At 38.7% G+C, this 57,671-nt stretch carries 46 protein-coding genes and 1 tRNA gene (1 of these 47 running past the window's edge); 20 read left to right on the top strand and 27 right to left on the bottom strand.

What is annotated here, in order from left to right:
- Positions 1–1,270, top strand: partial view of a serine hydrolase domain-containing protein gene (locus tag H7U19_RS14170; RefSeq protein ID WP_186563532.1) — the 3' end only. 1,643 nt of this gene lie to the left of the window's left edge; only the last 1,270 of its 2,913 coding nucleotides appear in the window; its start codon lies beyond the left edge, outside the window; the stop codon is at positions 1,268–1,270.
- A gap of 125 nt (positions 1,271–1,395) precedes the next feature.
- Positions 1,396–2,532, top strand: a complete 1,137-nt coding sequence (gene bshA, locus H7U19_RS14165) for an N-acetyl-alpha-D-glucosaminyl L-malate synthase BshA (RefSeq protein WP_186563531.1) — start codon at positions 1,396–1,398, stop codon at positions 2,530–2,532.
- Positions 2,533–2,607: 75 nt separating this feature from the next.
- Here the strand turns inward: bshA and H7U19_RS14160 are convergent, their stop codons facing one another.
- The 9 genes from H7U19_RS14160 to H7U19_RS14120 all read right to left on the bottom strand — a co-directional run bounded on the left by H7U19_RS14160 (position 2,608) and on the right by H7U19_RS14120 (position 12,080).
- Entirely contained in the window at positions 2,608–2,931 is a 324-nt protein-coding gene (locus H7U19_RS14160) for a hypothetical protein (RefSeq protein ID WP_186563530.1), read from the bottom strand.
- A gap of 9 nt (positions 2,932–2,940) precedes the next feature.
- On the bottom strand, positions 2,941–4,164 hold the full coding sequence (locus tag H7U19_RS14155) for a Kelch repeat-containing protein (protein ID WP_186563529.1): 1,224 nt from the start codon (positions 4,162–4,164) through the stop codon (positions 2,941–2,943).
- 212 nt (positions 4,165–4,376) lie between these two features.
- Positions 4,377–5,723, bottom strand: a complete 1,347-nt coding sequence (locus tag H7U19_RS14150; RefSeq protein WP_186563528.1) for a serine hydrolase domain-containing protein — start codon at positions 5,721–5,723, stop codon at positions 4,377–4,379.
- A gap of 156 nt (positions 5,724–5,879) precedes the next feature.
- A complete protein-coding gene (locus H7U19_RS14145) occupies positions 5,880–7,160 on the bottom strand; it encodes a tyrosine-type recombinase/integrase (protein ID WP_186563527.1) in 1,281 nt (426 codons plus the stop codon).
- 177 nt (positions 7,161–7,337) lie between these two features.
- Positions 7,338–8,354 (bottom strand): COX15/CtaA family protein, encoded by a 1,017-nt coding sequence (locus tag H7U19_RS14140; RefSeq protein WP_186563525.1) that lies wholly within the window; start codon positions 8,352–8,354, stop codon positions 7,338–7,340.
- Complete coding sequence (locus H7U19_RS14135; RefSeq protein WP_186563523.1) at positions 8,341–8,805, bottom strand: GNAT family N-acetyltransferase; 465 nt, start codon at positions 8,803–8,805, stop codon at positions 8,341–8,343. The genes H7U19_RS14140 and H7U19_RS14135 overlap by 14 nt, the downstream gene beginning before the upstream one ends.
- Positions 8,802–10,223 carry a CCA tRNA nucleotidyltransferase gene (locus H7U19_RS14130; RefSeq protein ID WP_186563521.1) on the bottom strand — a complete coding sequence of 474 codons (1,422 nt, stop codon included), beginning with the start codon at positions 10,221–10,223 and terminating at the stop codon, positions 8,802–8,804. Before H7U19_RS14130 ends, H7U19_RS14135 begins: the two co-directional genes overlap by 4 nt.
- A 199-nt stretch (positions 10,224–10,422) precedes the next feature.
- Complete coding sequence (locus tag H7U19_RS14125; protein WP_186563519.1) at positions 10,423–11,409, bottom strand: glycosyltransferase; 987 nt, start codon at positions 11,407–11,409, stop codon at positions 10,423–10,425.
- A gap of 29 nt (positions 11,410–11,438) precedes the next feature.
- Positions 11,439–12,080: a class I SAM-dependent methyltransferase gene (locus H7U19_RS14120; RefSeq protein WP_186563517.1), complete on the bottom strand. Its 642-nt coding sequence runs from the start codon at positions 12,078–12,080 to the stop codon at positions 11,439–11,441.
- Positions 12,081–12,187: 107 nt separating this feature from the next.
- Between H7U19_RS14120 and H7U19_RS14115 the strand changes: the two genes are divergently transcribed.
- Genes H7U19_RS14115 through H7U19_RS14105 form a run of 3 tightly spaced genes read left to right on the top strand, consistent with a single transcriptional unit; the run spans position 12,188 to position 14,709 of the window.
- Positions 12,188–13,153, top strand: a complete 966-nt coding sequence (locus H7U19_RS14115) for a WaaS/CpsH family glycosyltransferase (RefSeq protein ID WP_186563515.1) — start codon at positions 12,188–12,190, stop codon at positions 13,151–13,153.
- On the top strand, positions 13,146–13,955 hold the full coding sequence (locus H7U19_RS14110; protein ID WP_186563513.1) for a glycosyltransferase family 2 protein: 810 nt from the start codon (positions 13,146–13,148) through the stop codon (positions 13,953–13,955). Before H7U19_RS14115 ends, H7U19_RS14110 begins: the two co-directional genes overlap by 8 nt.
- Positions 13,942–14,709: a Kdo domain containing protein gene (locus H7U19_RS14105; protein ID WP_425489560.1), complete on the top strand. Its 768-nt coding sequence runs from the start codon at positions 13,942–13,944 to the stop codon at positions 14,707–14,709. The genes H7U19_RS14110 and H7U19_RS14105 overlap by 14 nt, the downstream gene beginning before the upstream one ends.
- Here H7U19_RS14105 and H7U19_RS14100 read toward each other — a convergent pair.
- The gene (locus tag H7U19_RS14100; protein WP_186563511.1) at positions 14,686–15,459 is read right to left on the bottom strand and encodes a glycosyltransferase family 2 protein; all 774 of its coding nucleotides are present in this window, start codon (positions 15,457–15,459) and stop codon (positions 14,686–14,688) included. The genes H7U19_RS14105 and H7U19_RS14100 overlap by 24 nt on opposite strands.
- A 43-nt stretch (positions 15,460–15,502) precedes the next feature.
- On the opposite strand from H7U19_RS14100, the gene H7U19_RS14095 reads away from it, so the two are divergent.
- A complete protein-coding gene (locus H7U19_RS14095) occupies positions 15,503–16,321 on the top strand; it encodes a glycosyltransferase family 2 protein (protein WP_186563509.1) in 819 nt (272 codons plus the stop codon).
- Here the strand turns inward: H7U19_RS14095 and H7U19_RS14090 are convergent.
- Positions 16,311–17,372: a glycosyltransferase family 9 protein gene (locus H7U19_RS14090; RefSeq protein ID WP_186563507.1), complete on the bottom strand. Its 1,062-nt coding sequence runs from the start codon at positions 17,370–17,372 to the stop codon at positions 16,311–16,313. The two genes, H7U19_RS14095 and H7U19_RS14090, sit on opposite strands and share 11 nt — an antisense overlap.
- A 143-nt stretch (positions 17,373–17,515) precedes the next feature.
- A complete protein-coding gene (locus H7U19_RS14085; RefSeq protein ID WP_186563505.1) occupies positions 17,516–18,331 on the bottom strand; it encodes a 2,3,4,5-tetrahydropyridine-2,6-dicarboxylate N-succinyltransferase in 816 nt (271 codons plus the stop codon).
- Between the two features lie 326 nt (positions 18,332–18,657).
- Between H7U19_RS14085 and H7U19_RS14080 the strand changes: the two genes are divergently transcribed.
- The 6 genes from H7U19_RS14080 to H7U19_RS14055 all read left to right on the top strand — a co-directional run bounded on the left by H7U19_RS14080 (position 18,658) and on the right by H7U19_RS14055 (position 22,297).
- Positions 18,658–18,921, top strand: coding sequence for a hypothetical protein (locus H7U19_RS14080; RefSeq protein WP_186563503.1), 264 nt, complete (start codon positions 18,658–18,660; stop codon positions 18,919–18,921).
- Between the two features lie 103 nt (positions 18,922–19,024).
- Complete coding sequence (gene ruvX / locus H7U19_RS14075; protein ID WP_186563501.1) at positions 19,025–19,435, top strand: Holliday junction resolvase RuvX; 411 nt, start codon at positions 19,025–19,027, stop codon at positions 19,433–19,435.
- Between the two features lie 62 nt (positions 19,436–19,497).
- Entirely contained in the window at positions 19,498–20,088 is a 591-nt protein-coding gene (gene def / locus H7U19_RS14070; protein WP_186563500.1) for a peptide deformylase, read from the top strand.
- A gap of 74 nt (positions 20,089–20,162) precedes the next feature.
- On the top strand, positions 20,163–20,594 hold the full coding sequence (locus H7U19_RS14065; RefSeq protein WP_186563498.1) for a DUF5606 family protein: 432 nt from the start codon (positions 20,163–20,165) through the stop codon (positions 20,592–20,594).
- 90 nt (positions 20,595–20,684) lie between these two features.
- Entirely contained in the window at positions 20,685–21,356 is a 672-nt protein-coding gene (locus H7U19_RS14060) for a Crp/Fnr family transcriptional regulator (RefSeq protein WP_186563496.1), read from the top strand.
- Positions 21,357–21,430: 74 nt separating this feature from the next.
- Positions 21,431–22,297, top strand: a complete 867-nt coding sequence (locus tag H7U19_RS14055) for an anti-sigma factor (RefSeq protein WP_186563494.1) — start codon at positions 21,431–21,433, stop codon at positions 22,295–22,297.
- Between the two features lie 83 nt (positions 22,298–22,380).
- Here the strand turns inward: H7U19_RS14055 and H7U19_RS14050 are convergent, their stop codons facing one another.
- The 8 genes from H7U19_RS14050 to H7U19_RS14015 form a co-directional block, all read right to left on the bottom strand.
- Positions 22,381–24,393 carry a DUF349 domain-containing protein gene (locus tag H7U19_RS14050; protein WP_186563492.1) on the bottom strand — a complete coding sequence of 671 codons (2,013 nt, stop codon included), beginning with the start codon at positions 24,391–24,393 and terminating at the stop codon, positions 22,381–22,383.
- Between the two features lie 97 nt (positions 24,394–24,490).
- A complete protein-coding gene (locus H7U19_RS14045; RefSeq protein ID WP_186563490.1) occupies positions 24,491–25,234 on the bottom strand; it encodes a shikimate dehydrogenase family protein in 744 nt (247 codons plus the stop codon).
- Entirely contained in the window at positions 25,227–26,243 is a 1,017-nt protein-coding gene (locus tag H7U19_RS14040) for a DUF368 domain-containing protein (protein ID WP_186563489.1), read from the bottom strand. Before H7U19_RS14040 ends, H7U19_RS14045 begins: the two co-directional genes overlap by 8 nt.
- Positions 26,244–27,164: a polyprenyl-phosphate transporter gene (locus H7U19_RS14035; protein WP_186563486.1), complete on the bottom strand. Its 921-nt coding sequence runs from the start codon at positions 27,162–27,164 to the stop codon at positions 26,244–26,246.
- A gap of 43 nt (positions 27,165–27,207) precedes the next feature.
- Positions 27,208–28,596: a tetratricopeptide repeat protein gene (locus H7U19_RS14030; RefSeq protein WP_186563484.1), complete on the bottom strand. Its 1,389-nt coding sequence runs from the start codon at positions 28,594–28,596 to the stop codon at positions 27,208–27,210.
- Between the two features lie 151 nt (positions 28,597–28,747).
- Positions 28,748–29,935: an aspartate aminotransferase family protein gene (locus tag H7U19_RS14025; RefSeq protein WP_186563482.1), complete on the bottom strand. Its 1,188-nt coding sequence runs from the start codon at positions 29,933–29,935 to the stop codon at positions 28,748–28,750.
- Between the two features lie 21 nt (positions 29,936–29,956).
- On the bottom strand, positions 29,957–32,089 hold the full coding sequence (locus tag H7U19_RS14020; protein ID WP_222597445.1) for an OstA-like protein: 2,133 nt from the start codon (positions 32,087–32,089) through the stop codon (positions 29,957–29,959).
- A 339-nt stretch (positions 32,090–32,428) separates the two neighbouring features.
- Complete coding sequence (locus H7U19_RS14015; protein ID WP_186563480.1) at positions 32,429–33,451, bottom strand: glutamine synthetase beta-grasp domain-containing protein; 1,023 nt, start codon at positions 33,449–33,451, stop codon at positions 32,429–32,431.
- 273 nt (positions 33,452–33,724) lie between these two features.
- Between H7U19_RS14015 and H7U19_RS14010 the strand changes: the two genes are divergently transcribed.
- Positions 33,725–35,911, top strand: coding sequence for a glutamine synthetase III family protein (locus H7U19_RS14010; RefSeq protein ID WP_186563478.1), 2,187 nt, complete (start codon positions 33,725–33,727; stop codon positions 35,909–35,911).
- A gap of 80 nt (positions 35,912–35,991) precedes the next feature.
- Here the strand turns inward: H7U19_RS14010 and H7U19_RS14005 are convergent, their stop codons facing one another.
- Positions 35,992–36,660: a 3-keto-disaccharide hydrolase gene (locus tag H7U19_RS14005; RefSeq protein WP_186563476.1), complete on the bottom strand. Its 669-nt coding sequence runs from the start codon at positions 36,658–36,660 to the stop codon at positions 35,992–35,994.
- A gap of 327 nt (positions 36,661–36,987) precedes the next feature.
- Here H7U19_RS14005 and H7U19_RS14000 point away from each other — a divergent pair, with 327 nt between their 5' ends.
- From H7U19_RS14000 to pyrF, 5 genes are all read left to right on the top strand, one after another.
- Positions 36,988–38,166: an AIR synthase related protein gene (locus tag H7U19_RS14000; RefSeq protein WP_186563474.1), complete on the top strand. Its 1,179-nt coding sequence runs from the start codon at positions 36,988–36,990 to the stop codon at positions 38,164–38,166.
- Positions 38,167–38,239: 73 nt separating this feature from the next.
- Positions 38,240–39,199, top strand: a complete 960-nt coding sequence (locus H7U19_RS13995; protein ID WP_186563472.1) for a DUF3078 domain-containing protein — start codon at positions 38,240–38,242, stop codon at positions 39,197–39,199.
- A 195-nt stretch (positions 39,200–39,394) separates the two neighbouring features.
- Positions 39,395–41,947, top strand: coding sequence for an adenosylcobalamin-dependent ribonucleoside-diphosphate reductase (locus H7U19_RS13990; RefSeq protein WP_186563456.1), 2,553 nt, complete (start codon positions 39,395–39,397; stop codon positions 41,945–41,947).
- Between the two features lie 459 nt (positions 41,948–42,406).
- Positions 42,407–43,483: a peptide chain release factor 1 gene (gene prfA / locus H7U19_RS13985; RefSeq protein ID WP_186563454.1), complete on the top strand. Its 1,077-nt coding sequence runs from the start codon at positions 42,407–42,409 to the stop codon at positions 43,481–43,483.
- Positions 43,484–43,525: 42 nt separating this feature from the next.
- On the top strand, positions 43,526–44,347 hold the full coding sequence (gene pyrF, locus H7U19_RS13980; protein WP_186563452.1) for an orotidine-5'-phosphate decarboxylase: 822 nt from the start codon (positions 43,526–43,528) through the stop codon (positions 44,345–44,347).
- A 72-nt stretch (positions 44,348–44,419) separates the two neighbouring features.
- Here the strand turns inward: pyrF and H7U19_RS13975 are convergent, their stop codons facing one another.
- Positions 44,420–46,249, bottom strand: a complete 1,830-nt coding sequence (locus H7U19_RS13975) for an SLC13 family permease (protein WP_246454818.1) — start codon at positions 46,247–46,249, stop codon at positions 44,420–44,422.
- A gap of 254 nt (positions 46,250–46,503) precedes the next feature.
- On the opposite strand from H7U19_RS13975, the gene bshB1 reads away from it, so the two are divergent.
- Together bshB1 and H7U19_RS13965 are read left to right on the top strand one after the other, a co-directional pair.
- Positions 46,504–47,220, top strand: coding sequence for a bacillithiol biosynthesis deacetylase BshB1 (gene bshB1, locus H7U19_RS13970; RefSeq protein WP_186563450.1), 717 nt, complete (start codon positions 46,504–46,506; stop codon positions 47,218–47,220).
- A gap of 157 nt (positions 47,221–47,377) precedes the next feature.
- A tRNA-His gene (locus H7U19_RS13965) sits at positions 47,378–47,453 on the top strand.
- A 94-nt stretch (positions 47,454–47,547) separates the two neighbouring features.
- On the opposite strand, the gene H7U19_RS13960 is transcribed toward H7U19_RS13965, so the two are convergent.
- The 5 genes from H7U19_RS13960 to H7U19_RS13940 form a co-directional block, all read right to left on the bottom strand.
- Positions 47,548–48,072, bottom strand: a complete 525-nt coding sequence (locus H7U19_RS13960) for a hypothetical protein (RefSeq protein ID WP_186563449.1) — start codon at positions 48,070–48,072, stop codon at positions 47,548–47,550.
- 250 nt (positions 48,073–48,322) lie between these two features.
- Positions 48,323–50,305, bottom strand: coding sequence for an OmpA family protein (locus H7U19_RS13955; protein WP_186563447.1), 1,983 nt, complete (start codon positions 50,303–50,305; stop codon positions 48,323–48,325).
- Between the two features lie 75 nt (positions 50,306–50,380).
- A complete protein-coding gene (locus tag H7U19_RS13950; protein WP_186563445.1) occupies positions 50,381–52,303 on the bottom strand; it encodes an OmpA family protein in 1,923 nt (640 codons plus the stop codon).
- 19 nt (positions 52,304–52,322) lie between these two features.
- The gene (locus H7U19_RS13945; RefSeq protein WP_186563443.1) at positions 52,323–53,249 is read right to left on the bottom strand and encodes a PorP/SprF family type IX secretion system membrane protein; all 927 of its coding nucleotides are present in this window, start codon (positions 53,247–53,249) and stop codon (positions 52,323–52,325) included.
- A gap of 14 nt (positions 53,250–53,263) precedes the next feature.
- Positions 53,264–57,671, bottom strand: a 4,408-nt coding sequence (locus H7U19_RS13940) for an HYR-like domain-containing protein (RefSeq protein WP_186563441.1), incomplete at its 5' end; no start/stop codon positions are given.

Raw genomic sequence — 57,671 nt, 5'->3', positions numbered from 1 at the left:
ACCCGTTTCCATTGGTGAATTTTTTAAAGCTGGAGATGGTATTAAAAACAATGCCATCAAGCGTTTGGGATATACGTTGCCCGAACGTGTTGGCATGAGCTCTGAACGGTTAAAAAAAGTGGATTCTATAGCTCAAGTGGCGGTGGATTCTATGATGACTCCGGGCATACAACTATTAATAGCTCGAAAGGGAAAAGTGGTTTACAACAAAAATTTTGGAAAGCATACGTATAAAGGCAAGGAAAAAATAACTTTTGAGGATATATATGATGTGGCTTCACTAACCAAGATATTGGCCACATTACCTTTGGTTATGGAACTGGAAGAAAAAGGGGTATTGTCACTTGATAGTCCACTTTCCGAATTATTACCGGAATATAAAGGTTCAAATAAAGAAAATATCACCGTTAAGCAAATGCTGTCCCACTATGCGCGACTGCGTCCTTGGGAGCCGTTTTACTACCATACTCTTGACACCATCACGAAACGTCCCAGTGGGAAATATTATAGAACCGAAAAAAGTAAAAACTTTAGTGTCGAAGTCACCAAAAACCTTTACCTCCGGACGGATTATCAAGATTCTATCCAGAAGATTATTCGGGACTCCGAACTCTTGGATAATCTGCGTTACCGATATAGCGACTTTCCCTATTATATTTTAAAGAAATTTATAGAGGAACATTACGACCAAGGATTGGACGAGTTAGTACAGACACATTTTTATCAGTCCTTAGGCGCAAATTATACCATGTATAATCCGTATCGAAAGATAAGCAATACGCACATTGTGCCAACGGAAGTGGATGATTATTACCGCTACACGAAGATTCATGGGTATGTGCATGACATGGGTGCTGCGATGCAAAACGGAGTAGGGGGCCACGCGGGTGTGTTTAGTAATGCCAACGATGTAGCAAAAATGATGCAGTTGTATTTGCAAAAGGGTTTTTACGGAGGCAAGCGCTATCTAAGCCCTCAAACTATTGAAAAATTCAATACCTGTTATTTTTGTGCGAAGGATAACAGGCGTGGCGTAGGCTTCGATAAGCCCCAATTGGGTGATGCCGGTCCTACTTGTGGCTGTATCTCGATGACAAGTTTTGGGCATTCAGGATTTACGGGCACTTATGCTTGGGCGGACCCTGAGGAGGAAATTGTATATGTGTTTTTAGCAAATCGAACCTATCCCAAGGCAGGGCGAAACCGATTGCTAAAAGAAAATATAAGAACGGAAATACAACGTGCAATTTATGACGCGATTGTAGATTAGTAGTACTTAGAGTGCCTAAAGTTATAAGTACTTAAAGTTTTGTAAACTTTCAACACTTAGAATTTTGGACATTTGCAACTTAAGGCACTTATAACTTTAAGTACTTATAACTTAAAACTTAAAATATGAACATAGGCATAGTATGTTACCCAACCTTTGGAGGTAGTGGTGTCGTAGCGACTGAATTGGGTTTGGAACTTTCCAAGCGCGGACATGAAGTACATTTTATTACCTATAGCCAGCCGGTAAGGTTGGAGCAAATAAGCCATAATGTACATTACCATGAGGTAAATGTGCCGGAGTATCCTTTATTTCATTATCAGCCCTATGAACTGGCATTATCCAGTAAGTTGGTGGATATGGTTAAACTGCACGGCATTGAAATTTTGCATGTACATTATGCCATTCCGCATGCCTATGCGGCCTATATGGCAAAAAAGATGCTACAGGAAGAAGGGATTTATGTGCCTATTGTGACAACGCTTCACGGTACGGATATCACTTTGGTGGGCAATCACCCTTTTTATAAACCAGCCGTCACCTTTAGTATCAATAAATCCGATGCGGTTACTGCGGTATCCAAAAGTTTGAAGGAGGATACCATGCGTTTGTTTGAGGTGAAAAATGATATTCATGTCGTGCCAAACTTTATCGATTTGGAGAAGTACAATCATAGTTTTACGGATTGTCAGCGTGGCATGATGGCTGATGAAAACGAAAAAATCATCACTCATATCAGTAATTTGAGACCGGTAAAGCGGGTTCAAGATGTGATTAAGGTGTTTTACGGCATCCAAAAAGAAATCCCTGCAAAACTGATGTTTATAGGTGAAGGCCCTGAAAAGGAAAACGTAGAGCTACAGTGTCGCGAACTGGGCATTTTAGATAAAGTGATTTTCTTCGGAAGAAGTAACGAGATTGATAAGATATTATGCTTTAGCGACCTATTTTTGTTGCCCTCGCAGACCGAAAGTTTTGGCTTGGCGGCCTTGGAGGCTATGGCCTCAAAAGTAGCCGTTATTTCAAGTAACACGGGCGGTATTCCAGAAGTAAATATTCATGGCTATTCCGGATTTTTAAGCGATGTGGGCGATGTGGACGACATGGTAAAGAATGCCCTCCATATTTTAAAGGATAAAGCCCGATTAAAAACCTTTAAGGATAACGCTAGGGCTCAAGCCCAAAACTTCGATTTGCATCAAATAGTACCTCAATACGAGGCGATTTATGAGGATACCTTGTCTAGGTGTTTGGTGCTGTAAGCTTTCGTTACTTACTTTAATAGATTTGGGTCAGTACGCAGAGAATGCAAGTACTTGTTACCGCGCAGTGGGTGGTTATTTTTTTCTCTCTTCGAATGCTCTTATTGCCATATCTATTTCTTCTTGGCTTATTTGGTTACCGCAATAGCGACAAATTTGAGCTTCAATTTTAATGGATTCCTTGCATTTGTCGCACTGTTTTCTTGGGTCAATTCCGTATCTCAAAATTAAAAAGACAATCCATCCGGTCATTGGGTGAATTCCAAAAAGCATCCAAAGTTTAGAAACACCCTTAATTTTCGCCCATTTTATACCATACCAAATTGGGATAAACCAGAAGAAAAATATAATCAATATTACGACAACCAAACCGATTGAACCATCAAATGCGTTTTTCATAATATTGTTTTAATTCATTGACCAGACGTCATTTCTTCTTTCATTAGCGTCTCTTCCTGCAATTACCCATATTTTGTCATTATATACTACGGACGAGTGAAGGTCTCTTTTAGAAAAAGGAGCATCGGAAGTAACTTGTGTCCAATTAATTCCGTCAATGCTGCTCCATACATCATTATAGAACTCATTATTATCACCAATTCCACCAATAACCCAAAGCTTGTTATCAAAAGCGACTGTAGTATGGTAATATCTTTTCGCGAACGGAGCATTCGGAGTTACTTGTGTCCAATTAATCCCATCACTACTATTCCAAACATCATTTTGTCTGCCACTACCTTGACCTAAACCACCAATTAGCCAAATTTTGCCATCAAAGACAACCGCAGTATGACGTCCCTTTTCCCTAGCTCCAATTGCATTTACCTGAACCCAATTTACGCCATCATCACTATACCAAATGTCATTAAGAACATCAAGTGAGCCAACTTCTCCGCCTATCACCCACATCTTATTATCAAAAACTACTGAAGTGTGAGCATATCTCGGGCTAAAAGGAGCATTAGCTGTCATTTGTATCCAATTAGTACCATCACTGCTTGACCAAACATCATTTTTATTTCCCCCAGAATATCCACCAATCACCCACATTTTGTTGTCGAAGGTCAACGCCGTATGTGAAGCACGCCTAGTAAAATCTGCATTGGAAGTTGTCTCTATCCATTCAATTCCGTCTGAACTGCTCCAAACATCATTTCTTTGATTAATATTCTCATCTGATCCACCAATCACCCACATTTTATCATTAAATACTACGGTCTCATGGTCTAATCTCCCATTAAATCCAGCGTTATTGGTTATTTGAGAAAACAAATCAATAGTAGTAAAACTGAAAATACTACTTTCAGTAAAATTGCCCTTGTTATCTCTCGCTATTACTTTCCAGTAAAAAACGTCTGAAAAATTTATAGAGGTACTAAAAGTAAACTCAGTTTCTTTTAGGTTTGATGAGACTATAGTGCCAGGACTAGTATTATCATCGAGGACTAAATCATAAGTAATTGGGTCACCATCCGGATCTGTTGCCGTACTCCAAGTTAAAGTAGGTTTTAAGGCAACATCTATTGCTCCATTATTTACCGTTAAAAGGGAGAAAGAATTTGGTGGTTGATTTTCTGCATCAATATCATTACCCCCATTGCTATCGTCATCACTACAACATCCATAACTCATCAATGTTATAACAACTAAAATTATAAAATTTATATTTCTTTCCATAAATCTTTTAAATGTTTTGCATAAGGTCTCGGCTATGATTTCGGTGTGGAATGATTCGGCAGAATCCTTCAGGAGCAGAAATTAGCCGTATTTGTTGTTTTTTTGTTCATATTAGTTCTTCAGCCACGCTGAATTACAGCCCTTGTTAGGCTCAGTTTTTTACTAATTTATACTTTAAATTGTTCTAGTATTGCCAAACTACGAACAAGGGCTGTCATATACATGTTATTATTCGTCTCATCCTTGCTTGCACTAAAAAATCCAATAACTAATCTTTTTGAAGGGGATATGTAAAGACCCTGACCTCCAAAGCCTTCCTTGAAGAAGTCACCATCTTCAAAAATCACATCCCAATGATAGCTCTGAAAATCTGCACCTTGTCCTTCATAAAATAGTTTCCTCAAATGCTGATCTGTTCCGCCTTCAGATCTAAATAATGCTCTATCTCCCGTATGGATTTGATTTATATATCGTGCCGATGCTATTTTTGTAGTAGCATCATCTGTAAAGGCCAGTCCATATCTGGCCAGATCTCTCAAGCGCATTAGCATTAAACCGTAACTTCCAGCAACACCAGTACTGGATAGCGTTACCCTTGCATCATCTTCAGCTCCGATTTTTGTCCATATATATTCCTGAACCAACTCATGAAAAGGTTTGGAAGAAACTCTTTCAGCGATGGTAGTCAGAATAACAGAATTGGCAGAAGTATAATCGTAGGTTTGCCCAGCGGGTTCAGTTTTTCCCGAACTAGCCAATAATTCTATTAAGCTTTCTTCAACTCCAGGATTTGGCTCCGTATAAACGGCAGAATGCTGAAGTAATTTATAAAAACAATGGTTCGGGTCAGTAAAGGACCCTTTTTCCATTTCTCGGCAGTTGATTCCTGAGGTCATCCTTAACAAATTTTCAATAGTTACGTTTGCCAATGGCTTACCTTTAAATTCTTTAATATGCTTCCCAATCGAATCCTGTTCGTTAAGTTTTCCTTCATCTGCCAAGTGTGCGATTATGGTTCCTAAAAATGTTTTACTGACAGAACCAAGAAAATGCTTGTCAGTGTGTTTCATTTCCGGATACTTTTCATAAACCACTTGGCCCTTATGCAGAACAATCACTCCATTAACATATTTTTTATTACAAATTTGGTCAAGTGATGTTTCCTTTTTAAAGAAGGTACTGGTGAGAATCTCTTGGCCGAGGGTATGACTTATATTTTCTGGAAGCTTTGTTGTTTTCGTATTTCCTTTTTCTATCAGAACAGTAGGAATATAGTTTTCCATATGGCTAAATACCTCGGTTATTTGAGGTCCTCTTCCAATGATCGATTCAGGCACTGTAAAACTTACTTTTTGTTCAGTCAGGTTAGGAATTTTCCGAGACTTTACTGCTAACGCTATTTTATCTTCTAATGAAGGTTCTTTTACTTGTTTAACTTCTTGTTTGCAAGCAAAAAGTAAAAGCAGACAGAATACAGCTATTGGGTTTAAAATCTTCTTATTTGTTTTGATCATAATTTGTTGGTTAATTGGGCCTAACGTGTTTGTATAAGATTAGTTGCGTGTTTCAGCACCTAATTTAGCAAATACAAACCGAATAGAAAATCCGCGAGGATATTCAGAAGTAGACTATAACCAGCAATTACTTATAGCCATTGTTGTGTGTAGTTTTTATTTTTTTAAAATTATATTAATTAAATCTTCTAAATATGCCTTTATTTTCTGGGTTTCTGGATAATATTCACTTGGATGTCCACAATAATTTCTTAAATCTAAATGTTTATCTAATTCTCCTTTTTGATGTTTTGTGATAAGTCCGATTTTATTTGCTATATCCAAAGTGGTTTTATCTTTCAGTCTCTCAAAATCTGATACTTGTTTTATTGGTTTTTCTCTTTGGTTAATTTTTTTTAGAGCTTCGTTTATTTGTTTGTACCCAATTTCGACACACTTGTTTTGTAAATTTCTAATCGCTGAAGCCCAAACAAATACGACTCCAGCTCTCATTGCTCCGACTTTTAAACAAGCGATGCTTTCTCTTAAATAATCTCTTTCGTCCAAATTAGAAATCGAATCAAAGATTTTTTCAATTTCTATGGTATTGAATTTATTAGTGTCAATTATAACTCCCAATTTGTCAATTGGTGAGTAATTTATTTTGTCGCTTTTCCCACAAAGATTATAATAAAATTGAACTGTGTCCGAATTATGAACTTGCATACTTTTGAGTAATGCAGGTAAAGATTGACCTTGTTCAACCATATGTTTAATGTAGCAATATCTTAAACTTATTAATGTAAGTTCTTCTTTTATTTCTGCTTTTATTTTCGCTCTCTCTAATATTTTTCTAATACTAGACACAGAATATTTCGTGTCTTTTTTTTGACCTTCAAATAAATATTTTTTTGGTTTGTACTGAACGTAATATTCTCGAAGAAGTTTTAATAGCTTATCAGAGAGATGAGGGTATCTTATTTTTCCAGTTTTAGTATTTCTTACTCTAATTTCTTTTTTGTCAGATAGAATGTCTTTTGGTGTTAGTTCCAATAACTCTTCAACTCTCATTCCAGTCGCATACAGTAATGTTATTAGGGTTTTGTGTTTTAAGTTTTCAAAAGTTTCAAGTAGTTCTTTAATTTGATTTTGGGAAATTACATTAGGAATGTGAGAATCTTTTAAAGGTAATCTTAATGAGTGAAATGGATAATTTTTCCCAAGAATTTCATTGAAATATAGCTTAAATGACCAGTAACAATTCTCCATACTCGATGGTGATTGACTTTTCTTAATTCGATACAAGTAAGAATCTATCTGGTCAAAATTTATATTTGCAGGTTCAATATGACTGTAAAATTCAAATAATTCAGTCAGTTTTTGAGAATAGACTTTTTTAGTAGCAGGAATAAATTTCCTTTTTTCAAATTCCTTATTTATTAATTCTTCTGTTGTCATTTCTCAAATTACACACAACTTGTTTATATGCAGAACTTTTTTCCTTTTATACCACCAATTAGTTTGGCTATGCAGAAGTTTTTGAAAACAAAGTCACGTATATAAAACTTTTATTTTTTAAAAGTTTCAATGTAAATATAGATACTTTCTTACGCAAAAGAAAGGTAAATTGTGAAATTATCTACTAAAGCGATGCAACACAAACGTCATAGCAGACAATAGGAAAAACGCCCCCACCTGGTGCGCTACGCCCAACCAAACAGGCACTTGAAGTAAAATGGTAAATACGCCCAAAACAAACTGCAGCACCACCAAAAGCAACAATGCGGTAATCCCGTTAAATTGGCTAGAGGTCAATGAAAACCGTTTGCTTTTTCGCCAGATAATCACAACCATCAGTACGACCACGTAGGCCAAACAGCGGTGCACAAACTGGACGCCACTTTTGCCTTCGATAAAGTTTTTGTATAACGGGTTTTGCTCAATATAAACCGTTTGGTGCATAAATTTCCCTTCGCTCATCATGGGCCAATGATTATGGATAAAACCAGCGTCCAAACCGGCTACAAAGGCTCCATAAATAATTTGTAACAATAAAACGGCCAACCCAAAACGTACCAGGTTTCTAAATGCCTTATCTACCTCTTTTTTCTCAGGATAGCGCAGATCCAAGGCCACCCAAAAGGTATAGGCAAAGGTGATAAAGGCCGTGGTTAAATGTGCGGCCAAACGGTAATGGCTCACGTCGGGGTTGTCCACCAAACCGCTTTTTACCATATACCAGCCCAAAAAGCCTTGAAAGGCGCCCAAGCCTAAAAGCACGATGCATTTTTTAATGGTAGGCTTAGTCAATTGCCGTTTAATTAAAAAGTACAAAAAGGGGATAAGAAACACCAAACCAATAAAGCGTCCAATCACACGATGGAGCCATTCCCAAAAATAAATGTCCTTAAAATCCTGAAGTGTAAAATGGGTATTCAGTTTTTGGTATTCGGGGTATTGTTTGTACAAATCGAAGGCGGCCTGCCATTCCGTTTCGTTCATTGGAGGAATAGTCCCCGATATCAATTTATAGTTTGAAATGGACAATCCCGAGTGGGTCAACCGGGTAATGCCACCTACAACTACCATGATAAAAATCAAAAAACAACCTGTTAACAACCAGTATATTACAGCTTTATTATCTTTTTTCATTGTTCAATTGTTTTTCAAGACACAAACTATTTTCTATACCTTGGTACTGCCCGAAATTGGGAATAATTTGGTAGGCATTTTTCTTATAAAAATTCACAGCTTCTATTTGGCGTTTTCCAGTTTCCAAAACACAGGAATTGAATCCCAATTCCTTTGCCCAAGTTTCCAAACCTTGTAGGACGGCAGTAGCTACCTGCTTTCCCCTAAATTCGGGTTGGGTAAACATTCGTTTGATTTCTACGCTGTTTTCGTCATAAGTTTTAAAAGCGCCACAACCGACAGGGATGTTGTCCCGATAAGCTATTACAACATTATTGAGAACCTCAATGCCATTGTATTGCATGTAGAATTCATGATCTTTCCCGTCAATAACCTTCAAATACGCGTTGAGTTGTGATACGAGATGCACAAAATCCTTATCGGTATGGTTGGTCCGTTTCAGCTCTATCATGAATCGCTCACTTTTAGGCCCAGGGATTTCCCTTTTTTCAACATCAGTGCATGGGCGGCATCGTATTCGTTTGGAATCTCTCCGTCTAAAATTGCCTCTTTAATCGCTTCTTTGATAATCCCAATCTCTCTTGAGGGCTTGAGGTTAAAGGTTTTCATAATTTCCTCTCCAGAGACGGGTGGCTGAAAATTCCGCACATGATCCCGCGCTTCAACTTCCTCAATTTTTTGTCGTACTATTTTAAAATTGTTATGGTACTTTTTAAATCGTTTTGGGTTTTTGGTGGTGATATCCGCTTCGCACAGGGTCATCAAATCCTCAACATAATCGCCTGCATCAAATACCAATCGCCTTACGGCCGAATCGGTCACTATATCTTGAGACAATACAATAGGGCGTGAGCTCATAAACACCATTTTTTGGACGAATTTCATCTTGTCGTTCAGCGGCATCTTTAGGCGCCTGAATAAATGGTACACCATTTTTGCGCCTTCAAATTCGTGTCCATGAAACGTCCAGCCCACTTTTTTACTGAATCTTTTAGTTGGGGCTTTCCCGATATCGTGCAACAGGGCAGCCCAACGCAACCAAAGGTTATCAGTATGCAGTGCAATGTTGTCCACCACTTCCAGAGTGTGGTAAAAATTATCCTTATGACGTTGACCTTCAATTTCATCGATGCCTTTTAAAGCAGTCAATTCGGGTAGAATCAACTTTAAAAGTCCGGTTTGTTCCAAAAGTAAAAAACCAATAGATGGCGTTTCACTTTCCAGGATTTTATTTAGTTCGGTAACGATACGTTCGTTGGTGATGATTTTTATCCTTTCGGCATTGCGGTAAATGGCTTTCAAACTTTCCGCTTCAATGGTGAATTTCAATTGGGTGGCAAAACGGATGGCGCGCATCATTCGCAATGGGTCGTCACTATAAGTAATATCTGGGTTTAAAGGCGTTCGGATAATACCCTTTTCCAAATCTTTCAATCCGTCAAAGGGATCCAATAGATTGCCAAAAGAGTTTTTATTAAGGCTTAGTGCCAAGGCATTAATGGTGAAATCACGTCGATTTTGATCATCCTGTAACGTGCCGTTTTCTACTTTCGGATTTCGGCTGTCTTTAGAATAGGATTCCTTTCTGGCGCCCACAAATTCTATTTCGATGTCATCATAGCGTAGCATGGCCGTACCGTAGGTTTTAAACACCTGTACTTTTGGCGTATCGGGAAGGTTTTTTGCAACGGTTTTAGCCAATTCTATGCCACTTCCAATGGCCACAACATCGATGTCCTTGGCATCGCCTCTTTTCAATAGAAAGTCGCGTACAAAGCCACCAATTACATAGCAGTCCAGTTGCAATGTTTCGGCAGATTGAGAGATGATTTTGAAAATGTTATGCTGTAGTGCTTCTTTGTAATTCATAAAACGCTATTTCGCGAAATTTGCGAATTTCTGGCTACAAAAATCGGCATTGCAAATTTACAACATATGTCAACCTTTTAAAACCTAAGTAGCGATTTATTTTAGGGATTTGAAATGATTTTGAGACCCATATTTTGCGCTTTAAAGAAGGGCGCTAAACTCCTTGCCGGGTATTATTATCAACCAGTAATTTTGATAATTAGGTGAATTTTGGAACCACATTCGCTTCTTCAATATACTTGGGCACTTCCGGATTAATAGTTTTTCCCGAAATCACTTTTTCATACAATTCTAAGTATGATTCTGTCATTACCTTAGAATTATAGTATTTAACAGCGTGTTCATGACATCGTTTAGGGTTGTAATTAAATTCCTTGATGGCTTTTATGATTTCGTTAGAGTTATTACTTGAAAAACCGACTTCTGGCGTAATTAATTCAGCTAATGATCCATTTTTAGTTCCGAAAACAGCACAGCCTGCGTACATGCTTTCGGTAATGGCAAGTCCAAAAGGTTCGTGCCATACCACTGGAAAAACCAAGGCCTTGGAGTGTTGTGCAATTTCCATTTTTTTATCATTTTCAACCATACCATGAAAAATGATATTTTTATTCAAAATATACTTTAAACCTCTTTTAAAATTGCGGTAGGTCCATCTTTCTCCACCCATTACGTGCAATTTGTGGCCAGACTTTAATGCAATTTTAGCAGTTCCGAATAGGTTTTTTACCTTCCATGACGCTTTTGCCAAAAAATGAAGATAATCTCTTTTATTATCTAATATTGGGTCAGGATAATCATCCCAATCAAGCCCATTATGAACAAAAGCCTCAGAGCCATATCGCTGTGCATGGTTTTTGGAAACAAAAACCATATTTATATCCAACGCCTGCTCGGGAGATGGATTTCCTCCCATTGTAAATATATAGGGTTTGTCTATTGCTTTTCCCAACGAATGAAATAAGTGAACTACGTCAACATCATCTGGAATATGGCTTTTCAAATCTTTGGTTTCATCATAATGAATCACTGTTGCAAAATCGCTATGGGATCCTTCCTTGGCCAGTAAATAAACTTCATGCCCCAATTTTACCAGTTCCTTGGCAAGGCCCCAAATAACACGTTCTGTACCTCCATATTTTTTTGCTGGTAATACGGCTGTTTTGTCTTCAATAAGTATTTTCATAGTATTGGTGTCGTATGCGAAAAGGATGTCTATTTTTTAACTACTGTGGCGTATTGCAGATATCTCATGTCCATTGCAGTAAATAAAAATGGAATATTGTAAAGGTAGGGTTTAATGGATTTCGTTTTGTTAATACCCTTGTGGGTAACAATTTTATAACCCAAATTTTTGTACATATTTGCGATACTTTTTCCCGTAAAAAACCTTAGATGGGTCTTGTCCATAATTCCGTGTTCTTCATATTCCCATGTCTTATTAAGCACTAGCTTTTTTAAAGCGCTATGGTACCTCATATTGGGGATAGAACTAATTATTACACCATTTTCAGATAATTTATCCTTTATTTTTTCTAGTACCCAATACGGGTCGACCAAATGTTCTAAAACATCATTAAAGTAGATGACATCAAAATAATCATTAGGGAGCTCCTCAATAAAGCTTTCACATTCCCCAATAAAGACTTTGTCCAGTATTTTTTTTGCTTTTTCCCCATGTTCAGGCATCAGCTCTATACCCCAGGTTTCGGGACTATGCTTTTCTTTTATATACGAAGCAAAAGTACCCTCTCCACACCCTACATCAAGTAGAGTTTTTGCACCCTCAGGATAAAAACCAAACATTTCATATCTGGTATTGTTATAATAATTGTCTGGTTTGTTATCGTAATCCATCTAAATTGTGTTTTTGATGTAAAGGAAATATTAGTGTTGAGTGCTAGCCTCTAAAGAAGCCTTCGCATTTGGTATTTAATTCTTAATATTGCACTATATACAGCTGTATGAAAATCACATTAATTAGTTTAGATAATTGGGGTTTTAATCAATTTATTGCCAAAGAGTTAGAGCGCAAAAATATTGAGGTAAATCAAATTAATTTTTATCAGCTACGCTATCGTTATCCTACTTTTTTTCATAGAGTGTTTAATTTCTTCGCAAAACTATTTTTTAAATATAACATAAAAAAGAAGTTTTTAGAGAAAAAAATTTTGGAGGAACTAAGAAGCAATGGCAAACAAGATAAAATACTACTAATAAAAGGCGATTTTTTAAATCCTGATTTTATTGAAAAGATAAAACCATTTACAGATGAATTAATAGGTTTTTTCAATGATAATTACAGGCGGTCTCCTAAAATTGCTAAAATTTATAATGTTTTTGATAAGGGGTACTCTTTTGAGAAAGAGGATGTAAAGCAGTTTGGTTTTTCGTTTATAACCAACTTTATATATAACGAAAAAGAACTAACTGTAAATGAAAAGAAATATGAAGTATTTAATGTTAGCTCAACCGGGAAAAGGGATGTAGTAATACAAAATATAGCTAAGGCTTTGGACGCTATTGGGATAACATACAAAATCATCATAGTTGGTAAAAATATCCCAAGCCATAATTCGACTCAAATAGAATATTCAAAACAGACTTTTGATTTGAATGAGGTTGAGTCTTTTATCTCACAATCTAACGTATTATTGGACGTACATAGGGAGAATCAGGCAGGTTTAACCTTTAGGGTATTTGAAAGCTTGGGGTTTTCAAAAAAACTAATTACTACTAATAAGGACATCGTTACTTATGATTTTTACAACCCGAACAATATTTTGGTGGTGGACAAAAATCATGTTGAAATACCTAAATCTTTTTTTGAAACGCCTTATGAACCAATACCTGTAAACATATATAATGCCTATGCTCTACCGGGTTGGGTAGATAAAGTTTTTGAATTGAAAAAAGGAAAAAATGGATAACCTTCCTAAGGTGGCTTTACTGATTTCAACATATAATTGGCCACAAGCCTTAGATTTGGTGCTACAGAGTGTTTTGAAACAATCTGTGATGCCTGATGAAGTTATTATAGCTGATGATGGTTCCAAGGATGATACAAGAGCGTTAATCAATACCTATAAAACAAAATTCAGGATACCGCTTATCCATGTTTGGCATGAAGATAAAGGGTTTACTAAGACGATTATTCTAAACAAAGCTATTGCTAAAATTGAATCGGAATATATTATTCAGATTGATGGGGATATCATCCTGCACCGACATTTTGTTAAGAATCATCTGGAGATAAGCAAAAAAGGATTTTTTTTATTTGGAACCAGGGTAACTATTACAAAAGAGAAATCAGAGAAAATTTTATCAAAGGGAACATTCAGTCTTAGTTGGTTGTCAAGTGGTCTTAAAAAAAGAATGAGGGCGTTGTACCTTCCGTTTGTTTATAAAAACAGAAAACCCGATAGCTCGATTTCCACAAAATTAAGAGGGGCAAATATGTCTTATTGGAAAGCTGATGCCATTGCTATTAATGGTTACAATGAGGACTATCTGGGTTGGGGTTTTGAAGATTACGACTTTGGTATGAGATTAACATTTTTAGGTATAAAGCCTAAACGGCTCAAGTTTTCAGGGATTTGTTTTCATATTTACCATAAGCCTTCGGCTCTTGAAAACCCTGAAACCGGAAATGAAATTCAGGATAGAACAATTTCCGAAAGAATTAAAAGGTGCAAAAACGGTGTTGATAAATATTTAAGTGAAAATCAATAAAACAATACATAATAATTTTGCGGAACATGCCGCGTTTTTTGATGATATCATCCAAAACTTTGATTCAAAAGGGGAGGATTTTGGTAATCAGGATAGGAATTCCCTAAAGTTGTTCAATTTAGAAGATAGAACTATAAACGTAAAATCGTTTAGGGTACCCAATCTCATAAATCAAATTGCCTATAGGTTTTTCAGAAAAAGTAAGGCACAGCGCTCTTTTGAATATGCCAACCGTTTGATGGAGTTGGGAGTGGGAACGCCACAGCCCATGGGGTATTATGAGTTTACCACCCTGTTTTTATTTAAGAATAGTTACTATATCAGCGAACAACAGCCCTGCGATATTACCTATCGCGAATTGACTTTGGATGTGGACTACCCCAATCACGAAGCTGTTTTGAGAGCTTTTACCCGCTTCACTTTTGAGCTACACAAGAAAAATATCCATTTTTTGGACCATTCCCCAGGAAATACGTTGATTGAAATCAACAAAGGCAATTACAAATTTTATTTGGTGGATTTAAACCGTATGGAATTCAAGCCCTTGGATTTTGAAACGCGAATCAAGAATTTTGCGAGATTGACCATTCATAAAAGTATGGTGGAGGTGATGAGCGATGAATATGCGAAATGTTCTGGAGAATCTTATGAAAAGGTGTTCAGCCTGATGTGGAAGTTAACCGAGGAATTTCAGGAAAAATACCATCGGAAACGGAGGTTAAAGAAAAAGCTAAAGTTTTGGAAGCGAGTTTAACCGCTGTAATTCCTTGTACCGATGCCAAACGCCGTAGGCACTTAGATAGCAGACATTAAACCCTTCTATCCCATCTAAAAACCCTAGCCTTACAACATAATTGGTGATAAACTTATAAACTGGCCTTAATATTAAATGTAAAAGATTGACCTTTTTACCTTTGTTATACAGTTCTTTGGCCTTTAAGGAAGCATAATACTCCATTTTTCTTTTGTAGTCCGCATTACTAGTATAGCAATAATGAAGCATATAATGTTTCAAAACAGCACTTTTGCCGTCCACTATAAGATTTTCATGTACAATTTTATTTTCATCGTATTTAGCATATCCTTTTCTAAATAATCTATAGGTAGTGTCGGACTGCAGTCCACTGAATCTCATTACTTTTTCATTGAAGAAGAATCGGCGTTTGAACATGTAAGCCACGATCTCATCTGTGTTTTTAACCACATTTAATATCTCCTGCCTCAAGTTTTCAGGAATACGCTCGTCAGCATCGATAAACAATATCCAGTCGTATTTGGCTTGATCTATGGCATAATTTCGTTGGTCAGCAAAGTTTTCGAAAGTTCTTGAAATTACGGTAACGCGTGGAAAACCCTTTAGTTTAATTAAGGTTTCATCAGTGCTGAAGCTATCAACAACAATTATTTCATCCGCAAAGTCTATATTCTCAATAACAGCGTCGATGTGTTTTTCCTCATTGAACGTTATTAATAAAGCGGATATTTGGATATGTTTCTTATTCAAGAAAAGCAGATTTTATTCCGTAAAAATAGCTATTTTTGAATCAATGAATTCAATTGATGTTTCAGTAATAATAAGCACTTATAATCACCCGGAATGGTTGGAAAAAGTATTGTGGAGCTATAATTATCAGACGTTTAAAGATTTTGAAGTTGTTATTGCTGATGACGGTTCCGACGAAGCTACCAAAACGTTAATTGAAAGCTTAAAACCCAAATTAGACTATCCTATCCAACATATTTGGCACGAGGACAATGGGTTTCAAAAAACGATTATTTTAAATAAGGCCACTGTAGCCAGTAAAGGAAACTATCTGGTTTATAGTGATGGCGATTGCATTGCCCGGAAGGATTTTTTGGAAGTCCACGTTGATAGGAGGGAAGAAGGCTATTTTTTATCCGGGGGCTATTTTAAGTTGCCGTTGTCTATTAGCAAATTAATTTCAAAGGAAGATATTGAAAACCAGCAATGTTTTAATATTGATTGGTTAAAATCTCACGGTTTGAAATCTTCATTCAAAAACAACAAAATTACTGCCAAGGGTTTAAAAGAAGATCTTTTAAACCGATTTACGCCAACCACTGCCACTTGGAACGGGCATAATACTTCTGGCTGGAAATCTGATATTTTAAATGCCAATGGTTATGATGAGCGTATGCAGTACGGTGGAGAAGACCGGGAATTGGGCGAACGGCTGTTCAATGCAGGTATCAAGGCGAAACAGATTCGCTATTCTGCAATTTGTTTGCATTTAGACCATAAAAGAGGTTATGTAAGCCCTGAAATGATTCAAAAAAACAAGAAAATCAGGGAAACTACCAAATCCCAAAAGATTACAAGAACCGCTTACGGTATTAACCAATAGCTTTCAGAAACTGTTTTAATTTTGGAATAATTAATTCTGGGGCAAAAGTTTTATAATAATTTTGATAGTCTTTTTTGATAGCTTTTAAGTCTTGATATTGATACAACTCTGGCTTGATATCATTTAAATGGATGGAATCATTTAGTTTTCCATCGTCAAACATGTTCCAGGCTTCTTTTAAAATCCATGGTGAGAAAATAGCAAATGTAGGTTTATCAATAGCTTTTGCCATATTGATTGCACCTCCCTCATTGCCTATCAAAGCTGTGCAATGTTTGGTAATGGCAATAAATTCTCTTAGGCTTTTACCAAAAATGTGAAAATGAATATGCTCTTTGGTACTATCAGTACAAAAAGACATCAGTGTTTTTACGTCTTCAATTTGATTTGGAATATAATTGAAAAGAATATTACCTCGGGTTTCCGCAACAATAGCATCAATCAATTTGGCCATGTATGCCAGAGGATAGGTCTTTGAATTGTCACTACCTAAAACGCCAATCATAAAAAGAGGTTTTGAAAGTTCTATCTTGAATTTTTCCAAAAGCTCCTTTGCGTCTTCAACTTCCAGTTCTGTAAGATATATTTTAGGCTTTATGGGCTTCAAATCATCTTTAATAATAGACTTTAGCAGTTGTAATCTATTCTCAATGGCTAAACCGGCATTCGTATCAGGTGTGGTTTTTTCTTTAAAAGTGTGTGTGTACAAAAATGCTGTGTACCATTTATATTTTGAAATTTTCGTTTTTGCCCCAGAGAATAAGGTAATGAGATTGCTGGAGGATTTTGAATATACATCAATAACAATGTCGTATTTCTCCTTTCGAATCTTTTTCAGAAAGCTATTGAACAATGACTTTTTTTTCTCAATTTCTGGAGTTAAAAACTGAAATTTGTCAATATTCGGGTTGTGCTCTACAACGGGAAAGGTATGCGAATTTATTAGGTAATGAAGCTCAGCGTTAGGGTGATGTTCTCTAAGGGCTTCAAACAAAATAGTACTTGTAAGCACATCTCCAATCATTTTTTGCTGAATCACTAAAACCTTCATGCCGATAAATTACAAATAAAAAATTCCAAATTCCAAGGATAAAAGTTTGGGATTTGGAATTTTAGTATTTTGAAGTTTACGAGTAGCATAAGTTTTCACATAAGAGTTAGAACTGCCAACTGCGACTGTAGACTGCAAACTTTTTAAACCGCTACATCGTGCTCTCTCAAAGCATCGTTTAGCGAGGTCTTTTTATTAGTACTTTCCTTTCGTTTTCCAATGATTAGTGCACAAGGCACATTATATGTCCCAGCAGGGAATTCTTTAGCATAGCTTCCAGGAATGACTACCGAACGTGCTGGAACTACCCCTCGGTGCTCCACTGGCTTGTCACCAGTAACGTCAATGATCTTTGTACTCATGGTCAATACTACACCAGCACCCAAAACGGCTTCAGTTTCAACTCTGACGCCTTCAACAACTATACAACGCGAACCGATAAAGGCATTATCTTCAATAATTACAGGGGCGGCTTGTAATGGCTCTAAAACTCCACCAATACCAACACCACCAGAAAGGTGTACGTTTTTACCAATTTGCGCACAACTACCCACGGTGGCCCAAGTATCTACCATGGTACCTTCATCAACATAGGCTCCAATGTTAACATAACTTGGCATAAGAATAGTACCAGGTGAAATATATGCCCCATGTCTTGCAACGGCATGCGGTACTACACGAATCCCTTTTTCGGCATAACCCTTTTTTAAAGGAATTTTATCATGGAACTCCAAAGGCCCGGCCTCAATGGTTTCCATTTTTTGGATAGGGAAATAAAGTACAACACCTTTTTTAACCCATTCATTCACCTGCCATCCTCCCTCGATAGGCTCTGCAACACGAAGCTCGCCTTTGTCTAAAAGGTCGACCACTTTCCTTATGGCGTCTGTTGTTTTACTTTCCTTTAATAGTTCTCGGTTCTCCCAAGCGCTTTCTATAATTTGTTGTAAATCCGTCATTGGTTTCAATATTTTGGGCAAATATACTATCTAAAGCCTAAAATCGATGTGTATTTCGTCTTTAAATATCCTGAAAAATTTTGTCGAAATCCTGTCGATTTTCTAAAGATTTCGATGCCGTTTTTCCCGTGAAAAAATTATTTTTTTAGATGAAATGCATTTTTCGTGTTTTTAATCGATAAAATCGAGCACTTCCACTATTCATCGGTAAAAATTTCTGCTTCTCTAGTAATCGAAAATTCCGTGTGCTACAACTATTTTATTCTTTTTGAGCATTGATGCGGATATATATTTGAACCGTTGAAACAAATGAAACAACCCAAATCATGAAAACGAATTTTTACATCTTATTTATCTTATTACTTTCTTTTTCTGCCGTAGGCGCTCAAAATGAAATTAAGACTAATAATGTTGAAAAAACAGTTACTGTTTCTGAAACTGAAGAAGCTACAGTAATTATCGACACTGTAAAAATCAAAGAAACTATTGCTCGTAGCAGTAGCGATATTAGAATTTTCTTGAACAGAGAAAGAAAAGTTGATAACATCAAGTTAGTATTTCCAAAGATTCACAAAAGAAAATTATCATAAACTAGAACAAGTATTCAAATATTAATAATAAGGTTAAACACGAAAAGGGCTGTCCGAAAGGGCGGTCTTTTTTTATTTGGTTATTTTTGCGAAAATTAAGCGCATGGCAAGAATTTTAGCGATAGACTACGGGATGAAACGAACGGGGATAGCCGTAACGGATGAGTTGCAAATTATTGCCTCGGGTTTGACCACTGTGGACACAAAGGAATTGTTGGCTTTTTTAAAAGATTATATTTCGAAAGAAGAAGTGGAGTTAATTTTAATGGGAGAACCTAAACAAATGGACAATACCCCTTCAGAAAGTGAAGCTCTTATTCAGCCATTTCTGGAAAAGCTTAAAAGGCAATTTCCGAATATTCCCTTAAAACGCGTGGATGAACGTTTTACCTCAAAAATGGCCTTTCAGACTATGTTGGACAGCGGATTAAAGAAGAAGCAACGCCAAAACAAAGCTTTGGTAGATGAAATTAGTGCTACGTTAATTCTTCAGAGTTATTTGTATTCTAAATAACTTTCCATGCACATTATATAATAGAGAGTTGTATTTTTGCAAAAAACAATTTAATCCTAACGATGATTTTACCCATAGTAGCCTATGGCGACCCCGTTTTAAAGAAGAAAGCCAAGGAAATAACCAAAGATTATCCTAAACTTGAAGAACTCCTGGACAATATGTTTGAGACGATGTACAATGCTTTGGGACTTGGTCTTGCAGCACCTCAAATTGGGCTTCCTATTCGCTTGTTTTTAGTGGATACAGCGCCTTTTGCCGAAGATGAGGAGTTAAGTGAAGAAGAAAGGGAATCCTTAAAAGATTTTAAGAAGGTGTTTATCAACGCCACCATTTTGGAAGAGGAGGGCGAGCAGTGGGCGTTTACAGAGGGTTGCCTTAGTATTCCCGACGTTCAGGAGGACGTTTTTAGGCAGCCTAAAATCACAGTTGAATATTTTGATGAGCAATTTAAAAAGCACACCGAAACATTTGACGGCTTGATTGCCCGGGTCATTCAGCATGAATACGACCATATTGAGGGTATCTTGTTCACCGATAAATTGTCCAGTTTCAAAAAGCGGTTGATAAAAGGTAGGCTTTCAAACATTTCGAAAGGGAAGATAAATGTGGACTATAGAATGCGATTTCCTAATCAAAAAAAGAAGCGATAATTTTTGCTTTACTTTTGAAAAAGCTGATATTTGCCCTCCCGATAACCATGGGGATCAAAAATTAAAAATCTAGTATGGGCTTAGAAAAAGTTTTAGCAATTTCCGGAAAACCAGGACTCTATAAATTGGTCACCCAAACAAGAGGCGGTTTTGTGGCTGAATCTCTAATTGATAGCAAGCGTATCTCTGTTAGCTTGCAAAATAACGTTAGCGTACTTAGTGAAATAGCGATTTATACTTTGAACGAAGAAATCCCATTATACAAGGTTTTGGGCAAAATCAGGGAAAGGGAAAACGGCCAGCTTTGTAGTGTTGGACCAAAAGAAAGCAAGGATAAACTGGAGGAATATTTTTTCGATGTGTTGCCCGATTATGATGAAGATCGCGTTTATCCGAGCGATATAAAAAAGGTGATCCAATGGTATAACCTCCTTCAAAAGCATGATATGCTGGATTTGTTGGATGACGATGAAGCAGACGATTCATCAGCCGACGAAGAAGAATAAAAAGTTAACCTCCATTTTCGGAGGTTTTTTTATGGGTTTTTTGTAAGTATGATGTGGTTTTAACGACATTTTCTTGTAAAACAATCATCGATGGAGTCCCTTTGGTTTTTTGAAGACGTTAACCTATTTCAAATTCTTTGCCCGCACAAGTTTAAGGCCTACAAGGCAGACCACGATTTTGATGCCTACAAAAAGCAGGATTACATCTATTTTGAAGACGATTCGGCAAACAAAGTGTATCTGATTGAAAAAGGGAAAGTAAAGATAGGATACTATACTGAAGAAGGGGATGAGGTGGTAAAGGCCATTTTAACCCGAGGAGAACTATTTGGTGAAACGGCCATTTTTGGGGAGTCCAAGCGTGACGAATTTGCACAATCCATTGATAACACAACAAGTATTTGCCCCATAGGTGTGGAAACTATGCATGATTTAATGCGGGACAACAAAACCTTCAGCTTTAAAGTCTATAAATTTATCGGACTGAAACTAAAGCGATTGGAACGACGTTTACAATTGTTGCTATTTAAAGATGCCAAAACAAGATTGATGGAATTTTTGCACGAACTGTGTCACGACTATGGTTATGATTGCGAAAAAACCGGGGATAAAATTATTCATCATCCTTACACCCAAAAGGATATTGCTTCCTTAATCGGTACTTCTAGACCTACTTTAAACATTCTTTTGAATGAGTTGAAAGAGGATAAAATCATTGAATTTTCAAGAAAAGAAATAAGAATTTATAAAAATTCCGCATAGTGTTAGGTAGCTAACATTTTATGTTCTTCCCGAGCTATAATTTTGAATTCAAATAACAAATAAAAATTATAGCAATGATTAAAAACATGTTTTTCGCCTTAGCGGCAATAGGATTTTTTGCTACCTCATGTAGTAATGACGATGATAATTCTGGACCAACAAATTCTAATTTAACCTTTAACGCTCAAGGTTTGGAAGCCTTAGGTAGTGGTTATGTTTATGAAGGTTGGATTATAGTAAGCGGGGCACCAGTTTCTACTGGTACTTTTACAGATGTTTCAAGTGCTCAGGTATTTTCGGTAAACACAGAGAAATTAAACAATGCAACACGATTTGTACTTTCTATTGAACCAGCTGTAGACCCGGACCCAGCTCCGGCTGACACCAAGGTGCTTGTTGGGGATTTTTCTGGAAATTCGGCTACGCTTAATTCTTCTATTGTCGGGGATTTCAGCAATGCAGCCGGAGCTTTCTTTTTAAGAACTCCAACTGATGAAACTGGAACTAACAATGGAAATGACCATTATGGCGTTTGGTTTGGTACGCCAGGAATGCCTCCAGCACCGAATTTCGTATTACCCACTTTACCTGCTGGATGGGCTTATGAAGGCTGGGTAGTAGGGGATAACGGCCCAATTACCACGGGCACTTTTAATGTTTTTAATATGGCTGATGCTTTTGATGATTTTAGTGAAACTTCTCAACCCGGACCTCCAGTGCCCGGTGAAGATTTCTTTTTAAATGCACCTACAGGGGAAACTTTCCCATTGGATGTTCGAGGTAGAACTGTTGTAATTTCTGTGGAGCCTGTTCCTGATGATTCACCGGCGCCTTTTGCCATAAAACCATTGGTTGGTACTGCAGGACAAGATACTGCCCCGGCAACCCATGATTTTGGTGCTAACTTGGGTTCATTGCCAACAGGTACGGTTACAAGATAGTTTTTGAATTAGTTAATAGAAAATGTCAAAAAAAGAGCCTGATTTACAAAATCAGGCTCTTTTTTGTGGTATTAATGAATGTACTAATACATTTCCTTTATTTTAATGAGCTTGGATTTCCAAAGACTCAATTCTTCCTTATGTTTAGAAATATTGGTATTCACTTCCCTCACCAAAGGATTATCGTCATCCACATTTGTAAAAAACTGAAGGTTGTTTTCCAATTGATTGATTTGGCCCTTAAGGTCATCTATTTTTTTACGAATAAAAGAACGTTCGTTGTCCAAACCTCTATGATTGTCATCATTGCTATTTAGGGTTTCAAGCTTGTTTTCAAACTTGATCATTTCGGCCTCATTCTTATCCACCTTAAGCTTACCAAATAGCTCATCAACTGCTTTGTTGAATTTGCTTTCAATATAGCGTTTATCGTTAGGCACGCGCCCCAAGGTTTTCCATTTGCTGATATAATCCTTGAGAACTTCCAAATCCTTTTTCTTGTCTTTTGACAGTTTTAGGTTGTTTAAGGTTTGCAACAGTTCCTGTTTTTTGTTGAATGCTTCAACGAATTCTTTGTCGGCAGCATTACGCTTGGCATGAATACGGTCAAAATAATGGTTGCATGCCGATTTGAACTGTTTCCAAATTTTATCGCTGTCTTTTCTTGGTACGTGACCGATTTTCTTCCAGTCGCTTTGGATTTTTTTCATCAATGGTGTAGTCACGGCAAAATCCTCACTATCCTTATTGTCCTCGGCTATTTTAACAAGTTCTCTTTTCTTTTGAAGGTTTTGGTACTGTTCCTTTTTTAGCTCTTTGTAAAACGAATTTTTACGTCTATTAAAAGTTCTTACAGCTTCTTTAAATTTCGCCCAGGTTTCCTCATTAACTTTTATTGGTACTTTTCCAGCATTGAAAAAGGATTCACGCAGGGCTTCAATTTCTTTAATCTTTTTTTGCCAAGCACCGTGGCTACTGTTAGGTTCATCGGCAATGGCCTGAATGGATGCTATTATCTCAAGTTTTTTCTCAAGGTTTTTCTCGTAAACTTTATCAATTTCCTTATAGTATAGCTGTTTTTTGTCGTTGATAATTTTGGTGGCCGCCTTAAAACGTTCCCAAATTTCTTCACGGTGCTCCTTGCCAACTGGGCCCAATTCTTCCTTCCACATTTTGTGGAGTTCTTGCAACTCCCTAAAAGCACGCATTACATTGTCGTCTTGGGCCAAATCTTCCGCACGTTCAATAATTTTAAGCTTTTTTTCTAAATTGTGCTTAAAATCCAAATCACGTAAATCTCTATTGAGATGTAAAAAATCATAGAAGATTTCCACATGGTGGTGGTAGCTGTTCCAGGCATTATTGTATTTATCTCGTGGGATAGGACCTGTATTGCGCCAGCGTTCCTGCAGTTCCTTAAAATGTTTATAAGTGGTGTTTATGTTTTCTTCAACATTGATCAGCCCTTTCAATTCCTCGATAATTTCTAGTTTATCCTTAAGGTTTTGTTTGAGGTTTTGCTCAATGTTTTTATAATGTTCATTGAGTTTTCCTCGATATTCCCGATAAGCACTTTTGAATCGTTTTTGAATAGGATTGGAGTAGTAAAAGTCTATTTCGTTGCCCCCATCATTAATGAAATCTGCCTTTTTTTCTTCTAATAATGAATTGAATTTACTGTTGAATTCGCTTTTGATGCCATCCACATGCCTTTTAATGGCCTGAACTTTTTCGTTCTTCACCAATTTTTCAAGTTCAATCGCCAAAGATTCTAAGGACATTTTGTCGTATTCCTTAAACTCGATGGTGTGGCGCTCTTTATTGCCCTCGTCCTCGGCGTCCTCAGCGTTGGATTCGTCTATTTCGTTGATGGCTTCATCCTCGGAAGTAGTCTCTTTAGGGGCATCAGTTTCAGAGGGTTCAGGAGTATCATCTACCGCGTTTTTATTTTCGTCCACAACAGTATCTTCCGTTGTTGCGACTTCTTCTTTAACTTCCGGGGCTGTAATAGTTTCTTCGGCCTCATTTTCGACCTTAGAAACATCTATATCCTCTTGTTTTCCATCTGCTTCTTGCAGGTTATCTCGCTCTGACATTTTAAAAAATGTTTAGGGTTCGTCTAGTTTATTCATTAAAGATACTAACAACTAGATGATTTACAAAGCAGGAAAAGAGTTTTAACGAGTAAGTTTTCTATTTATGAAGATTCCAAATAGACCATGCTTTTTCGGCCTGAAGCTTCAACATCTTCAATCCGTTAATGGTTGTTGCTCCTTTTTCCTTACCCAATCGAAGGAACTTGGTTTCTTCTGGATTGTAAATTAAATCGTAAAGGATGTGGTGTTCAGAGATGCTTTCAAATGGTATTGATGGACAGCTGTCTACGTTTGGATATGTGCCTAAAGGTGTACAATTTACTATAATTTGGTGCTCTGAAACTATATCCGCACTCAACTCTTCATAAGTGAAACTGACAAGGTCTGAGGCCTTTCTCGATACATAGTTGCATTCAATATCTTTTTGCTTTAGTGCATAGATAACCGCTTTGCTTGCGCCACCAGTCCCTAAAATCAGTGCCTTCTTGTGATGCTTTTTTAATGATGGTTCTATAGATTTAATAAACCCGTAACAGTCCGTGTTATAACCTACCAATTTTCCTTTTTTGGTGACCTTGATGGTGTTGACAGCACCTATTTCCTTTGCTTTTTTATTGAGTTTGTCCAGATAGGGGATTACTTCTTCCTTATACGGAATGGTTACATTGAGCCCTTTCAAGCCCTCTGTATTCTTTACTATTTCTGAGAAAAGGGTAATTTTTGGAATATCGAAATTTTGATAGCTCACATTTTGAATACCCTCTTTTTGAAACTTTTTTTTGAAATAACTTACTGAAAACGAATAGGATATGTTTCTGCCTAAAAGCCCTAATCTATACATGTTTTTTTTGTTTTTGGCCGTAAATTTCTAACCCCACCACAATTGCGAAACCTAAGATAATATATCCAATGGCATAATATGTTTCCACATTCAGTTCGGGTAGAAATCGTTTATAATTTTCGATAATCTTTTCACCACGGGAGTCCAATAAAAACTCACCGTTTTCCATTTGCTTATAAATCGTTTTTTTCCATGGCCAAACCACACCTAGCGACCCGATAATAAAACCGATAATTGTAGCTATAGTAATACTTTTGTAATGTTTCAAAATGTAACTCAAAAGATGAGAAAACGTCACTAACCCCGCAACCGAACCCAATGTAAACATGGCCAGTACCTTAAGCATTCTTATACGTTCTTGGTTATCAATAAACCCAAAATCCCCTTGAAATAGCTCAGCAAAGGTGTCATAAAGAGCATTAACGGAATCAACCAAAAGCAGGACATAATTGCCCATTAAAATAAGAATGAATGAGCCTGAAAACCCAGGGAGTGTCATTCCAGAAACACTGATGATGCCACAGAAAAAAACGAAAAATAGATTGTCATTTTCCTTAGCAGGATTCAAAAAACTAATGCTCAGCCCAAGAATAATACCTAATGCCAGTGAGGTGTAGGTTCGGCTATTCCAGTCGTCAAAATCCTTGTTAACGTAATAAATTGAGCCAACGATCATCCCGAAAAACACGCTCCAAACATAAAGCTCATGGTGTAGAATAAGATAATCCAACAACTTTGAAACACTAAAATAGCTGATGATCATTCCGAGGAACAACAGACCCAAAAAACGCCCATTGATGTAGTTGAAAAAGCTTTTAAACCGACCATTGATAAGTAATTTGAAGGCCTTTGAGTTTACTTTTTTTAAGGAATATATAAACTCTTCATAAAACCCTGCAACAAAGGCCACAACTCCACCCGAAACCCCGGGTACTTTATTGGCGGCACCCATACCCAGTCCCTTTAAAACCAGAAAAAGCTTGTCCTTAAGCGTTCGGGTACTCTCCATTTATTGTTTTTTACTGCCTAGTTTTTCTAAAATAAAAATAGTTAAAAAGCCAACAACCATTAATACAATGGCATACGGAAAGAAATTTTCCCCCTCATAGGAAAAAGGAGATATACTTTCTGATAAGAAAGGTACTTCTTTACCGTGTGAGTCTGTTCGATAGGAGAGTACTTTTTTCCATGGCCAAATTTTATTCAACGATCCGATAATGAAACCGGTAAGAATTGCGAGGGTAAGGTTTTCGTACTTTTTGAAAAGCCATTTCAATAATTTTGAAAAGGATAAAAGTCCAACGATGGCTCCACATCCAACAATGGCTATAATCTTGATGTTGAAGGTATCTACAGCTTCTAAAATAGGCTTGTAAGCCCCTAGTAAAACTAAAATAAAAGCGCCCGAAATACCCGGTAAAATCATGGCGCAAATGGCTAAAGCTCCAGCAAGAAATAAAAACCAACTAGAATTGGATGAGCTAATTGAAGGAATTGTGGTAATATAAAAAGCGACCAAGCTTCCAATTATTAGGCCTAAAATAATTGGAGCGTTCCATGTCTTTATCTGTTTTCCAACAAAAAGAATACTGGCCAATACCAATCCGAAGAAAAAAGCCCATATCAATATCGGGTAGTGCTCTAATACCCATTTTAAAGCTTTCGCTAGAGATAAAACACTAACACCAATTCCGATAAAAAGGGCCAGTAAAAAGTTGCCATTTAATTGCTTCCAGGCGCTTTTAACCCCATCGGCTCTTAGTGTTTTGAATAAAGAAAAGTCAATATTGTTTAATGACGAGATTAGTTCTTCATAAATACCAGATATAAAGGCGATCGTACCTCCAGAAACTCCAGGCACAACATCCGCTGCTCCCATGGCAACCCCCTTTAAAGAAATAACAAAGTAATCGATAAACCGTCTTTGCATACAATGATTTTTAGGAAAACCAAAGGTATACAATTTGCAACAACTAGTGATTAGTTTTAAGTAAGCTTTTTATCTTGATATTGCTTAGTAGTTCGGGAAATAATTCGTCTATGATAAAGCTGTATTCAGCGTTGTAGCGCAGGCCATTTTTAAGATGGAAAATACCCTTATGGTTTTGATGCATTTTGAAGTGCAACCCGGCTAAGCGATACTCGATTTCAGCATTTTCGGGAAAAAAGTCCAAAGCTTGTTCGTAATTTAAGATCGATGCCCGATGTTCTCCGAGTTTAATCAATAAATCTCCTCTGGCAATCCATGTTTCAAATTCAAAATTACCCAAATCCAATGCCTTTCTGTAGCCTCTTTCCGCTTCTTCCAACAAATCCAAACGGTGATTGATTTGCCCGTACAGCTTCCAATACACCACATTTTCTGAGTCGATATTAAGGGCTTTGCTTATGTAATATAATGCCTTTTGGTAGTTTTTCTGTTTAATGAAAAACTTTGTTGTGGCAATCCAGCCTTTGTCCAATTGTGGGTCGACTTCTCTTGTTTTCTTGTAAAACTGAAGGGCACTATCATAATTGCCCAATTTTTCATGGCAACTTCCAATTCTAAATAAGGCAAAGGCAGATGGGTCGTCCAATTTTAGGGTTAGGTCATAACTTTCAATAGCTTCATAATATTTTTCTATTTTTTCTAAAACCTTACCACGCTCCAAATAGGCCCCTACAAAGGTGTCGTCTGATATAATAGCGAAGTCGAAAGATGCCAAGGCCCTCTTGTAATCCTTTTTTGTAAAGTACTGTTTGCCTAATTGATGCCAAGCGACCTCGCAATATGGATTTCTGTCCAAGAAGGTATTCAGGTAGTCAATTGCATCCTCGTGTTGCTCTAAATAATCAAAACAATACATAACATTATACAATGCTGAGTAGTCTTCGATATCCTCTTCCAAGCACTTTAAAAACTGCATTTTGGCATTTTCAAACTCATCTAAAAACAAATACTCCATTCCAATCAAGGAATAAATATCGACCACATCATCAGTGAAATCCAACGCATATTGCAATACTTCAATAGCCTTTTTATGATTGTCCTGTTTCGAATAAATATTAGCCTTTTGGATGAAGATTTCTTCGTTATTAGGGTCAATGGAATAGAGTTGGTTCAATAGGTCGTTGGCCTCACTTAACTTATCCTCAAACACATATACTTCCACTTTAAACAATTTCAAATTTATGGAAGTAGGGTGTTGTTCCAGCCCCAGTTTTATGGCCTTTTTGGCTAAGGCTATTTTTCCTTGGTTGAGGTAGTGGTGAATGATGTTTTCAAATTCTTCGGAATCGAAAAACAAAACGTGGTTGGTTTTTAACATCGATTCAAACTTAGTAAGAGGCAAATTGTTGTTGTCGCTTTGACTAAACTCCATAAGCAGTTTTAAGTTTTCTTCTGAAATAAAAGTAAGATTCTGGATGCCTTTTTTGGTGGAGAAATAGCAAATGTTTTTAACAAAGTAATGAACAACATCCTAAGATTTAGCAAAATAAAGGTGTTAATGTTTTGTTTTTCAGTATTTTAATTTATGATTTAGATGCTGTTTCATCAAGTGTATCCAAAATCATATTGCATCCTTTAATAATATCCTCATCTGAAATGGTTAATGGAGGTGTTATTCTAACGGCCTTTGGTTCAAACAGCAACCAAAATAAAATGAGACCTTTGTTTTGGCATTCGAGGATAAGGGAGTTGGCAATGTCTGAAGATTGCACAATCAAGGCAAGCATTAAGCCTTTACCTCTTATTTCAGTAATAAGAGGGTGCTTTAGGTGGTTCCGAATGAGTTGTTCCTTTTTTAGTGCATTTTCCATCAGGTCGTTTTCCAGCACCTCTTTTAAAGTGGCATGTGCGGCCGCGGCAATTAGGGGGTGCCCTCCAAAAGTGGTAATATGTCCTAATTTTGGGTTATCCATTAGTAAATCCATAAGCTGACCAGAGGCGGTGAAAGCACCAATGGGCATGCCTCCTCCTAAACCCTTGCCGGTCACCAAAATATCTGGGATACAATTATAATGTTCAAAACCAAATAACTTGCCGGTTCTTCCAATACCAGGTTGGATTTCGTCCAGAATAAGTAATGCGCCGACTTCGGTACAGCGTTCACGAACTTTTCTCAAGTAACCCTTTTTCGGTTCTATAAACCCCGCGCCACCTTGTAAGGTTTCCAAAATAACGCAGGCTGTTTTTTTGGTGATGTGTTTTAAATGCGATGCATTATTAAATCCAATAAACCGAACATCCGGCAACAACGGCCTGAAGGCTTGCTTGCGCTCCTCAAAACCCATAACGCTTAATGAACCCATGGTGTTGCCGTGGTATGCTTTGTTTGCCGCAATGATTTCACTGCGCTGTGTCGCGCGCTTAGCCAATTTTAGCGCTCCTTCAATGGCCTCGGTGCCAGAATTTGTTAAATAGGTCTTCTCAAGTGGTTTAGGTAAATGACTGGCTAATAGCTTTGTAAGTTCAACAGCCGGTTTTTGGATGTATTCACCATAGACCATTACATGGAGGTATTTGTCCAATTGTTTTTTGATAGCCTCAATTACTCTAGAGTTGCCATGGCCTATTGTGCATGCGGAAACTCCGGCTACAAAGTCTAGGTAGGCCTTTCCATTTGTATCGTATATATAGGAACCTTCGGCATGCGAGACTTCCATGGCTAATGGCATTGTGGTAGTTTGAGCTTGGTATTTTAAAAATTCAACTTTCATAAGCGTCAATTTTACCATTTACTAAGGTAAGATTTCAATCAATTCAGGATTCCATAATTCTAGATTCGTACTTGAATTAATTCGGCTTATAATCACTCTGAGCTTATGTCCATCATCATCCTTTTGACATTGTATTGTATGTTTTGTCCACTCTTTAGAAAGAGTAACGATTTTTTTTCTATATAATGAAGTGTCTCCTTCATGTTCCTGTAGAGCAATTAATACAGATCCCTTACCCTTTAGCCATATTGTTAATTTGAAATTTCCCTTTAATTTTGGAACGTGTTGGTATATATAGCCATTTTGGGATTTCGTACCAACCAATGTAAAGCTTGTAGCAGTATTTATTGGAGAAACCCCTGTGTTAGAATTGACCCTCACCCTCACTTTTTCCCATTCGCTAGCCTTGAAATTGTTTCTGGATATTAGTAAATTAGGATTTTTTTTGATTTTTGAACTTGCTAATTTCAGTGCTTTGGGTTTTTTGCCCTCAAAATTGAGCCGTTCCTTGAGCGTTCCATCAAAAAAATCGTCCTGAGGCACATAATCCTCAAGGCCTTTGATTATTGGAAGTTCCAAAGGCGGGTCATCCTTAAATAAATCTTCAACACTACTTGGCCTTTCTTCCTCACGCCAGTCAAAACCCTTCAGTAATTTATCTATTTCTGGGAATTCGGATTCTGGATAAATGTCGCCATCCACTTGGTTGATTTTCCTGACTTCCTCAATCGCATTGTCATTAATGAGAATATTTATTAAGCCTGATTTTGACTTATCAATACCTACCAGTTCGTTATTCTCATTTCTGAAATAATAAATGGATTGGGCGTTTTTGATAATATCGATGTGGTAGATTTCGTTATCATCATTAAACAAACCTATAAGCTTTTTTCCGTTGATTTGATTGTAGCCATCCCCAAGTGTGTCTTTGCTGATGAGAAAAGCATGATTAAAAACGATTAAGGAATCCATTTTTTCTTTTACGGTATCACTTTGCAAATGGATGGTATCTCCTGTCATTTGATTGCCAATGTTCCATAATATTGGTTTTCGGGACACTGAAAACGCATCGGTTTTTGTAGGGTCATTGATATTTATCAGTTGTGTTAATCCGCTTTCATGATTCACATGAATGGAATCCGCTTTACCGCTTAAATCCGATTTGTAAAGCTTTACGTTTCTAAAAACTCGCGTGATGCGCTTTTCTGGTTTTCCAGTCACCATAAGGGTATCCCCATGGATGTAAATGGAATCCTTTTCTTGAGTGGTGATGGCATAGGCTCTTTTAGTAATAAAAATGGAATCCTTAGCCTTGAAAATTTCGGCATAGTGTCCTTTGACCACACTATTATTGATGGTATCGATGATTTTGATATTATTTGTTGCAGATGAGAAATTTCTATTTTGATCAAAATATAGACTGTCCCCAAGGATTTCCTTACTATCGTAGTCAATCTTTGCGTTTTTCATGGCATAGCCAGTTTTGGCCTTGGTATCATAAAACCCTTTTTCGCAGTAGGTAATACTTTCTTCTGTAGTTATAGTTGACGGGCCGAACAAATAGGCGTGGCCAGTTGCGGAATAAAAATCGAAGTAATCAGAAAGTATTTTGGCATCCGGATTTGTGAGAACAACACTATCCACAAACTGGTATTTTTTATTTTCCATATAATACCGGCCGACCCTGCTGGTGATGATTCCTGAAGAATCTTTAACAACCTTTCCGTGATTTTGGTAAAACGCCTGCTGCCTTTCCCTGTCAAAATATAATGTGTCGGTCGTAATTGTGGAGTTAGGGTCTTTTAAAACTACATCGCCACTGGCAAATGCCAATTGGGTTATACCACTGTATTCCACATATTTTGATGTCATGTTAATGGTGTCGCCTTGAATCATTTTCACGTTTCCGTAGGCTTCTAGGAAATTTTCGTTTCCGTAATAATAGGCCTTGTCACACCACATATTGATACTTTCGTGAACGATGTGGACTTGCTCGGAATCGTCCCGGGTTAGGATTTTAGCACCGGGATAATTGTCTTCGTCAAAATTTAAAAATCCTGAATATTTGATTTCAATCTTTTTTTGGGCCACGGCCTCGTAAGTGGAAAAAATAGAAAATAGGGCGATAAAAACGAGTAAATGAAATGCTTTCAAAATAGGACTGTTTTGGGCAAAAATAAGGATTATAATAATGTTCAATACCAAATTAAAACTTAAAATCTTGCCATTTATTTTAGAACGCTTTTCGGACTTTGTTTTATGCCAGAATGACAAAAGGAAGAAATTGGGCTTGAGGTATTTCTGTTAGTTGGCGGGCAAGTGTGCGTTAAGGATTGTAGTGGAAAGCCCACAGGGTTTCCGACGCTAGGAGGGAACCCGAGGACTTGTAGCGGAAAGCCAGACCCGACGGTAGGAGGGGAACGCCCAAAAACAAAAAACGCTTCCATCTAAAAAGAAAGAAGCGTTTTAAGAATTTAACTAATTTATTAAGATTTAAATCTTAGCAGATTTAACGGTTTTAATAATTCTACCTGCAATTTTGTATGGATCTCCGTTAGAAGCAGGTCTTCTGTCTTCCAACCAACCTTTCCAACCGCTCTCAACAGTTGCAACAGGAATACGGATTGAAGCCCCTCTATCTGAAACTCCGTAAGAGAAATCAGTGATAGCTGCTGTTTCGTGATCACCAGTTAAACGTTGGTCGTTAAACTCACCGTAAACCTCGATGTGCTCTTTTACTACTGGACGGAAAGCTTCACAGATAGCTTCGTAAGTTGCTTTGTTTCCAGCAGTTCTCAACGTTGTGTTAGAGAAGTTTGCATGCATACCGGAACCATTCCAGTCCATATCCTTACCTAATGGTTTTGGATGGTACTCAATGTAGTAACCATACTTTTCAGTTAAACGGTCTAGTAAATATCTTGCAACCCAAATTTCGTCACCAGCTTTTTTAGCACCTTTGGCAAACAATTGGAATTCCCACTGACCGCATGCAACTTCCTGGTTAATACCTTCAAAGTTCAAGCCTGCGTCGATACATAAATCGGCATGCTCCTCAACTAAGTCTCTACCATGAGTGTTTTTACCACCTACAGAACAATAGTACATTCCTTGAGGTGCAGGATAACCACCAACAGGGAAACCTAAAGGCAATTGTGTGTGTGTGTCCATGATGAAATACTCTTGTTCAAAACCAAACCAGAAATCATTATCGTCATCATCAATTGTGGCTCTACCATTAGATTCGTGCGGAGTTCCATCGGCATTCAAAACCTCAGTCATAACCAAGTATCCATTTCTTCTTTCAGGATCTGGGTAAATAGCTACAGGTTTTAAAATACAATCTGAAGCCCCACCTTCAGCTTGTCTGGTGGAAGATCCGTCGAAAGACCAGTTACCGATTTCATCCAAAGTTCCTTTAAAATTTTCATGCTCTTCTACTTTGGTTTTACTTCTCAAGTTTTGAGTCGGTTTATAACCATCCAACCAAAGGTATTCTAATTTAATTTTAGCCATAATTAATGATTTATAGGTGTATTTTTTTATTTAATCCGAACAAATATAAATTTTTATTAAGATACTTTAAATTATTGGGGGTGCTTTTCATAAAAGCCAATGTTATTTTTATTTATACCCTATTTTTTGTGGGTATATTTTAAAAAAAGTATAGTTTTTTATATGAATACTGAAAAATTGATAACAATAAATTATCTGATTTTTTGCGATTATTTTGACATAACATCTATTTTTGCGCTATTGTAAAAGTTTAATTCCAAACTATTTATTCCCATGGCGAGTTTACGATTTCATGCCCTAAAGGAATCCATTTCCTATAAATCAAAAACATTTGTTGAAGCGGGTAGGCGTTCCGAATTGTTCGGCACTAATGTGTTTAACGAAAGTACAATGCGCCAGTATTTAACAAGGGATGCTTTTAGAGGCGTTATGAGTGCCATTGAGGATGGGTCCAAAATTAACAGGTCGGTTGCAGACCAAGTAGCTTCGTCCATGAAGGATTGGGCACTCTCCAAAGGGGTAACGCATTATACGCATTGGTTTCAGCCACTAACCGGAACAACGGCCGAAAAGCACGATGCTTTTTTCGAAACTACGGAAAACGGCAACGCTATTGAAAAATTTGGCGGGAGTCAATTGGTGCAACAGGAACCGGATGCTTCGAGTTTTCCAAGTGGAGGAATCAGGAATACTTTTGAGGCGCGAGGTTATACCGCTTGGGATCCTACATCCCCTGCTTTTATTTATGAAACTACATTGTGCATCCCAACGATTTTTGTGGCTTACACCGGTGAAGCTCTAGATTATAAAACGCCATTGTTAAGAGCCTTGCACGCTGTTGACGACGCAGCAACGGATGTGTGCCGGTATTTTGATAAGAATGTGAAAAAAGTAACCTCTTCCATGGGATGGGAGCAGGAATATTTTTTGGTGGATAAAAATCTAGTGGCCTGTCGCCCAGATGTTACCCTGACAGGAAGAACACTTTTGGGGCATTCCTCAGCGAAGGGGCAGCAGTTGGACGACCATTACTTTGGTTCTATTCCCAACCGGGCATTGAATTTTATGCGAGATTTGGAAAACCAATGTATGTTGTTGGGTATTCCCGCCAAAACAAGGCATAATGAAGTGGCGCCAAACCAGTTTGAAATTGCACCGATTTATGAGGAAGCAAATTTATCGGTGGACCATAATTCTCTTTTGATGGATGTGATGGGACGTGTGGCATCAAGGCACAATTTAAAGGTATTGTTGCACGAAAAGCCCTTTGCCAATATGAACGGTTCGGGAAAACACAACAATTGGTCATTGTCTACAGATACAGGCGTGAACCTTTTGAAACCTGGTAAAACACCGATGAGCAACCTGCAATTTTTGACCTTTTTTGTCAATACGATAAAAGCGGTTTATGAAAATGAAGAATTGTTGAGGGCAACAGTGGCTTCCGCCAGTAACGATCATAGGTTGGGGGCAAATGAAGCCCCTCCGGCCATAATGTCAATTTTTATTGGGGAGCAGTTGACGAAAGTATTGCATGATTTGGAGGGCGTCACTAAAGGCAAGCTGTCACCTCAGGAAAAAACCGATTTAAAATTGAACGTGGTCGGGAAAATACCCGATGTGTTATTGGACAATACGGATAGAAATAGGACTTCGCCTTTTGCGTTTACGGGCAATAAATTTGAGTTCCGCGCCGTAGGTTCCATGGCGAATTGTGGTAACCCCATGACGGTACTGAATACTATCGTAGCAAAACAATTGAAGGATTTTAAAGTTGAAGTAGATGCTTTGGTGGATGGTAAAAACTTTAAAAAGGATGAGGCTATTTTTAACATATTGCGCGAATATATCAAGTCCTCTAGGGATATACTTTTTGAAGGTAACGGTTACGGTGAAGAATGGGAAAAAGAAGCTAAAAAAAGAGGGCTGAGCAACAACAAAACCACTCCAGAAGCCTTAAAGGCAAAAATTGCAAAAAGCACGGTGGCCTTGTTTGAGGATATGAAAGTGATGAGCAAAATAGAAGTGGAGGCCCGCTACGAAATTGAAATGGAAGCTTATATCAAACATATCCAAATTGAAAGCCGTGTGCTTGGGGATGTGGCGAGAAACCATATTGTGCCAACAGCGGTGAAATACCAAAATATATTAATTGACAACGTAAAAGGGCTAAAAGAGATTTTTGGCAAGGATTACGAAGATTTGGCCAAGGAGCAACTTAAATTGATTCGGGCAATATCCGGCCATGTGGAAGGCATTAATGGGAAAGTCACCAAAATGATTGGTGAGCGCAAACAGGCCAATGCCCTTGCGGATGTAGCCAAAAAAGCCGAAGCATATTGCGAAAAGGTAAAGCCGTTTTTAGACGATATCCGCTACCATTGCGATAAACTGGAACTATTGGTAGATGACGAACTTTGGCCTTTGACGAAGTACCGGGAGATGTTGTTTATTAGGTAGAACTTTGGGGTTCAATCCAATGCATTAATTCATAAGTTTGAAATCATGTAGCTTTGCTCAGGAGGGGGCAGAGTGAATAGTTATAATTTCTCAATTGCAACTTTACGAAAATCAATTGGATATCCTTCATATTGCAATAAAACCCTACCTCCTGAAACAGAAGGCTCAATACCTTCGTTAACCAATTTACCATTAAGTTCTTGTTTTACTTTTCCGTTTTGTACTGTAATTACAATGGTATTCCATTCGCCAATAGGTCTTGTGGCATCTATAAAGCGTTTAGCCGCCACACTTTTACCAGGCTCGGTTACTTTCCCATTTATTCGAAGAGTGACCTCTTGAAGCAAAATAAAATCTCCCGTAGCGCCTTCTTTTACCTGAAACTGAATGCCCTTAGGCCACAGCATGTCCGGGGTATCCGATGGAACTAGGTACATTATGCCGCTATTTTTTTTAGTGCTTTTCTTTGTGAAAGTTGAATCCGTATTCCATCTGAACTCAACGGTTAGTTGAAAATTTTGAAATGATTGCTCGGACATAAGGTAACCAACTTTATTGCCATATAAACGAATCATTTGATGGTCAACCTGAAAGATATCAGTAGCATTATCATGTTTTCCGGTTTCTTTCTCGTACGCATACCAGCCATCTAAATCCTTGCCGTTAAAAAGTTCAATTGTGGATTGGGCGTTCGTTAAAGTTGGAACTAGTATTGAAACAAAAGCCAATAATAGGTATGTATTTTTCATGGTGATAAATGTTTAATCAAGTAAAATAAGAATTTTGATAATATATTTTATTAATCATAGTGTTTATTTTACAGTTGCTTTTTTTAGAACAGGACAACATGGTGTACAAGGAGGAGGTAGGCTTGCGTTTTTAATAAAGTTCATTGATTATTAAACGAATCTAGTAATTTTTTCCGACCGAGTCAAGAAGTACTGACAACACATGACATGTCAATTTTATGATCTTAAACTCGGTTAAAAACCTAGTTAATAAAACCCCTTCATAATCGATTTCAAATCCAACAAATCTTTAAAATATTCCGTTTCTTTGCACCATAATACAGTACCATGAGCCAAGAAGTTTCAAAACGCTATGCGCAACGCGGGGTTTCGGCCTCAAAAGAGGATGTGCACAATGCCATCAAAAACATTGATAAAGGGCTTTTCCCAAAGGCATTTTGCAAAATCGTACCTGATTATTTAACCAATGACGATGACTATTGCCTAATTATGCATGCCGATGGCGCAGGCACAAAATCCTCCTTGGCCTATATGTATTGGAAGGAAACCGGGGATATTTCCGTTTGGAAAGGGATCGCTCAGGATGCCTTGATTATGAACATTGACGACTTGCTGTGCGTTGGTGCAACGGACAACATTATGCTGTCCTCAACCATTGGAAGAAACAAAAACTTGATTCCGGGCGAGGTGATTTCGGCCATTATCAATGGTACCGAGGAATTGATTGCAGATTTAAAATCCTTTGGAGTGACCATTCATTCCACGGGTGGGGAAACTGCCGATGTGGGTGATTTGGTTCGCACTATTATTGTGGACTCTACGGTTACAGCTCGTATGAAACGAAGTGATGTGATAGATAATGCCAATATTTCGGCCGGGGATGTTATCGTTGGTTTGGAATCCTTTGGGAAGGCCACTTACGAAACTGAGTACAATGGCGGTATGGGCAGTAACGGCTTAACTTCCGCCCGACACGATGTGTTCCATAAATATTTAGCTGAAAAATACCCCGAAAGTTTTGATGCCGCCGTGCCTGAGGATTTGGTGTATTCGGGCGGTGTAAAATTGACGGATGCCGTTAAAGATGCCCCTATTGATGCTGGAAAACTGGTATTGTCCCCAACGCGTACTTATGCGCCGATTATGAAATCGATTTTGTCAAAATACAATAGCCAAAGTATTCATGGCATGGTACATTGCTCAGGTGGAGCGCAGACCAAAATTCTTCACTTTGTGGATGAATTGCATATTATTAAAGACAATATGTTTGAGGTGCCGCCACTGTTTAAATTAATACAAGAGCAATCCAATACCGATTGGAAGGAAATGTATCAGGTCTTTAATTGTGGACACCGCATGGAGCTTTACGTTGCGCCAGAAATTGCGGAAGATATCATCGCTATTTCAAAATCGTTCAATGTGGATGCCAAAATTATTGGTAGGGTTGAGGATTCAAGAACCAAAAGGCTCACAATAAAAAGTGAGTTTGGTGAGTTTGAATATTAGAAAATATAATTCAAAACTATCGAATGGAACAGTTTTTGATGCCATGAAGATTTTTTAATAAACCTAACAAACCATGTCTAGACGTCTTCTGGTCCTAGCCTTTCTGTTTACATTACAATTTAGTTTTGCACAACCCGATTCCCTCTTTATCAAAGAAAAAAAAGTTTATGATGGCCCGGTGTGGAAACAATCCCAAAAAGCCAGTTTGGATATCAGCCAGGTAAGTTTTACCAATTGGAATGCCGGGGGGGCCAATTCCATTTCCGCCCTATTGGGGTATGAATTTCAAAAAAACTATAAGGATAAATTTTACTTTTGGAACAATAGTTTTCGGGTCGGTTACGGCGTAAACAATCAGGAAAGCCGAGGGTTGCGGAAAACGGATGATATTGTTGAAATGACTTCGAACCTAGGTTATCAACCCACCGAAGACTCCAAGTGGTTTTATTCTGCACGATTTAATTTTAGAACCCAAATCACCAACGGTTATAACTATCCCGATACTGACAATCCCATTTCTAGATTTATGGCGCCTGGATATTTGCTTTTTGGAGGGGGGATGGAATACGGAAAAAATATTGAGGAACTGTCATTTTATTTCTCGCCACTGACGTTAAAGGCCACATTTGTTTTAGACCAGGAATTGGCCAATGCCGGGTCGTTTGGTGTTGAGCCTGGGGTTTTTGATGATAATGGTAATTTGATTAAAGAGGGAGATAACATCCGAACAGAAGTTGGTATTCTGATGACGAATAGCTACGCTCTTGAATTGACTAAAAATATTAGAGCCACCCATCTTTTAAGTTTGTACACGGATTATATCAATAATTTTGGGAATGTTGACGTGGATTGGCGAGTGAATTTCGATTTTAAAGTTAACAGTTTTGTTCGAGCAACTTTGGAGTCCCATTTGCGCTACGATGATGATGTGAAAATTTTGGAGCCAACAGCTGTTGAAGGTGAGTTCGACGAAACCGGTGCACGAGTGCAATGGAAGCAGTTTTTGGGTATAGGTTTTGCTGTTGACTTTTAAAAGGATTCTTATCAGGTATTTATAAAATTTGTTAACTTTTTCTTGTTGATAAATTTTTAAATTACTGATATTGATAATATTAACATAATATTGTTGCTAACTTTTTGGTTTTACGTGTAGTAAAAATGAAATAAATTTTGTTGTTTTATGGTGTCATAAATTATTCCATTTTTTTTCAAAAAACCATAAGCTACAATGAATGTGAAAACCTCCCCCGCACAACAAACTTTCACCCAAGAAGAAGCCTTTGAAGCCTCTCTAAAATACTTCAAAAATGATGACTTAGCCGCCCGTGTTTGGATCAACAAATATGCCCTAAAGGACTCTGACGGGAATTTATTTGAATGCACGCCCAACGACATGCACCGTCGTATTTCAAGGGAAATTGCCCGTATCGAAAATAAATACGCAAACCCTCTTTCCGAAGACGACGTTTTCGATTTAATCAAAGATTTTAAATATATAGTGCCACAGGGCAGTCCTATGGCAGGTATTGGTAATCCGTATCAAATTGCTTCGCTGTCCAATTGTTTTGTAATCGGCAATAGTGGTGCTTCGGATTCCTATGGTGGTATTATGAAGATTGACCAAGAACAGGTGCAGTTGATGAAACGCCGAGGTGGTGTTGGTCATGATTTATCCCACATCCGCCCGAAAGGTTCGGCAGTGAAAAATTCGGCATTAACCTCAACAGGAATTGTACCCTTTATGGAACGTTATTCCAACTCTACCCGCGAGGTGGCACAGGATGGCAGGCGAGGTGCTTTGATGTTGTCTATTTCAATTAATCACCCCGATGCTGAAGATTTTATTGATGCTAAGTTGGAAGCCGGAAAAGTAACGGGAGCTAACGTTTCCGTTAGAATTGATGATGAATTCATGAAGGCCGTAAAGGCAGGTACTGAATATGTTCAAAAATATCCTGTTTTTAGTGATAATCCTAAATTTTCTAAAAACATTGAGGCCAACTCCCTTTGGAAAAAGATCGTGCATAACGCATGGAAATCCGCTGAGCCTGGAATTTTATTTTGGGATACCATTGCCAAGGAATCCGTGCCAGACTGCTATGCGGATTTGGGGTACAAAACCGTTTCTACCAATCCATGTGGAGAAATCCCGTTATGCCCGTATGATTCTTGTAGATTGTTGGCCATAAACTTGTTTTCGTATGTTGAAGAGCCTTTCACAAAAAATGCAACATTCAATTTTGATTTATTCAAAGAACATGTGGCCTATGCACAGCGAATCATGGATGATATCATCGATCTTGAATTGGAAAAAATTGATGTAATTCTAAAGAAAATTGATGAAGATCCTGAAGAAGATGAGGTAAAAGCAGTGGAGCGAAACTTGTGGTTGAATATCAGGAAAAAAGCCTACGAAGGTAGAAGAACAGGTATTGGCATTACTGCAGAAGGCGATATGTTGGCGGCTTTGGGTTTAAGATATGGCAGTGAAGAAGGAAATGCCTTTTCGGTAGAGTTGCATAAAACCATTGCCTTGGAAGCCTATCGTGGTTCGGTGAATTTAGCCAAAGAACGTGGGGCGTTTTCTATTTTCGATTCCGATAGGGAAAAGGACAACCCTTTTATTTTACGCTTGAAAGAAGCCGATAGCCAACTGTATTATGAAATGTTGGAATACGGGCGTCGCAATATTGCATTGTTGACCATTGCGCCAACGGGGACAACAAGTTTGATGACCCAGACCACATCGGGAATTGAACCTGTGTTTTTGCCGGTTTACAAAAGAAGAAGAAAGGTAAACCCAAATGATAAGGATGTTCGTGTGGACTTTGTAGATGAGGTTGGGGATTCTTGGGAAGAATACGTGGTATTTCATCATAAATTCAAACAATGGATGGAGGTTAACGGTATTGATACCACCAAAAATTATTCGCAAGATGAATTAAACGGGCTTATCCAAGAATCGCCATATTATCAAGCTACTTCCAACGATGTTGATTGGTTGAGCAAAGTAAGTATGCAGGGAGCTATTCAAAAGTGGGTGGACCATTCCATTAGTGTAACTATCAATTTGCCAAATGATGTGGATGAAGATTTGGTTGGTGAATTGTATGTGAAAGCTTGGGAAGTGGGCTGTAAAGGCGTAACGGTTTATCGTGACGGTTCGCGTTCGGGAGTATTGATTTCTAACGATGAGAAGAAAGAGGAGCCACAAAACACTATTTTAACGGTATTCCCCAAAAAGCGTCCTCAAACTTTAGAAGCCGATGTGGTGCGTTTTCAAAATAACAAGGAAAAATGGATTGCTTTTATCGGCTTGGTGGACGACAAACCTTATGAGATATTTACTGGTCTTGCTGATGACGAAGACGGTATTTTGTTGCCACGTTGGGTCAATCGTGGAGTGATTATCAAAAACAGAAATGAGGATGGAACTTCCCGGTACGATTTTCAATATAAAAACACAAGAGGCTACAAAACTACCATCGAAGGGTTGTCACATAAGTTCAACCCGGAGTTTTGGAACTATGCCAAGTTAATTTCAAGTACGCTGAGGCACGGTATGCCTATTGATAAAATTGTGGATTTGATTAACAGTTTGCAATTGGACAGCGCTTCCATCAACACATGGAAAAATGGTGTGGTACGTGCTTTGAAACGCTTTATTGAGGACGGGACTGAAGTAAAGGGGCAAACCTGTGACAATTGCAAATCAGAGAATTTGATTTATCAGGAAGGCTGTCTGACCTGTAGCGATTGTGGGTCTTCAAAGTGTGGATAGACTTTAGAATGAATTTGAAATCGAAAGGGAGGCCAGTGCGCTTCCCTTTTTATTTATATAAAAGCCTTTAAAACCAAAAGAAAGGGAAGACTCAAAATGGCGTCAATGATAAATAGTGTTGAAAATAATTTAAATGTAGAAATGCCCAGTTTTCTGTAAAATAACAATTTTCGTTTTGATAAGGTTTCCGTAGTGATGTGCCAAAGAAAAATCACTAGAAGAAATTTTATTAAAAACAAAGGGACAAGGCCCAATCCAAAAATGGAAAGCAATGCGTTTATTCCAAAAGACCATATAAATAAAGGCCGATAAAACAGAAGGATTGATGAAAACTGTTGCATGGTAAATAATGTAACGGTTTTCACTGGGAATTATTTTTTGTTTTCAACTATATCTGTTTCTGGTGAGCTCTCAAAATTCATAAATTATCGTATTTTTGATGTCCGATAAAAAAAGCAGATGTTAGATAAGTTAGAGATAGTAAAGCAACGTTTTGACGAGGTGAACGATTTGATTATCCAACCGGATATCATTTCAGACCAAAAGCGATACGTAGCATTGAATAGGGAATACAAGGATTTGAGGATACTCATGGAAAAGCGTGATTCCTATATTGAACTTACCGATAATTTAAAGGAAGCTGAGGAAATTATAGCCGATGGAAGTGACGCCGAAATGGTAGAAATGGCCAAAATCCAGTACGACGAAGCTAAGGAAGGTATTCCGAAATTGGAAGATGAAATCCGCTTTTTACTGATTCCTAAAGACCCCGATGATGCGAAAGATGTTGTGGTCGAGGTAAGAGCAGGAACAGGCGGGGACGAGGCCAGTATTTTTGCAGGTGATTTATATCGAATGTACACTAAATATTGTGAAAGCAAAGGCTGGAGTGTGAGTGTTGTGGATTTAAATGAAGGCACAGCTGGGGGTTTTAAAGAGATTATTTTTGAAGTGAGTGGCGAAGATGTTTATGGTACCATGAAGTTTGAAGCTGGTGTGCATCGTGTGCAGCGTGTGCCTCAAACGGAAACTCAAGGCCGGGTCCACACCAGTGCGGCAACAGTCGTTGTATTGCCTGAGGCGGAGGAGTTTGATGTGGAATTGGATATGTCCGAAGTGCGTATTGAACGTACTACTTCCACAGGTCCTGGGGGCCAATCTGTAAACACCACCTATTCGGCCATAAAATTGCACCATGAGCCTACGGGGATGATCGTTAGTTGTCAGGACCAAAAGTCCTCGCATAAAAACTTGGAGAAGGCGTTGAAAGTTTTGCGTTCTCGATTATACGAAATGGAACTGGCAAAAAAACAGGCGGCAGATTCCGAAAAGCGAAAAAGCATGGTGTCTTCTGGGGACAGAAGTGCAAAAATTAGAACCTATAATTATCCGCAAGGCCGTGTTACTGACCATAGAATAGGTCTAACACTTTATGACCTTCAGAATATCGTAAATGGAGATATTCAAAAGATTATTGATGAATTGCAATTGGCTGAAAACACCGAAAAGTTGAAAGCTAGTGACGAAACTATTTAACTGTCATTCCTGCGAAGGCAGGAATCTACAACATAATTTAGATTGACAACAAACCAACTCATTTCAGAAATCAAAAAAAAGCAATCCTTTTTATGTGTTGGGTTGGATGTGGATTTAATTAAAATTCCCAAACACCTTTTGGAAAAGGAAGATCCAATTTTCGCCTTTAATAAAGCCATTATTGATGCGACCCATCATCTATGTGTGGCGTATAAGCCCAATACTGCATTTTATGAGGCCTATGGCTTAAAAGGTTGGAAAGCACTTGAAAAAACCATCAATTATTTAAACGAGAACCATCCTAATATTTTCACAATTGCAGATGCAAAGCGAGGCGATATTGGTAATACCAGCACCATGTACGCCAAGGCATTTTTTGAGGATTTGGGATTTGACTCCGTCACGGTTGCTCCTTATATGGGAAAGGATTCGGTGGAGCCTTTTTTAGCATTTGAAGACAAGCATACCATTCTTTTGGCATTGACTTCAAATCGAGGAGCTTTTGATTTTCAAACGAAACTTGTGGACGATATAGAAGTGTATAAACATGTATTGGAAACTTCAAAAGCCTGGAAGAATTCTGAAAACTTAATGTACGTCGTTGGGGCCACAAAGGCGGAATATTTAGCCGATATCCGCAACATTATTCCTGATAGTTTTTTACTGGTGCCCGGAGTTGGTGCGCAGGGGGGTAATCTTCAAGAGGTATGCAGATACGGGATGACCGATTCCGTCGGGCTTTTAATAAACTCTTCTCGAGGTATTATTTATGCTTCAAACGGAGAGGATTTTGCAACTGCGGCGGCTGAGAAAGCCAAAGATCTTCAAAAACAAATGCAAATGGAATTAGAAAGCTATTCCTAAATTTAAATTAAAAATACTCTAAATAAGAAAGGGTTCAAAATTGAACCCTTTTCTGTTTTTATCATTGTTTTTTTAAAATGGCCAAATCAAAGGTACTAACACCATGCTTATGATAAAAAACATGAGTAACAATGGTGCGCCTACCTTTAAATAGTCCATAAATTTATAGCCGCCCGCGGACATAACCATGGCGTTAGTTGTTGTGCCTATTGGTGTTAAAAATGCAGTGGATGCGCTAATGGCAACTACAATCATAAATGGGGCAGGGGACAAGTTTAAGGAATTTGCTGCCAATATGGCAATTGGTGCCATCAAAACGGCTGTTGCGGAGTTGTTAATAACCTGACTAAAAGTTGTTGTCAATAAAAAGACCCCTCCTAATAGGGCTATAGGGTGTATGGCCCCTAAATAATCCACTAAACCGTTGGCAATGATTTGTGCCGTACCTGTTTTTTGTAAAGCGATACCCATGGGTATCATTGCCGCAATCATCACCACACTGGTCCAGCTGATGCCTTTATAGGCTTTTGAAATAGGCACACATCCTGTAAGTAGAACCACTCCGGCAGCAATCAATGCAGCTATTGAACCCGGAACTAATTTAAGTACCATAAGTACAATCATCAATATTAGGGCGCCCAAGGCTATATAGGATTTTGTTGTTAGGTTTTCGACATTCTTTGCCATTCCTTCCGGACTACCTATAATAACTAAGTTTTCATGTTGTTTCTTTAAATCGTCAATGTTTTCCCAAGAACCTCTAATTAAAAAGGCATCTCCTGATTTTACTGTAATCTCTCGGTCCAAAATAGGCTGTCTGTTTCTTGAAACCGCTAAAAGTTGCAAGCCAAAACGTTTAAAATACGCCCCAATTTTATATTTTCTACCAACCATAATGGAGTTAGGGTTGACGATTACTTCTGTCATCCCTACCTCTTGGTTGATGAGGTTGTTTTTCAGTTCGTCTGTAATGGGCTCTAAGGGTAAAAGTCCTAATCTGAAGGTAATCATCATTCTGTTAATAGCCTCCGTTTCACCCTTTACGGTAATGATATCGTGGTACATGAATTCTGTACTAGGGTCCGGAAATTCTATAAAAGTTGGTATTTTTTTAAGGACATTAGGATGCCTTCTTTTTAGCCTAATAATTTCTACCTTATAATCCTCTTCAAAGTTCCAATCTTCAATTTTGGTCTTCAATAAAGGTGATATTGATCGTACACGTAAGCGGTAGTATCCGCTATCCACTTTGTAAGCTTCAATCCACTGGTGGAGGGTGGTTTCAATATTTACCGGTTTATTATTGGTTTTGTTTTTTGGTAATAATTTATAGCCAAAATACCTGAAATAGAGTAATGCAATGATTAAAAGAGGCAATCCAATCAAAGCAAATTCGAAGAATGAAAACCCATCAAATCCGGCTTCAATTAATGCATTACTGGCGATGATGTTAGGCGGTGTACCAGTTAGGGTGAGCAACCCCCCTGTATTAGAACCAAAGGCAACGGGCATTAACATTTTAGACGGTAATGTACCAATGCTCCAAGCTGAAGAAATCGTTAAAGGCATTAAAGTTGCCACTGTACCTGTATTGCTCACAAAACCGGAAAGTACGCCAGCCCCTAGGGAAACGATTACCAATAGCTTAGGAACACTTTTTCCTGCCCATTCTACAAACTTTTTACCCGCCATTGCCGTCCAGCCTGTCTGGGCGATACCTTCACCAATAATGAAAAGGGCAGCAATCATAATTACAGTCGGGTTGCTAAAACCACTTAAAGTCTCTTTGGAATCCAATATTCCAGTTAAATAGAGGCTCAGCATAGAAATAAGAGCAACAATATCAGGTGTGAATTTCCCCCATACGAATAACGCAATCGTTATTACAAGTATAGCAAGCATCAGGTACATCATGGTTTTATGTAGTTATGTGTTAATTATTGTGTAAAATTACCTAGCCTTACCCCCAATTAGTATGACTAATGTCATGCTTTTTTGATGGGTGTTAGTTTTCAATAATTATTATTTTTAATGCAATTGAAATGCTAAAAATATATTCGAAAACGCTTTCGTGCGGTAAGTTTGGCAAATAATATCGTAATTTTATTCATAATTTTAGGAAACGCAAAAGTTATTGTCAAAAACATTGTTAATATATGAAAGTAGATATTCTTGCAATTGGCGCCCATCCAGATGATGTTGAATTAGGTTGTGGTGGTACAATTGCAAAGGAAATTGCCTATGGAAAAAAAGTTGCCATTATCGATTTAACAAGGGGTGAACTCGGAACACGTGGAAGTGCCGAAATAAGGGCATCAGAATCGGAGGAAGCCTCGAAAATACTCGGTGTTGAAACTCGAATTAACATGGGGTTTGCCGATGGATTTTTTGTAAATGACAAAGAGCATCAATTGGCTCTTATTAAAATGATTCGAAAATTTCAACCCGAAATTGTCCTTTGCAATGCGGTGGAAGACCGACATATTGATCATGGTAGGGGAAGCAGTTTGGTGAGCGATGCATGTTTTTTAAGTGGTTTAATCAAAATTGAAACTGAAGATAAAAGTGAAATTCAGAAACCATGGCGACCAAAATGTATTTATCATTATATCCAATGGAAAAATTTGGAACCGGATATCGTTGTGGATGTTTCGGGGTTTATCGATACCAAAATGGATGCGGTTTTAGCTTATAAAACGCAATTTTACAATGAATCCATTAAGGCACCAGACACCCCAATTTCTAGTAAAAACTTTACGGACAGTATTATTTACCGCGCCAGGGATTTAGGGAGACTGATCGGGGTAGAGCATGGCGAGGGCTTTACCGTGGAACGCTACCCAGCAGTGGACAGTTTGTTTGATTTAAAATAACAAACTGCCCTTCAAAAAATAAAAAAACGTTTTGCAGACCAAAGGAAATAATTTACATTTGCAAACGCATTTAAAAATGCGATAAATGGTGGCTCTGATTCAGTTGGTTAGAGCTGTGCCTTTGCAAAACTTTTTTAAAGTTTTAATAAAAATATACGGTGGTTGTAGCTCAGTTGGTTAGAGCGCCTGATTGTGGTTCAGGAGGTCGTCGGTTCGAGACCGATCTTCCACCCAAAATAAAAGCCTCTCGGTTTGCCGAGGGGCTTCTTTTGTTTTTGGTGCGATGTCAGGCTTTGATTTGTAAACTTCCGATAAAAAGTTTAAATCCTATTTAATGCATTTCAGGATTCCTGCTATGTTCCCAAATTGTTTTTTCTTGGCATCTCTTTCAAGGTATCCTTCGTCGGTGTACCACCTTACTTTTTCAATTTCAGCATTTTCAAGTTTATTAAAGGTTTCGTCATCTAATGTTGCCGAGCAAACTGCCGTCCATATGGTAGTGTCACCAGAATATGAAAAGTCTGCAACTACAGACTTGTCGAATTTTAGTTTGATTACTTCTCCAGAAGTTGACTTCAGCATAATTATTCCTCCTTCATTAACAATAAACATTTCGTAAGAAGTCAACTGGAATACAAGATACCTAGTATTGTCCACTTTTCTAGCTTTGGCCCTGGCACTGGCTCCAGTTCCGATACCTGTTGATATAACGTCCGCTTTTGTTATACTGACCCCTTTAGTTTCTTTGATTTTTTCGTTAGTAAAATCGTCGGTTTCATTGATATGGTACCTGCAATTTTGAGCAAAAGACAATGCTCCGATCAGTAAAATTAGGAGGGTGAAATTTTTCATGTTGATTTATCCGTGGAATTATATAAAGTTAATAGCTGCATACGTCTTTAATGTGTGAGCAAAATAATACAATTATTAAGTCCATCAAAACTTCGGAGATAAAATGTTCCACCTTATAGCATTCAAATATGATGGTTGGATTCAATCCAAGTTTGGAGGTGGGATTTTTTAGGTTTCGTTCGGCGTTCGAAATATTAAGGCCTTTCAAGAAATTGAAAGGCCTTGTTTTAGTTGGCTATTTAGTTTTAGGTTATTGTACTTTTATTACAATGAAATTAGTACGTCTGTTAAGCTGATGTTCAGCTTCAGTACATCGAATTGTACCATCACAACCGTTTACCAATTGGCGTTCTCCAAAGCCTTTATATTCAATAATCCTGGATTGGTCAATGCCCTCGGAAATTAAATACTGTAGCGTAGAATAAGCCCTTCTAGCGGATAATCTTTCATTGTATTCGCTTGGGCCCCTGGAATCGGTATGGGATTCAATTCTGATGGTCATTTCTGGGAAGTCATTTTTCATCAGGTCAATGATTTCAGCTAACCTATCGGCATCAACTTTTCTGATTCTTGAACTATCAAAATCAAAGTAAATCGGTGTGTTAAATTTGGCCAATAATGCCTTGGTTTTTTTGTCATCCATAGGGTCTGAACCGGCGTCTCCGTCTTCATTGCTATCATCGTCCGCTGAAGGAATTGGATTAATAGAGAAGTCTACGGTTACAGATTGCGCATCGCTGGGTAACCCTTTTGTTGTAACTGAAACGCTGTTTTCAGGGTATCCTTCTTTGTTAACTTTTACTATATAATCTGTGTTTCTGTCAATATTAATTTCGTATTTACCGTCTTCATCTGTTTCAACATAAACGATTTGAATATCATCAGCATCGGATAATTTTACCAGGGCATTGGCAATAGGCGTACCTCCAATGGAATCCATAACAGTTCCTTCCAATTTTAAGCGTGGAATTCTATTAAAGCCGTAAATGTCATCATCGCCCATGCCACCTTCTCTGTTGGAAGCCATGTAGCCTGTTAGGCCGTCGTCATTCATAAAGAATGAAAAGTCGTCTTTGTTAGAATTTATAGGAAGTCCAAGATTTACAACACTTGACAGCAAATTGTTTTCATCATAAACCGTTGCGAAAATGTCCAAAAGTCCGAGGCCAAGGTGTCCGTCGGAAGAGAAGAACAAAATATCTTCGCTATTGATAAAGGGAAATAATTCATTATCTTTCGTATTAATGATCTCTCCTGCATTTTGAATGGGCCCGAAAGTACCATCGTCATTGATATCAACGTAATAAATATCAGAACCGCCAAAACCACCGGGCATATCCGAAGCAAAATAAAGCTTGGATTCATCATTGCTTAGAGCAGGGTGACCGACGGAATATTCGGTGCTACCAAATGGTAATTCCTCTAAATTTGTCCATTCCCCATCTACTAATGAAGCACGGAAAATTTTAAGATTGCTGATACCGTCCTTATCTTGTTTTAAGCCATATTTACCAAAGTTGTTTCTCGAGAAATACATGGTTTTGCCATCTTTGGTAACAATCGCAGGACCGTCATGAAATCTTGAATTGACATCTCCTCTCAATTTTGATCTATGATGAATAATGGTATCAGCATCTTTTTTGGTAACATACATATCCAAAAAAGGCTGTTCGTTCCACGCATATTTATGTTTTATTAAAGCGCCTTCATTTACACTTGAAGAGAAATATACTTGGCCATTTCTTTCAAACGCACCAAAATCGCTAAATGCGGAGTTGATATTTACTTCCTTAAGGATGTATTTGTTCTCAGCGTTAAATACGGCTGTGATAAAATCCGGGTCTCTGGAAAGCTTGTTTTTTTCAATAGTACCCCCGGCATCCTTAAACTTTTTTAGCCAAACTCTAGATTCTTTATAGTCCTGTAATCCCCTTAAGGACTGGGCGTACTTATAGTAATATTCAATCGGAACGTTTTCCTGTTGTACAGCTTGCTTATAATATACTACTGCGCTGTCAGGATTTCTCATATAAGCGTAGCAGTCTGCTAAGCGTCTTAAGGCATAGGCTTTGTTATAATCTTTTTTGACTAATTTTTTATAGGTTTCGGCGGCATCAACAAAAGCAAATTTATTAAACAGACTGTCCGCTCTTTTCTGTCTACCCTCCTGTGCGCCAACGCTAAAGAAGGTTGAAATTGCCAGACCAAATAGTAAGTAATGTTTTAGTTTCATAGGGGTCTTGTTTTAATTAAATAAGCTAGGGTATGGTTTATTTATACACACGAACACTAAACTTAATTGGTGCCCTTATTCCATTTTTACAACAATAAATTGTGTTCTACGATTTAATTGGTGGTCGCCTTCTTCACACTTAGCGCCATCCTCACAACCATTAGTCAATCGTCTTTCTCCAAAACCTTTATGCTCGGTAATACGGTCTGCATCGATGCCTTTTGAAATCAAATACTCATATGTAGCATTCGCTCTGTCGATAGATAATCGATCATTGTACGAAAGAGATCCTCTGGAATCCGTATGGGACTCTATCCTGATGACCATTTCGGGGTAATCCGTTGTCATCAGACCAACAATTTTATCCAGTTCTTTTTTTGCATCTTCCCTGATGCGATTACTATCAAAATCAAAATATATGGTATTCAAGCTCAAATCCGCAAGTACTACAACTTCCTGTTTCGGATTAAGTATTAGATTGGCAACAATTATAGATTCAATACTCGATAAACGTTTTGACGTAAACTCTCGGTAATCATCAATATATTTATTCTGACTTCCGACAATTTTATAGTCCTTGTTTCTGTCAATGTTGATTTCGTAAAAGCCATCTTTGTCCGTTATCATATCAGCGATTTGGTTTCCATCGGCATCCAATAACTTGATTTTAGCATTAGGGATTGGTTTTGTATTAATGGCATCCACCACTTGGCCTCTCACGTTAAGTAAGGGTTTGCGGTAAAATTCGTAGATGTCGTCACTTCCTCGGCCACCTCTTCTATTAGACGAAAAATAACCTGTAAGGCCGTCAGGATTCATAGAGAAACTGAAATCGTCTTTTTCAGAATTTACAGGAACACCAAGGTTTACAATATCAGCAATATTTCCGTCGTCATCGGTAATGGTGCCATAAATATCCAAGAGGCCAAGGCCAAAATGTCCGTCTGAAGAGAAAAATAAAATTCCTTCATTATTAATAAATGGTGTGCCTTCCTTATCTTTAGTATTGACAATTTCACCAACATTTACAGGCTCTCCTAATGTGCCGTCAGGGTTGATATCTACGTAATAAATATCAGAGCCTCCGAAGCCACCCGGCATATCTGACGTAAAATAAAGTCTCGTATTGTCATTGTTCAAAGCAGGGTGTTGTGTTGAAAAATCTTTACTGTTGATGGATAAATCTTCAACATCAGTCCAAATACTATCTTTAAAAGTGGCACGGTAGATGTTCATATTGCTTACCCCTTTTTTGTCGGTTTCCTTGCCAAATCTGTTGGCCTTATTTCTTGAGAAATACATGGTTTTGCCATCATTGCTAATGGTAACAGGGCCGTCGTGGTAAAGCGAATTTACATCGCCTTTTAGCTTATAAGTATGGTCTGGCCGTCTTTTACTTCCTTTTTCGGTGACATAGATATCCAAGAAAGGTTGTTCGTTCCAACCATACAATCGCTTAACGGCAATTCCTTCGTCCCTGGAGGAAGTAAAATATATCTTCCCGTTATGTTCCAGAGCACCAAAATCACTAAATTTCGAATTGAGGCGTGTTCTTTTAAGGAAGTATTGCTTTTTAGCGTTAAATACGTGAGAAATAAAATCTAAGTCCCTTTCAAAATCTATAGTATTGGATACACCACCGGAATCCTTAAAGCGTTGTAACCATTCTCTGGATTCATCATATTTCTTGATGCCTCTCAGCGATTGGGCATAGCTGTAATAATACTCAATCGGCACATTCTTTTGCTTCACCACCCTTTTGTAATAGCGGGAGGCCATTGCAGGATTTCGCATGTAGGCATAACAGTCTGCCAATCTTCTGGTGGCATAATCCTTATTATAATTTTTTCTAATAAGATCTTTATAAACTTCTGCTGCTTTAACAAACGAAAACTTATTGAACAAGGTGTCTGCACGTCTTTGCCTTCCTTGTTGCGCGAATGCCGTTGAAGTCATTACTAATATGAGAGAAACTAATATGTAGTTTTTAAATTTCATAGTAATCTAATGCTGTTATTTAGAAATATCTAGGTGACTTAAGTTTAGAACTAACAAATTTGAATTCATATATTAACAGTGCTTCATGGGTACCACTGGTATAGCTTCTAATTTCAGAAAATGGGTGCTCATAGGAGTATCCAATGCGAAGCTGAGGAGATATTTGAAAATCTAAAAACAGTCCCAAGGCCGCCGTATCCTGATTAATTCTATAGGATCCACCTAACCAAAATTTCTCATCGTATAAAAAACTAGTTGTTAAATCGAGAGAAAGGGGTGCTCCGTTGGTTGCCTTTAATAGGGTAGAGGGTTTTAATTTGAACTTTTCGCTTAGATCGATAACTACACCCGCTGTAGCGTAGTAACTTATACGTTCCAAGGCTTCAAACCCCTCGTTCTTATTTCTATCAGTATTTAGTACCCTAGGAGCAGAAACTCCAACATAAACTCTATCAGTACTCCAATAGACTCCTAAACCAATATTCGGCGTCCAAACTCTTTGGTATCCTCTAAAAAAGTCATCTGCAACTATGGTAGGGTCATTTAAAAATTCTGCGTCCAGACTATACTGCGTAAAGCCTCCTTTTAAGCCAAAAGCCAAATTTCCTTTTGCCCCTGTTGGAATGGTATATGAAAAATCTCCATATAGATAAGTGAAGTTTTCATAACCCAAGTCGTCTTCAATAAAGGTAAGACCTAGTCCAATCCTGTCATTCCTCAAAGGCGTATGTATGGATAAGGTTTGCGTAATAGGACCACCATCAAAACCGACCCATTGGCTTCTGTGCAACGCAATAATACTTAAGGCTTCCCTACTTCCCGCGTAGGCCGGGTTAATAGAGATTGTGTTATACATGTACTGGGTAAACTGGGGCAACTGTTGTGCAACCCCAACCGTACAACTGAATAACGCAAAAGCGATTATGTAATGTTTAATAAGTTTCATAGGTTAAAAGTTTATTATTTGGTTCCTATATAGAGAGGGCCAGTGTAAGGTGGCAACCCACTATCTTTCAGTGTTATAATATAATAGTACGTTCCGTTTGGTACTGTTCCTGATGCTCCAACCGAAGCTTTATGGGCAATCCCTCCCCAAGAATCACGCCCGGTAGCATTGGCAGAATCTTCCTCGCCGATTCTATAATCGCTAGATTCATAGATTAGGGCACCCCAACGGTTAAAGATTTTAACTTCAGCTGTAAAGCCACATAGCTCAATTCCTGTAATATCGAAGGAATCGTTAATGCCATCCCCATTTGGAGTTAAGGCTTTTGATACCACTACATCGTTGTCCTCACATGGCAAGACGATACAATCTGGAGTAATCTTCATACTGAACTCAGTGATATTGATACAGCCGCTATCCAATCCAGTATATCTGAATACATACTGAATGGACTCAGTTCCTGGACGGAAATCTAATGATGGCTGAAGCGTTGTAGGATTGAATAGGCTTCCATTCAATTCTGCATCCGTATCTCCTTCAATCATTTCCCAAGTACCTTCTTTGTTGTCAGAAGTTAAGAAATCATCCAATTCTATGATACCATCATCATGACATCTGTCAGGACCTGTAACTTGAGTAATCACTTCATCCAACATCACATCAAGAGTTTGTGTATAAGCTGCTTCATTACCACAGTCATCTCTTACTGTCCAAGTTCTTACAATCTGGTAATCCTCAAATACTGCGTCATCAAAGCCATTAACCTCATTAAAGACTACGGTAATGTCAGTAGAGCAATTATCAGTGAAATCCACACTTGGTGCATCCGGTATATCGGTACAACTTACTGTCAGATTCGCGTCAAACGCTGTTGAAGGTACTGGCGCGGTGGTATCTACAACCGTAATAGTTTGGGTATAAGATACCGATAATCCACATTCGTCAGTTGCTGTATAAGTACGAGCAATCGTATATGAACCTTCACATGCTCCAGCGGTATTTACATCTTCAACAGTTACTGATGCATTGCCGCAATTATCGGTTGCAGTAACATTTTCTGGATCTGGAATAGCATCACATTCTGCTGTTACATTTTCGGGTAAACGTCCTTCAAAAGAAGGAGCAGTAGTATCCTCAATGGTAAAGGTAGCATCTCTTGTTATCGCGTTACCACACTCATCTGTGAGTGTAAACGTTACCGTTTCTGTACCTGTAGCTCCGCAAAGGTCACTCAATCCAGAACTATCGTTTGTTACCGTTGCACTTCCACATGTATCAGTTCCTGAGAAGGATGTCAACCATGTTGCAAAAGCACCACTCGCATCAGCTGTTCCATCACATTCTACTGTCATATCCACCGGGACATTAGTCCAAGTTGGTGCAGTAGTGTCTACTATTCCGAAAGTGGCTTCCATTTCAATGGAATTTCCGCATTCGTCGGTAAGCGTAAATGTTACAGTTTCAGACGCCGTGGTTCCACAAATATTTTGTAAGCCAGAACTATTGTGAGTAACGCTAGCTGTCCCACAAGTGTCTTCACCTGAGAATGAGGTCAACCATGCCGCAAAGGCACCGCTTGGGTCTGCCGTTCCGTCACACTCCACGGTCAAATCAGATGGAGCAACAGTCCAGGTAGGATTGGTCGTATCCTCTATGGTGAAGGTTGCATTTTTAGTGATAGAGTTACCACATTCATCAGTTAGGGTAAATGTTACGGTTTCAGAACCGGTAGCGCCACATAGGTCGCTCAGTCCACTGCTATTGTGCGTCACGGTTGCTGATCCACAAGAATCCATTCCTGAGAATGAAGCTAACCATGTGTTGAAAGTAGCAAGATGATCTGCCGTGCTATCACATTCCACTGTCAAATCTTGTGGCTCGTCGGTCCAAGACGGTGCAGTGGTATCTTCAATGGTGAATGTAGCTGTTGTGGTATTCGAGTTATTACAATTATCAGTAGCTGTAAATGTAACGGTTACTGCTCCTGTAGCCCCACAAAGGTCGGACACGGAGGTAAAGTCATTACTCCAAGTGACATCACTACAATCATCACTTGCCACAGCACCTCCATTTGAGGTTAACCAGTTATTTAGGTCGGCCATATTTCCAGCACCATCACATTCAACAGTACTATCGGAAGCCGGTGTTGAAATATTTGGTCCAACCGTATCCTTGATCAAATATGTAGCAGAGGTAGTGCTTGAATTACCACATTCATCTATAGCGGTGAATGTTACGGTCAGTGCCCCGTTGTCACATTTTACGGCATCGTCGGCACCGTAGTCGTTGGTCCAGGTCACCGAGCTACAGCTGTCGGTAGCGGTAGCACCTGCATTGTTGTTCAACCACGCATTAAGCTGGTCCTGGGTATTTCCGACGCCACACTCGATCTCGATGTTGGCGGTATTTGTATTGTCGATTACCGGATTTGTAGTGTCCTCTATGGTGAATGTCGCATCTGCAGTAATGAAGTTGCCGCACTCGTCCGTAAGTGTGAATGTTACCGTTTCGGTTCCGGTCGCACCGCAAAGGTCGCTCAATCCGCTACTGTTGGTAGTTACGGTAGCCGTTCCACAGGTATCCGAACCAGAGAACGAAGCCAGCCAGTTGGCAAAGGCGTCGCTAGGGTCGGGGGTACCGTCGCACTCCACGGTCAAATCCGCAGGGGCGTTGTCCCATGTTGGGTTGATGGTATCTTCAATAGTGAAAGTCGCATCGGCATTTATGAAATTGCCGCATTCGTCCGTAAGGGTGAATGTCACGGTTTCCGTACCTGTAGCGCCACAAAGGTCGCTCAGTCCGTTGCTGTTGTGTGTCACTGTAGCCGTGCCGCAGGTATCCGATCCAGAGAACGAGGCCAGCCAGTTGGCAAATGCACCGCTAGGATCTGGAGTACCGTCGCATTCTACGGTCAAATCCGAAGGCGCAACCGTCCAGGTAGGATTGGTCGTATCCTCTATGGTGAACGTAGCATCCTTGGTTATGAAGTTGCCACACTCGTCCGTAAGCGTAAAGGTTACGGTCTCGGCACCCGTAGCGCCACAAAGGTCGCTTAGCCCTGCACTGTTGTGGGTAACGGAAGCAGAACCACAGGCATCAGATCCTGAGAAGGAAGCCAACCAAGTTGCAAAAGCGCCACTTGGGTCCGGTGTACCGTCACATTCCACTGTCATATCTTGGGGCTCGTCGCTCCAAGTAGGGTTGGTGGTGTCTTCAATTGTAAACGTTGCCGTAGTGCTGTTAGAGTTGTTACAGGCATCGGTAGCGGTAAATGTAACCGTTACTGCACCGGTAGCCCCACAAAGGTCTGACACGGACGTAAAGTCGTTGGACCATGTAATTGAACTACAGTCGTCGCTGGCTATTGCACCACCGTTGCTGTTCAGCCATGTGTTCAGGTCGGTCAAGTTGCCCGAACCGTCGCATTCCACCGTCTGGTCCGCTGCCTGGGTCGAAATAGTTGGCCCTACGGTATCCTTGATAAGATAGGTGGCCGATGTTGTGGATGTGTTGCCACAATCATCGGTAGCAGTGAAAATCACTGTCAGCGCCCCATTGTCACATTTTACAGCATCGTCGGCACCGTAGTCGTTGGTCCAGGTCACCGAGCTACAGCTGTCGGTAGCGGTAGCACCTGCATTGTTGTTCAACCACGCATTAAGCTGGTCCTGGGTATTTCCGACGCCACACTCGATCTCGATGTTGGCGGTATTTGTATTGTCGATTACCGGATTTGTAGTGTCCTCTATGGTGAATGTCGCATCTGCAGTAATGAAGTTGCCGCACTCGTCCGTAAGTGTGAATGTTACCGTTTCGGTTCCGGTCGCACCGCAAAGGTCGCTCAATCCGCTGCTGTTGGTAGTTACGGTAGCCGTTCCACAGGTATCCGAACCAGAGAACGAAGCCAGCCAGTTGGCAAAGGCGCCGCTAGGGTCGGGGGTACCGTCGCACTCCACGGTCAAATCCGCAGGGGCGTTGTCCCATGTTGGGTTGATGGTATCTTCAATGGTGAAAGTCGCATCGGCAGTTATGAAATTGCCGCATTCGTCCGTAAGGGTGAATGTCACGGTTTCCGTACCTGTAGCGCCACAAAGGTCGCTCAGTCCGTTGCTGTTGTGTGTCACTGTAGCCGTGCCGCAGGTATCCGATCCAGAGAACGAGGCCAGCCAGTTGGCAAATGCACCGCTAGGATCTGGAGTACCGTCGCATTCTACGGTCAAATCCGAAGGCGCAACCGTCCAGGTAGGATTGGTCGTATCCTCTATGGTGAACGTAGCATCCTTGGTTATGAAGTTGCCGCACTCGTCCGTAAGCGTAAAGGTTACGGTCTCGGCACCCGTAGCGCCACAAAGGTCGCTTAGCCCTGCACTGTTGTGGGTAACGGAAGCAGAACCACAGGCATCAGATCCTGAGAAGGAAGCC

The sequence above is a fragment of the Hyunsoonleella aquatilis genome (assembly GCF_014270105.1).
In the GTDB taxonomy this organism is placed as follows: Bacteria; Bacteroidota; Bacteroidia; order Flavobacteriales; family Flavobacteriaceae; genus Jejuia; species Jejuia aquatilis.
This window is presented reverse-complemented; position numbering and strand designations above follow the sequence as displayed.

Bases quoted from the DNA above. Each gene is read 5' to 3' on its own strand.
- H7U19_RS14060 (WP_186563496.1), top strand. From the start codon at position 20,685: ATGGAGTCCCTTTGGTTTTTTGAAGACGTTAACCTATTTCAAATTCTT.
- H7U19_RS14015 (WP_186563480.1), bottom strand. From the start codon at position 33,451: ATGGCTAAAATTAAATTAGAATACCTTTGGTTGGATGGTTATAAACCG.
- H7U19_RS14155 (WP_186563529.1), bottom strand. From the start codon at position 4,164: ATGAGTTATGGATGTTGTAGTGATGACGATAGCAATGGGGGTAATGAT.
- H7U19_RS13950 (WP_186563445.1), bottom strand. From the start codon at position 52,303: ATGAAATTTAAAAACTACATATTAGTTTCTCTCATATTAGTAATGACT.
- H7U19_RS14040 (WP_186563489.1), bottom strand. From the start codon at position 26,243: ATGGAGAGTACCCGAACGCTTAAGGACAAGCTTTTTCTGGTTTTAAAG.
- prfA (WP_186563454.1), top strand. From the start codon at position 42,407: ATGTTAGATAAGTTAGAGATAGTAAAGCAACGTTTTGACGAGGTGAAC.
- H7U19_RS14115 (WP_186563515.1), top strand. From the start codon at position 12,188: ATGAAAATCACATTAATTAGTTTAGATAATTGGGGTTTTAATCAATTT.
- H7U19_RS14110 (WP_186563513.1), top strand. From the start codon at position 13,146: ATGGATAACCTTCCTAAGGTGGCTTTACTGATTTCAACATATAATTGG.
- H7U19_RS13990 (WP_186563456.1), top strand. From the start codon at position 39,395: ATGAATGTGAAAACCTCCCCCGCACAACAAACTTTCACCCAAGAAGAA.
- H7U19_RS13975 (WP_246454818.1), bottom strand. From the start codon at position 46,249: ATGCTTGCTATACTTGTAATAACGATTGCGTTATTCGTATGGGGGAAA.
- H7U19_RS13995 (WP_186563472.1), top strand. From the start codon at position 38,240: ATGTCTAGACGTCTTCTGGTCCTAGCCTTTCTGTTTACATTACAATTT.
- H7U19_RS14030 (WP_186563484.1), bottom strand. From the start codon at position 28,596: ATGGAGTTTAGTCAAAGCGACAACAACAATTTGCCTCTTACTAAGTTT.
- H7U19_RS13945 (WP_186563443.1), bottom strand. From the start codon at position 53,249: ATGAAACTTATTAAACATTACATAATCGCTTTTGCGTTATTCAGTTGT.
- def (WP_186563500.1), top strand. From the start codon at position 19,498: ATGATTTTACCCATAGTAGCCTATGGCGACCCCGTTTTAAAGAAGAAA.
- H7U19_RS14145 (WP_186563527.1), bottom strand. From the start codon at position 7,160: ATGACAACAGAAGAATTAATAAATAAGGAATTTGAAAAAAGGAAATTT.
- H7U19_RS14000 (WP_186563474.1), top strand. From the start codon at position 36,988: ATGAGCCAAGAAGTTTCAAAACGCTATGCGCAACGCGGGGTTTCGGCC.
- H7U19_RS14025 (WP_186563482.1), bottom strand. From the start codon at position 29,935: ATGAAAGTTGAATTTTTAAAATACCAAGCTCAAACTACCACAATGCCA.
- H7U19_RS14130 (WP_186563521.1), bottom strand. From the start codon at position 10,223: ATGAATTACAAAGAAGCACTACAGCATAACATTTTCAAAATCATCTCT.
- H7U19_RS14085 (WP_186563505.1), bottom strand. From the start codon at position 18,331: ATGACGGATTTACAACAAATTATAGAAAGCGCTTGGGAGAACCGAGAA.
- H7U19_RS14120 (WP_186563517.1), bottom strand. From the start codon at position 12,080: ATGGATTACGATAACAAACCAGACAATTATTATAACAATACCAGATAT.
- H7U19_RS14135 (WP_186563523.1), bottom strand. From the start codon at position 8,805: ATGATAGAGCTGAAACGGACCAACCATACCGATAAGGATTTTGTGCAT.
- H7U19_RS14065 (WP_186563498.1), top strand. From the start codon at position 20,163: ATGGGCTTAGAAAAAGTTTTAGCAATTTCCGGAAAACCAGGACTCTAT.
- H7U19_RS14050 (WP_186563492.1), bottom strand. From the start codon at position 24,393: ATGTCAGAGCGAGATAACCTGCAAGAAGCAGATGGAAAACAAGAGGAT.
- H7U19_RS14090 (WP_186563507.1), bottom strand. From the start codon at position 17,372: ATGAAGGTTTTAGTGATTCAGCAAAAAATGATTGGAGATGTGCTTACA.
- H7U19_RS14045 (WP_186563490.1), bottom strand. From the start codon at position 25,234: ATGTATAGATTAGGGCTTTTAGGCAGAAACATATCCTATTCGTTTTCA.
- H7U19_RS14125 (WP_186563519.1), bottom strand. From the start codon at position 11,409: ATGAAAATACTTATTGAAGACAAAACAGCCGTATTACCAGCAAAAAAA.
- H7U19_RS13960 (WP_186563449.1), bottom strand. From the start codon at position 48,072: ATGAAAAATTTCACCCTCCTAATTTTACTGATCGGAGCATTGTCTTTT.
- H7U19_RS14010 (WP_186563478.1), top strand. From the start codon at position 33,725: ATGGCGAGTTTACGATTTCATGCCCTAAAGGAATCCATTTCCTATAAA.
- H7U19_RS14140 (WP_186563525.1), bottom strand. From the start codon at position 8,354: ATGAAAAAAGATAATAAAGCTGTAATATACTGGTTGTTAACAGGTTGT.
- bshB1 (WP_186563450.1), top strand. From the start codon at position 46,504: ATGAAAGTAGATATTCTTGCAATTGGCGCCCATCCAGATGATGTTGAA.
- H7U19_RS14150 (WP_186563528.1), bottom strand. From the start codon at position 5,723: ATGATCAAAACAAATAAGAAGATTTTAAACCCAATAGCTGTATTCTGT.
- H7U19_RS14095 (WP_186563509.1), top strand. From the start codon at position 15,503: ATGAATTCAATTGATGTTTCAGTAATAATAAGCACTTATAATCACCCG.
- H7U19_RS14005 (WP_186563476.1), bottom strand. From the start codon at position 36,660: ATGAAAAATACATACCTATTATTGGCTTTTGTTTCAATACTAGTTCCA.
- H7U19_RS14160 (WP_186563530.1), bottom strand. From the start codon at position 2,931: ATGAAAAACGCATTTGATGGTTCAATCGGTTTGGTTGTCGTAATATTG.
- bshA (WP_186563531.1), top strand. From the start codon at position 1,396: ATGAACATAGGCATAGTATGTTACCCAACCTTTGGAGGTAGTGGTGTC.
- H7U19_RS13955 (WP_186563447.1), bottom strand. From the start codon at position 50,305: ATGAAACTAAAACATTACTTACTATTTGGTCTGGCAATTTCAACCTTC.
- H7U19_RS14055 (WP_186563494.1), top strand. From the start codon at position 21,431: ATGATTAAAAACATGTTTTTCGCCTTAGCGGCAATAGGATTTTTTGCT.
- ruvX (WP_186563501.1), top strand. From the start codon at position 19,025: ATGGCAAGAATTTTAGCGATAGACTACGGGATGAAACGAACGGGGATA.
- H7U19_RS14035 (WP_186563486.1), bottom strand. From the start codon at position 27,164: ATGCAAAGACGGTTTATCGATTACTTTGTTATTTCTTTAAAGGGGGTT.
- H7U19_RS14080 (WP_186563503.1), top strand. From the start codon at position 18,658: ATGAAAACGAATTTTTACATCTTATTTATCTTATTACTTTCTTTTTCT.